The organism is Achromobacter sp. T5-5 (assembly GCF_055397965.1).
In genome coordinates this window covers 4,118,388-4,172,376 of record NZ_AP027919.1, presented here as the reverse complement: position 1 = coordinate 4,172,376, position 53,989 = coordinate 4,118,388, and the positions used below count along the sequence as shown (strand labels likewise).

The window sequence follows — 53,989 nt, the reverse complement described above, 5'->3', positions numbered from 1 at the left end:
CTGCATGGAAGGCCTGGCAAGCAAAGGGTGCGATGTTCGGACAGGGCGCGCGGCTTGTCAATCGGCCGGCGCCGCCTGCGCGCTTTCCTGCTGGCGGGTCCACATGCCGGCGTAGATGCCGCCCTGGGCCAGCAATTGCGGATGGCGTCCGCGTTCGACGATGCGGCCGTCGGCCAGCACGATGATCTCGTCCGCGTCCGCCACCGTGGACAGACGGTGCGCGATGATCAGCGTACTACGGCCCTGGCTGACCTCGCGCAGGTTGGCCTGGATCTCGCGTTCCGTATGGGTGTCCAGCGCGCTGGTGGCTTCGTCGAAGAGGAAGACGGCCGGGTTCTTGAGGATCGTGCGGGCGATGGCCACGCGCTGCTTTTCGCCGCCCGACAGCTTCAGGCCGCGCTCTCCCACTTTGGTCTCGTAGCCGTCCGGCATCGTCAGGATGAGGTCGTGGATGTGCGCCAGCCGCGCGGCGGCCTCGATCTCTGCATCCGTGGCGCCGGGCCGGCCGTAGCCGATGTTGTAGCGGATGGTGTCGTTGAAAAGCACGGTGTCCTGCGGCACGACGCCGATCGCGGCCCTGACGCTGGCCTGCGTGACGTCGCGCACGTCCTGGCCGTCGATCAGGATGGCGCCGCGGTCGGCGTCGTAAAAGCGGAACAGCAGGCGCGCGATCGTGGACTTGCCCGCGCCGGACGTGCCGACGACGGCCACCGTCTTGCCGGCGGGAATGGTGAAGTTCACGCCCTTCAGGATGGACCGGCGCGGGTCATAGCCGAAATGCACGTCGCGGAATTCGACCGCGCCGCCCGCCACCCGCAGCGGCAGGGCGCCCGGGCGGTCGGCCACCTCGCGGTCCTGGCCCAGCAGTTCGAACATGCGTTCCATGTCGATCAGCGCCTGCTTGATTTCGCGGTAGATGAAGCCAAAGAAGCTGAGCGGCGTGTAGAGCTGCAGCAGGTAGGTGTTGACCAGCACGAAGTCGCCCAGCGTGTAGCGGCCTTCGGCGATGCCGTTGGCCGCCATCCACATGACCAGGGTCAGCCCCACGGAAATGATGACGGCCTGGCCCACGTTCAGGATCGAGAGGCTGACCTGGCTGCGCACGGCCGCGCGTTCGTAGCGGGTCAGCGAGGCGTCGTAGCGCCGCGCTTCGTGTTCCTCGTTGCCGAAGTATTTGACGGTCTCGTAGTTCAGCAGGCTTTCGATGGCCTTGGTGTTGGCTTCGGAGTCCGTCTCGTTCATCTGGCGCCGGAACTTGGTGCGCCATTCCGTGACGGCCAGCGTGTAGGCCATGTAGAGCGTGACCGTGGCGCCCGTGGCCAGCGCCAGCCAGCCGTCGAACATCTTCCACAGCACGACGCAGACCAGGCCGATCTCGAAGAAGGTCGGCAGGATGTTGAAGAGCAGGAACGACAGCAGCGTCTGGATGCCCTTGGTGCCGCGTTCGATGGCGCGGTTCAGGCCGCCGGTCTGGCGGGCCAGGTGAAAACGCAGCGCCAGGCCGTGCAGGTGGCGAAAGATCTGCATGCCGACCGAGCGGATCGCGTGCTGGCCGACACGCGCGAAGAGGGCGTCGCGCAGCTCGGAGAACAGCAGCGACAGCACCCGCGCGGTGCCGTAGGCCAGGATCAGGCCCAGCGGCACGGTCACGGTGCCGGGCGCGCCCTTGCCCAGTTCGTCCACCGCCTGCTTGTATAGCAACGGCACATAGACGGTCGCGGCCTTGGCGGCGAACAGGCACAGCAGCGCGGCCACGACGCGCGCTTTCAGGCCGGTCTTGCCGGGCGGCCACAGGTAGGGAAAGAGGGTCCGAAGCGTGGAAAAGCCACCGCCCTTGCGGGGCGGCGTTTCTGAAGGATTCATGCTCGCAATGCCGTGGTTGAGGGCGCCTGCGCCAGGGGAGTTACACCGTTTGGAGGGCATTATGGAGCACCGGCGGTACTATTCGAGGGATAACCCCTGGGCCGGAAGGTCCTGGACCGGGGGCGATCAAGGCGGTATTTCGGCACGGGCGCAGCGCGTCGGGCCCGATTTTTCTCTTTCATCCAGGGATCCGTCCGGCTGCATCCCTGGTTGCGCGACCTGGCGCGTATTCGCCGCGCGGGCGTCGTGTCGCAAGCTACGGAGGGTCTTATGGCGAAGGTACCCACAGTGAAATTGAACGACGGGGGCAAGATTCCGCAGTTGGGCCTGGGGGTCTGGCAGGTGCCGGACGATCAGGCGGCCTCCAGCGTGAAGGAAGCGCTGGCGGCAGGTTACCGGTCGGTGGACACGGCGGCCATCTATGGCAACGAAGCGGGCGTGGGCGTCGGCCTGCGTTCGGCCGGCGTGGCGCGCAAGGACCTGTTCATCACGACCAAGCTCTGGAACGACAAGCACGGCTACGACGATGCGCACAAGGCCATGGACGAGAGCCTGGAGAAGCTGGGCCTGGCCTATGTGGACCTGTACCTCATCCACTGGCCGGTCGCCGGCAGCGAGAAGTTCCTGGACGCCTGGCGCGCCATGGTCGAGATGAAGGAAGACGGCCGCGCGCGCGCGATCGGCGTGTCCAATTTCACGCAGTCCAACCTGGAGCGCCTGATGGATGCGTCCGGCGTTGCGCCCGCGGTCAACCAGATCGAACTGCACCCGGGTTTCACGCAGACCGCATTGCGGGCCTTTCATGCGAAGCACGGCATCGTGACCGAGTCCTGGAGCCCGCTGGCGCAGGGCCGCATCACCCAGGAAAAGGTGATCCTGGACCTGGCGCAGAAGCACGGCAAGTCGCCCGCCCAGGTGACGCTGCGCTGGCATTTGCAGCATGGCCTGGTTGTGATTCCGAAGTCCGTCACGCCGGCCCGCATCCGCGAGAATATCGACGTGTTCGATTTCGAGCTGTCGTCCGAGGACATGGCGGCCATCGACGGCATCAAGGAAGGCCCGCGGCTGGGGCCGGACCCGCAGAAGTTCGCATAGCGCGATCCCGGATGGCTGCCGCGGCGCGCGGGGCCGCGGGGCCGGCCGGGGGGCTCGCTAGCGCTTGGGTGGAAAGGCCCAATAGCGCACGATGACCACGAGCAGCAGGCTCAGGGTGGTCCAGGACGCCCAATGCCAGGCGCCCGTGCCCAGCAGCGCCGCCAGCAGGCCGAAAATGCTGAGGACACCCAGCACGATGGGCGCGCCCCAGACAAACAGGAAACCGCGGCCGCGCTTGCCTGGCGTAGGGGTCATGCGGGCGTCCTTTGCGGGGCGGCGGCGGCCTGGTGTTTCTTGATGAGTTCGTTGATGCGCGCTTCGGTGGCGCGGCGGCGCGCCAGCCACAGATACAGTCCGCTGACCAGCACGACGATGGTGACCAGGTCGAGCAGGGCCCAGATGATCTTGAGCGGCAGGCCGCCGTAATCGCCGAAATGCAGCGGGCGCGACACTTCCAGCGCGGTCAGGTACCACGGCATGCGGGCCACGGTCGTGAGTTCGCCGGTCCGGCCGTCCACCAGCACGGGCGTGTTCAGCTTGGAGGTCAGGGGCGAGTCGCCGCGCATCCAGGCGATGAAATGCTGCGGACTGCCAAAGGCGTTGCCGGGGAAGGAAATGAACGACACCTCATTGCCGGGCATGGCCTTGCGCGCGGTGTCCGCGGCAAGCTGCGCCGACGCCAGTTGCGTGGGGATGGGCTGGCCCTTGTAGGGCTCCAGGACGCGCGGCAGCTCGGTGGATTGCCACAGCCGGAACAGCGGCGTGGACAGCTCGTTGATGACGCCCGTGATGCCCACGACTAGCGCCCACACCAGCGTGACGATGCCCAGCAGATTGTGCAGGTCCAGCCATTTCAGGCGCGTCGACCGCGCGGCGCGCACGGTGCCGAACTCCAGCTTCTTCATGAAGGGGCCGTAAAGCACGACGCCGGACACGATGGCCACGCAGAACAGCAGGCCCATGAACCCAAGGAACAGTTCGCCGGCCAGGCCCGCGAACAGATCCACGTGCAGCGCAAGCATGACGCCCATGAAGGAAAACTTGTCCTCGGTATACAGCGGGCCGTCCAGCAGCACGTCACCCGTGCGGGCGTCCATGCGGATGGCGTGGCCCGAGGCCTGGCCGTCGCCCGGCGTCTTGGCCATGCCGACGAAGACCTGGGGCTCGTCGGGGTCGAAGAAGAGGTAATCCACGACCTCGTTCGGGTACATGGCGCGTGCGTTGGCTACCAGGGTGTCGAGGTTGGCCGGGGGCGTGCCGGCCGGCACCTGCGATAGCGGCTTGGCGTCATCCAGCCAGTGCTCGATTTCGTGGTGGAACACGAGCGGCAGCCCGGTCAGGCAGATGATGAGCAGGAAGATCGTACAGACCAGGCTGGTCCATTTATGGACCAGATACCAGGTTTTGATGGTGGATGCGGCGGTCATGGCGACGGCGGGAAGGCGGCTTGCGCCGATTCCTTGCAGGGCAGAACGGGAAGGAGCCCACATTATCACGAACAAGAGCGATTCTCGTATCGCTATTTGCCTATTGTCCATTCGCCCGTTGTTCATTTACCCGTTGTGCGTATGACCCTTTCGGCAACCGGGCCTATGCCGGGAGCGCGGAAAAGCGGGTTAAAAAGAAGGGTCAGTTTTTTCCTTGCGGCAACCCGAAACACCATGGAGCAACGCTTTCTGAAGGTCCCGCGCAACGCGTCCGGCCGCGATTTCGCGGTGGGCGACGTGCACGGACATTTTTCGCGCCTGCAGCGCGCGCTGGACGAATTGGGGTTCGACCCCGCCTGCGACCGGCTGTTTTCCGTGGGCGACCTGGTCGACCGCGGCCCCGAGAGCGAGGCGGCGCTGGAGTGGCTGGCGCAGCCCTGGTTCCACGCCGTGCAGGGCAATCATGAGGACTACGCGATCCGCCACGTGCGCACCGGCGAGGTGGACGTGATGAACTGGCGCGGTTATGGCGGCGGCTGGTTTCTGGATCTGCCTGCCGAGCGGCAGGCGGTGTTTGCCGAGGCGTTCACCCGGCTTCCCATCGCCATCGAGGTGGAGACCTCGGCGGGCGCGGTGGGGCTGCTGCACGCCGATTGCCCCGTGCTGTTCTGGCCCCGGCTCGAATCCGCGCTGCAGGACCGCTACAAGCGCACCAGCGCGGCCTGTCAGTGGTCGCGAGACCGCCTGCGGCAGATGGACCGCACGGGCATCCTGGGCGTGCGGGCCGTGGTGGCGGGGCATACCCCGGTGCCTTCGCCGCTGGCGCTGGGCAACGTCTACCACATCGACACGGAAGGCTGGAACGAAGGCTACTTCACCTTCCTGGACCTCGAATCCCTGCGCGCGTGGCCGCGTGAGGTCGTGACGGACCCCGCACCCGCCGGATGAGGCGGCGGGGCAGAAGTAAAAAAAACGGGCGCCGAGGCGCCCGTTTTGCGTGTTGCGCGGCGCTATTAAAGCGGCCGGGCCGTCACCGTGCCCGGGCTGGTGACCGCGCTGGCGCGTGCGCCGTCCGGATCGGCGGGCGCGCCCGCGGCCGGGATGGCCTGCGCCGGGGCGCCGCCGCCAGCGGGGATGGCCTGGGCAGGCGGCGCGGCGAGGGTGTTGTCGGCGCGCGGCACGGGGATCGGCATCAAGGGCGGCTGGATGGGGCTGTCCTGGGGCGCGGCGGCGCCGCCGGGGGGCAGCGGCTTGACCGAGGTGTCGACGCCGTCGGTCGAACGGTTGTTGTTCAGGAAGTCGGTCAGCGCGTCGCCCGAGGAGAGGTCCAGCGAGGCGACCGCCTGGCCGGGCGGGAACTCGGAGAAGTAGTACTCGCCGTTGTCGACCAGCAGGCCGTCGGGGCGCGGCGCGGGCTTGGCTTCGGGCACGCCCTTGAGGACCGGTTGCATGTAATCCAGCCAGGTGCTCAGCGCCAGGCCGCTGCCGAATTCATTGGTGCCCAGCGACTTGGGCTGGTCAAAGCCCATCCACACGGTGGTGGCCAGGGTGGGCGTGAAGCCCGAGAACCAGACGTCCACGGCGTCGTTCGTGGTGCCGGTCTTGCCGCCGATGTCGTTGCGCTTGAGCACCTGGTGCGCGCGCGCGGCCGTGCCGTTGACGGTGACGTCGCGCAGGATGTCGTCCATGACCCAGGCGGTGCGCGGGTCGATGGCGCGCGCCTGGGCGTCGCCGGCCACGACGGGCTGCGCCTGCATCAGCACGTTGCCGGAGCGGTCGGTGACGTGGTCGATGAGATAGGGCGTGACGCGGTAGCCGCCATTGGCAAAGACGCTGTAGCCGTTGGCGACCTGCAGCGGCGTGGCGCCGCCCGCGCCCAGGGCGAGCGGCAGCACGGCCGGCCAGCGCGACTTGTCAAAGCCGAAGCGCGTCAGGTAGTCCTGCGCGTACTGCGGCGAAATGGCCTGCAGGATGCGGATCGACACCATGTTCTTGGAACGCATCAGCCCCTGGCGCAGGGTCAGCATGGGTTCGTACTTGTTGCCGTCGTTCTTGGGCTGCCACGCCTTGGAGCCGGTCTGCTCGGCCGTCAGCATGAAGGGCTGGTCCGAGATCTGCGTGGCGGGCGTGAGGCCGCGTTCCAGCGCGGCCGCATAGACGAAGGGCTTGATGTTGGAGCCCGGCTGGCGCCATGCCTGCGTGACGCGGTTGAAATGGCCGCGGTTGAAGTCGAACCCGCCGATCATGGCGCGGATGGCGCCATCCTGCGGCACCATCGACACCAGCGCCGCCTGCAGCGCGGGCATGTTGATGATTTCCCAGTTGTCGCCGTTTTTGTGGATGTAGACCACGGAACCGCGGCGGATGCGCTGGCTGTCGCTGGCCTTGGGATTGAGCGCGCGGGCGACGACCGCCAGGGCCTTCTTGTCCGAAATCGTGATGATGTCGCGCCCGCTGCGCGCGACGGTGACTTCGGTGGGGCTGGCGGCCAGCACGACGGCGGAGAGCAGGTCTTCGCTGTCGGGGGACTTTTCCTGCACGCCATCCAGGATCTCGTCGAGCGCCTGCGCGTCCTTTTCCACGCCGTCGGGCAGGTCGATCTGTTCTTCCGGGCCCGGATAGACGGCGCGGCGCGTGTAGTCGATGATGCCGTCGCGCACGGCGCGGTAGGCGGCCTCCTGGGCCTTGGAATCGATGGTGGTGTAGACGTCGATGCCCTTGGAGTAGGTGTCTTCCTGGAAGATGCCGTACATCAGCTGGCGGGCCAGCTCGGCCGGATAGTCGCCGTGCACCGCGAAGCCGCGCGCGCTGCCGCCCTCGGTGCCGCGGATCGTGAGGCGCTGTTTCAGGGCCTCGTCGGTCTGCTCCGGCGTCAGGTAACCCAGCGTCTTCATGCGGCCCAGCACGTAGTGCTGGCGGATCTCCGCGCGCGGGAAGTTGGTGATGGGATTGAAGCGCGAAGGCGCTTTCGGAATGCCGGCCAGCATGGCGGCTTCGGCCGGGGTGACCTCGGACAACGGCTTGCCGAAGTACGTGCGCGAGGCGGCCGCGAATCCATAGGCCCGATGGCCCAGGTAGATCTGGTTCATATAGAGCTCGAGGATCTGATCCTTGGTGAGCTCCGATTCGATCTTGAACGTCAGCAGCAGTTCGTAGAACTTGCGCGAATACGTCTTTTCGGACGACAGGTAGAAGTTGCGCGCGACCTGCATGGTGATCGTGCTGCCGCCCTGGGACTTGGAGCCCTTGACGATGTTGGTCAGCACGGCGCGCGCCACGCCCATCCAATCGACGCCGCCATGGCTGTAGAAACGGTCGTCCTCGGCCGCCAGCACGGCCTGCCGCATCACGGGGGGAATTTCATCGAAGCGCAGCACGTTGCGGTGTTCTTCGCCGTACTCGCCGATCAGCACCTTGTCGGCGGTATAGACGCGCAGCGGCACGCGCGGCCGGTAGTCGGTCATCGCGTGCAGGTCGGGCAGGCTGGGCCACGCCAGGGCGAGCGCGAGGCCGAGCAGGACGGCGCCGCACAGGGCTGCGCCGGCCGCGGCGATGCCCGCTTTGACCAGGAGAGGTTTCCAGGGAAGGCCCGATTTGCCGCCCGGGGTGGCGGAGGATTGCTGGGGATTGCTCATTGCAGGCGATTCTAGGGCAGAACGCTATAGACCGCCCAGGGCCCGATAAGGTTTCGGTAACGAAATCTGGCTGCGCCCGAGGGGTTCAGCTTTCGTTCAGGTTTCTGGTCACGCCGGGGACGGATTGCAGGTAGCGGTGGGGCGGGGCGCCCAGCGCACGGTGGAACATGGCCGAGAATGCGCTGGCGCTGCGGTAGCCCAGGTCCGACGCGATGCGCGCCACCGGCACGCCCAGCGACAGCCGGCAGACCGCATCGGCCAGCCGCACCTGCTGCACCCATTGCCGGTAATTGAGGCCCAGCTCGGACTGGAACAGGCGGATCAGCGTGCGGGCGCTGGCGCCGACCTCGCTACCCCAGTCTTCGATGCCGCGCTGCAGGCCGGGCTGGTCCAGGATGGCCGCGCAGATGGCCTGCAGGCGCCGGTCGCGCGGCCAGGGTATCTGGATGGGCACGACGCGCACGGCCGCCAGTTCCGCGAGGATCAGCGCGGCGATCTGTTCGCTCCGTCCCCCCAACGGGTAGTCGATGGGTTCGGCGGTCAGCGCCAGGATCAGCTCGCGCAGCAGGCCGCTGACCTCGATCACCTGGCATTGCGGCCAATAATCCCGGGCCTCGTCGGCCTGGATGTAGAGCGAACGCATGGAGACCGCGCCCACCATGTCCACGCCATGCGGCACGCCAGCCGGCACCCAGAGTGCGCGCAGCGGCGGCAGCGCCCAGAAGCCGCTGGGCGTGGTGACCCGCATGACGCCCTCGACCGCATAGATGAGCTGGGCGCGCGGGTGCGAGTGCGAGCCGGTCTGCGCGCCGGCGGCAAACTCCTTGGCCATCGCGGTGACCACGCGGGGGCGGTGCTGGTAGTCCTGCGCGTCAATGCTGCGGGCAGGATCGCGCACGAGGGCGGGGCGGACGGCCATGATGTCACTTCCGACGAAAGGATGAGCGGGGTGCCTGAAAGTGCGGCTGGCCTATTTTGTCACTTTGCCGACGGAAATTGGCAGATCGCTTTGCGACCGGATTTCTACACTGACGGCTGATTCCGGGGGCGGCCGGCTGGTCCGTCCCCCGGTGATTCATCCCCGCTGGCCCATACCTCTCGCAGGCGCTCCATGAACTCCGCCCAGAATCCCGCCGCCGCCATCCCCGCCGCCCCTGCCGCCGCCGCTCCCGCATCCGATCCGTCCACGGCCTTCAAGGTGCTGGGCGCGATCAGCGTGGCGCACCTGATGAACGACATGATCCAGTCGATCCTGCTCGCCATCTATCCCATGCTCAAGGATTCGTTCAGCCTGACGTTCACGCAGATCGGGCTGATCACGCTGGTCTACCAGCTCGCCGCCTCGTTGCTGCAGCCGTTCATCGGCTTCTACACCGACCGGCATCCCAAGCCGTACTCGCTGCCCGTGGGCATGGGCTTTACGCTGGCGGGGTTGCTGATGCTGTCGATGGCGCCGTCCTTCGGCTGGCTGCTGGCGGCGGCGGTGCTGGTGGGCACGGGCTCGTCGGTGTTCCATCCGGAGTCCTCGCGCGTGGCGCGCATGGCCTCGGGGGGGCGGCACGGTCTGGCGCAGTCGCTGTTCCAGGTGGGCGGCAATGTGGGGTCGGCGCTGGGGCCGCTGCTGGCGGCGCTTTTCATCATTCCGCACGGCCAGGGCAGCGTGGCGTGGTTCTCGCTGGCGGCGCTGTTCGGGATCGTGGTGTTGATGCGGATCGGGCGCTGGTATGCCGCCAACCGCGTGCTGCTCAAGCCGCGCGGGCGCCGCGACGGCGCGGATAACGGGCTGTCGCGCAACCGGGTGCTGGGCGCCTTGGGCGTCCTGGGCGTGCTGGTGTTTTCCAAGTACTTCTACCTGGCCAGCCTGAACAGCTATTTCACGTTCTACCTGATCGACAAGTTCGCGCTGTCGGTGCGCGAGGCGCAGCTTTATCTTTTCCTGTTCCTGGCCGCCGTGGCGGTGGGCACGGTGGTGGGCGGACCGGTCGGCGACCGCATCGGCCGCAAGATCGTCATCTGGGTGTCGATCCTGGGCGTCGCGCCCTTCACGCTGCTGCTGCCGCACGCCGACCTTTTCTGGACGGGCGTGCTGGTCGTGATCATCGGCGTGGTGCTGGCGTCGGCGTTTTCCGCGATCGTGGTCTATGCCCAGGAGCTGGTTCCGGGCAAGGTCGGCATGATCGCGGGGCTTTTCTTTGGCTTCGCCTTCGGCATGGGCGGCCTGGGCGCGGCCGCGCTGGGCAAGCTGGCCGACGCCACCAGCATCGCCTATGTCTACCAGGTCTGCGCCTATCTGCCGCTGCTGGGCGCGGTGGCCATCCTGCTGCCGCGGGGCGCGCGCCCGCGCGCCTGAATGCGGGTTTTCCGGTAGGCCAACGCCGTCGCCCTGCAAAATTTGCGGTTTTTTGCGCAAGTTAACTGTCAATTACTGCAAAGTGGCCGTCTCCAAGCCATCGGCTTGGCGTATTCTTTGTTGCAAGCCGTGCGATCGTCCTGGCGCGGGCTGTAAAGGTTCCAGACGAATAGACGCGCGCCGCCCAGGGTGAGCGCGCGTGGTCGTCTTTTCGCCGTTCTGGTAACAAAAAGCATCAAAAATGCTTGCTTGTAACGCGTTTTCTAGTGCGAACCCAGTGCAACAGCAGTTCCCAAAGGCGGGGCAGGCCCAGAAGGCCTGGGCCGGCATACACCATGACGACTAGCCTGTTTTTCCTGATGTGGGGCCTGGCGACGGCCTTGGCGCTTCCGTTGCTGCTTCCGTTCCACGGCCGCGGCGTCGACGGCGTGCCCGCGTTCATGGCGGCCAACGCGCTTGCCGTGCTGTCCCTGCTGGCCTACGCATCCGCCGACATCATTCCGCCCGCAGCCTATGTGATGGTGTCGAACGCGGCCTGGGCCTGTTCCGCCGCGCTCGTGTACGTGGGCGTGCGGCAGTTTTTCGGCCTGCGCCCGCATGTGTTGCGCACGACCGTGCTGTGCTCGCTCAGCACGGTCGGCTTTGCGCTGCTGCTGTACCGAAACGACAGCCTGGTGCTGCGGATGTTGCTGTATTCGGTCTATACCTGCGTGCTGATGTCGGCGACGGGCGTGGTCATTTTCCGTCAGCGCCGCCAGTTCCAGGCGCGCGGCGTGGTGCTCTACCTGTTGCTGGCGTTCTTCGGACTGGTGGGGCTGCATGCCGTGCGCGTGTATGTGTATGGCGCCGGCGTGGACACGGCCGTGTCGCTGCTGCAGCCGTCGGCCTGGGGACTCTTTTTCATCGTCTGCGGGTCGGTGACGGTGCCGGGCCTGTTCCTCGCACTGCTCTTCATGATCCAGACGAGCCAGGCGGAAAAAATGCAGGCCGCGCTGACGTTCGACAGCCTGACGCACGCGTACTCCCGCCGCAGCATCATGGACGAGCTGGAGCGCGAGCTCCTGCGCGCCGAGCGCACCGGCGGCAAGCTGGCCGTGCTGGTGCTGGACATCGACCACTTCAAGTCCATCAACGACCGCTATGGCCACGCGGCGGGCGACACCGCGCTGCGCCACTTCGCGCAGGTGGTGCAGAACGCGGTGCGTTCGAGCGACCGCTTCGGCCGGCTGGGCGGCGAGGAATTCGTATTGTTGATGTACGACTGCGACCCGGCGCGGGCGCTGGTGCAGGCGCAGCGCGTGTGCGATGCCTTGCGCGACACGCCCTTGTACCTGCAGGGGCTGGAAGTGCAGATGACCACGAGCGGCGGGCTGGCGTCCTACCAGCCGGGCGACAGCGCCGACGGCATCCTGGCGCGGGCCGACCTGGCGCTGTACCAGGCCAAGGCGCAGGGGCGCGATCGGGTGGAAATGGCCTGGAGCGGTCGCGGCCAGGTCCGCGCGGGCAGCGGCCAGATGGCCGCCGCCCCGCTGGCCCTGAACGAGGAAACGGCAGGGACTACGGCTTGAGGTGTTCCGTCAGGAACTTCTCCATGGCCTCGTAGAACTCGAACTTGTTCTCGTCGTTGTGAAAGCCGTGGCCTTCGTTGTCCTTGACCATGTATTCCACGTCCACCCCGCGGGCCTTTAGCGCGGACACCATCTGGTCGCTTTCGTCCTTGTTCACGCGCGGGTCCTTGGCGCCCTGCGCCACGAAGAGCGGCGTCTTGATGCGGTCCGCGTGCAGCGCGGGCGAGGTCGCGGTCAGGCGGTCGCGATCGCGCACGGGGTCTCCGACCATGTCCTGCATCTTGTCCAGCATCGGCTTCCAGTAAGGCGGAATGGACTTCATGAACGTGAAGAGGTTGGACACGCCCACGTAGTCGACCGCCGCCGCGTACAGATCCGGCGTGAACGCGACGCCCGCCAGCGTCGCATAGCCGCCGTAGCTTGCGCCATAGATGCCGATGCGCGCGGGGTCGGCGATGCCTTGCTCGACCAGCCATTGCACGCCGTCCGTGATGTCGTCCTGCATCTTCAGGCCCCATTGCCCGAAGCCGGCCTCCCAGAAGTCGCGCCCGTAGCCCGTGGAGCCGCGGAAGTTCATCTGCAGCACGCAGAACCCGCGGTTGGCGAGGAACTGCACTTCGGGGTTGTAGCCCCAGCCGTCGCGCGCCCAGGGTCCGCCGTGCGGGTTCACGACGCAGGCCAGGTTCTTGGGCGGGCGGCCCGCCGGCAGCGTCAGGTAGCCATGGATGGTCCTGCCGTCGCGGCTCTGGTAGCTGATGGGCTGCACCCGCGACATGTCTTTCTCGGGGATGGCGGGATTCAGGTCGGCCAGCTTGGTCAGCGTGCCGGCCACGGCGTCGTAGATGTAGCGCGCGCCGGGCGTGCGGTCGTTGTACGCGGCGACGATGAATTTGTTCTCGTCGCGGTTGCCGCCCTGGATGGCGATGTCATAGCCATCCAGGCGCTCGGACAGGGTGCGGTACAGGGCCTCGGTCTCGGCGTCGAAGAAGCGGTACTGCGGCTTGTCCGTCTGGTAGGACGCCACGGTCAGCACGCGGCGCTTGCGCGAGAACGCCGCGCCGTCCAGGTCGACCTCGGCCGGCGTGAAGATGACTTCCTCGGCGTCCGGATTGGCGGGGTCGATGATGACCAGGGACAGCTTGTCGCGCCCGCGATTGCTCAGGGCGTAGAACTTCTTGTCGTCGAAGGTGAAGAAGGCCGGGCTGACGCTGGTGCGGTAGTCGGTGGTGATGAGGGGGCGGAACTCGGACGCTTCGTCGTTGCGGTAGAGCAGGGTGGTGTTCAGGCCGTCGCTTGCGATGGCGGCGCGCACCTTGCCTGCGTGGTCCGTCTGCCAGCCCACGATGTTGCCGGGGTTCTGGGCCACCAGCACGGCCGCGCCGGTGTGCACGTTGACGCGGTAGACGTCGAACACCTCGGGGTTGCGCTGGTTGTGGCTGATCAGCACGTGGTCGGGATCGTCTTCGAGGTCGTCCTCGATGCCCGCGCGCACGCCCTCGTAGGGGGTCAGGTCGGTGATCTTGCCCGTCTTCGCGTCGACGGCCAGCACGTGGAAGTTCTCGTCTCCGCCGAAGTCCTTCTGGTAGAGCACCACGTCCGCGCCCTTCCAGAAGTAGGCGCTGATGTCGCGCGCGGTCTCGCGGGTCAGTTGCCGCGGTTCGCCCACGAGCTGGCTGCCCTGCAGGGGCTGCACATAGATGTTCATGCGGGCGGGATAGCCGTCCACGCTGGTGGGCTGCATGAAGGCCAGCGTCTGGCCGTCGTCGGACAGCCGGAAAAATCCGCGTTCCGGGTTGCGGAAGAAGTCTTTCAGGGGATAGGCGCGGGGAGGCGGCTGCGTGGCGCAGGCACCCAGGGTGGCGCCGACGATGCCGGCGGTCAGGACGGTGCGCAGGAATGAGAACAAGGGAAAACCTCCGTGGTGACGATCCGCGTTGCAGGGGACGCGCGGGACGAAGGGACGCACGCGCGCCAGTGGCGGCGCTGCGGCGGGCCGGTCCCGGCGGCTCGTCGATAATGCCATAGCCGCGCAAAGGGTGTCGAACCGGCCCCACTTATCCCGCCAGGCCGTTTGCGGGATAATCGCGGCAATTCTTCTGGAGATTTACATGTACAGGAATCTGGTCGCGGCATCGGCGCTGGCCCTGGGGCTGGCTGGCTGCTCGATGGGCATTTCGCAGGACGGCTCGTCGCCGCACAGCGAATTCAAGGCGCCGGTGGCCTTCAAGGACGCCTACGATGCGGTCATCCGCCAGTCCAACGCCTGCCTGCGCAGCACCGACAATGCCTACCGCGTGGTTTCCGACCTGAACGAGAGCGCGCAGTCCGGCGTGGTGCGCGTGCTGGCCCCTTATTCCGACCGCGAGATGTCGCGCGTCGACCTGAAGTCGCTGGGGGCAAAATCCACGGACGTGCGCATCGTGATGTGGGGCAAGGGCACCTGGGACGCGGCCGCCATGCGCGCGATGCAGGACGCGGTGTATTACGGCCTGGTGTCGTGCAGCACCTACATGCCGCTGGACCCGCGTCCGCCCGTCAAGCCTTCGCGCGACCTGCCGAAGTAAGGCGCGCGCACTGGGTCAGTCTGAGTCAGTCGCCGCCCGGGCGGCGGCGGATGATCTTGAAGGTGGCGGTGGCGCGCGCCACCAGTTCGCCGTCGGCGCGCCGGATGTCGCCCTCGCAGAAGGCGATGGACGCGCCGCGGCGCAGGCAGCGCGCCTCGATCACCAGGTCGCCCGTGCCCGGGGACAGGAAGGTGGTGTTCATGTCGATCGTGGCCATGCCTTCGGTGGCGTCCGCGGACCCGCGCGCCGCGGCGCTCAACGTGAAATCCAGGACGCTCATCAGCGTGCCGCCGTGCACGTCGCCGCGGCTGTTGGTGAGGTCTTCGCGCCAGGGCAGCGTCGTGCGGGCATAGGCCGGCGCGATGCTTTCGGGCACCAGGCCAATGAAATGCATGAAGGGAATCGTCAGGCCGAAGTAGTCGGTTGTGGGGGCGGATGCAGTCATGGAACCGTCGTGTGCGGGAATGGGTGGCGGATTGTCGCCGGTCATAATATATGTTTTTGCCACGGGATTGAGGCCATGACGGGGCAGGAGACTGCGCGTTCCCAGCGCAAGATCGTGCATGTGGACATGGACGCCTTCTATGCGTCGGTGGAGCAGCGCGACAACCCCGAACTGCGCGGCAAGCCGGTGGTGGTGGCCTGGACCGGACCGCGCTCGGTCGTGTGCGCGGCCTCTTATGAGGCGCGGCGCTACGGCATCCATTCAGCGATGTCCGCCATCAAGGCGGAGCGCCTCTGTCCGCACGCGATCTACGTGCCGCCCGATTTCAACCGCTACCGGGCCGTGTCGCGCCAGGTCCGGCAGATCTTCGCCCGCCATACCGACCTGATCGAGCCCCTGTCGCTCGACGAGGCCTATCTGGACGTCACGCTCAACAAGTGCGGGCTGCCTTCGGCCACCGAGGTCGCGCAGGTGATTCGCCAGCAGATCCGCGAGGAAACCGGCCTGACGGCGTCGGCCGGCGTGGCGCCGAACAAATTCCTGGCCAAGATCGCGTCCGACTGGAACAAGCCCGACGGCCTGTTCGTGGTGCGTCCCAACAAGGTGCTGGCGTTCCTGGAGCCCTTGCCCGTGCGCAAGGTGCCGGGCGTGGGCAAGGTCACGCAGGCGCGGCTGGAGCAGCTAGGCATCCAGACGGTGGGCGACCTGGCCACGCACAGCGCGCAGGAACTGGAGCATTATTTTGGCCGCTACGGCCGCCGCCTGTATGAGCTGGCGCGCGGCATCGACGAGCGCGAGGTCCAGACCGACCAGCCCTTGCAGCAGGTGTCGGCCGAAACCACGTTTTCGCAGGACGTCCGGCTGGACGCCGTGGGCGAGGCGCTGGACCGCATGGCGGAAAAAGTGTGGGACCAGGCGCTGAAGAAGGGCGCCCTGGGCCGCACGGTGGTGCTCAAGTTGAAGACCGACCGCTTTCGCATCCTGACGCGCAGCCAGACCAGCGCCCAGCCGCCGGCGTCGGCGGCGGAACTGGCAGCCCTGGCCAGGTTGCTGTGCGAACGCGTCGAACTGCCGCCGGAAACCCTGTACCGGCTGGCGGGCGTGGGCATGAGCAACTTCGCGGATCCGGCGCAGCAGTCGCGCCAGCCGGACCTGTTTGGCGGCGCGTTTTAGGCGAGGCGGGCCTTTACCTGCTGCGACAGCGCGGTCATGTCCGCGCGTCCGGCCAGGGCCTGCTTGAGGATACCCATGACCTTGCCCATCGCGGGCGCGCCGGTCACGCCTTGCGCGGCCACTTCGGCCAGCGCGGCGTCGATGGCGGCGGTCACTTCCTCGGGCGTGGCGGCCTGGGGCAGGAATTCTTGCAACACGGCCAGTTCGGCCTTTTCCTGTTCCGCGGTTTCGGTGCGGCCGGCCTGCTCGAACGCGGCGATCGACTCGCGGCGCTGCTTGACCTGTTTTTCGATGATGGCGGTGATTTCCGCGTCGGACAGGTCGCGGCGTTCGTCCACTTCCTTCTGCTTGACGGCGGCCAGCAGGAAACGCAGCGTGGTCAGGCGCTCGGCGGCCTTGGCGCGCATCGCGTCCTTGACGGAGTCGGACAGGCGGGTCTTGAGCGTAGCAGTGCTCATGGGTAAACCTTTGTGGTGTTGCGGTAAACGGGAAGTTTAAACCGGGCGGGGGCGGGCAGGCTGCCCCGCCCCGGGCTTACTTCACGGTGGCGAGGTCGCCGCGCAAGGCCACGCCCGCAACCATCGCGCCGGCGTGGCATTCGTAGTCGGTGGTGCTGCGGTATTCGTTCTTGCGGTAGTAGCTGACGATATTGGTGACGGCATTGGCGCCCGCCTTCTTGGCGGCTTCATGCAGGGCGATCACGGCCGATTGCGCCACCCACAGGCAGGCATCTTCGTCCTTCTTGGCGAAGGCATTCGTTTTGCGGTTGGTGATCACGCCGGCTTCCAGCACTTTGCCCTTGGGGCCTGTGCCGGCCAGGTAGAACTTCACACTGCCGTCGATCTTGCCGGCCGCCTGCGCGGCCTCGATGGCGGCCTGCATGGGAAGGTGGACGGTGCGATCCGCGGCCAGGACAGGCGCCGAGAAAGCGAACGACAGGGCCAGCGCGCCAGCGAGCTTGCAGTGAAGGTTCATGATTTGCATTCCTTGGGAAGACAGTGAAAAAGTGGATTGGAACGGTGCCGGGCCGGCCTGGGGCCAGCGTCAGGGCCAGCGCCGGAAGATCAGGGACGTGTTGATGCCGCCGAACGCGAAATTGTTGTTCATGACGAATTCGTTGTTCATGCGCCGGCCTTCGCCCGTCAGGTAGTCCAGGTCGCCGCATAGCGGGTCGACATGCCGCAGGTTCAACGTCGGGGCGTACCAGTCGTTCCTGAGCATCTCGATGCTGAACCAGGATTCCAGCGCGCCGCAGGCGCCCAGCGTGTGGCCGAGGTAGCTTTTCTGGGAGCTGATGGGCATGCGGTTGCCGAAGAGCCGGGCGGTGGCCTGGGTCTCGGCCACGTCGCCCTGCTCGGTGGCCGTGCCGTGGCCGTTCACGTAGCCGATCGCGTCGGGCGGCAGGCCGGCATCGGCCAGCGCCATCTCCATGGCGACGCGCATGGTGGCCGCTTCCGGGCGGGTAATGTGCGTGCCATCCGAATTGCTGCCAAAGCCGACGATTTCCGCGTGGATGTGCGCGCCGCGAGCCTGCGCGTGTTCCAGCGATTCCAGCACCAGCATGCCGCTGCCCTCGCCGATGACCAGTCCGTCCCGGTCGCGGTCGTAGGGCCGGGGCGTCAGTTCCGGCGTGTCGTTCTTCTGGCTGGTCGCGTACAGCGCGTCGAACACCAGCGCCTCGCTGGGGCACAGCTCTTCGGCGCCGCCGGCCAGCATCAGGTCCTGGCGGCCGTAGCGGATGGCTTCGTAGGCGTAGCCGATCCCCTGGCTGCCGGAGGTGCAGGCGCTGGAGGTCGGGATGATCCGGCCCTTCAGTTCGAAGAAGATGCCGATATTGGCGGCGGTGGTGTGCGGCATCATGCGCACATAGGAGTTCGCGTTCAGGTCGTCGGTCACGCCATTGAGCAGCATGTTGCCGAAGGCGCGGATTTCCGCCGTGCTGCCGACGGACGACCCGCAGGCCACGCCCATGCGCCCGTCGGTGATGCTGCGATCGCCAAGCAGTCCCGCGTCGGCCAGCGCGATTTCCGCGGCCCGCACCGCAAGCTGCGAGACGCGGCCCATGCTGCGCAATTGCTTGCGCGTCCAGTGCGACGGGGCCTGGAAATCCTCGACCGGCCCGCCCAGGCGGGTGTTCAGTTCCGCGTAGCGCGACCAGTCCGGCATGACGCGGATGGCGCTGCGGCCTGCCTGGAAAGCCTGCTGGATGCGCGGCCAGTCCGATCCCAGCGCGCTGATGCCGGCCATGCCGGTGATGACGACCCGCTTCATCAGCACAGTCCTCCATTGACGGCGATGACCTGGCGCGTGATGTACGCGGCGCCGGGGGACATCAGGAATGCCACGGTCGCGGCCACTTCTTCGGGCTTGCCCATGCGTTGGGCGGGGACGGCCTTGAGGATTTCATCCACGGGCACATGTTCGTCGATCATGTCGGTGTCGATCAGCCCCGGCGCGACGCAGTTCACGGTGATCTGGCGCTTGGCCAGTTCCACGGCCAGGGCCTTGGCCGCGCCGATCAGGCCGGCCTTGGAGGCGCTGTAGTTCACCTGGCCGCGGTTGCCGACCAGTCCGGAAACGGACGCCATGCATACCACGCGCCCCGGCGCGCGGCGCCGGATCATGGGCATGGCCAGCGGGCTGAGCACGTTGTAGAAGCCATCGAGGTTGGTCCGCAGGACCTGGTCCCAGTCATCGCCGGTGAGGGCGGGAAATGCGCCGTCGCGTGTCAGGCCGGCGTTCAGGACGACGCCGTAGTAGGCCCCGTGGGCCTCGATGTCCGCCTGCAGCGCGGCGGCGCACTGCGCGCGGTCGGCCACGTCGAATTGCAGCACGCGGGCCTGGCGGCCGCGTGCCTGCACTTCGGCCTGGACGGCTTCGGCCTGGGCGCGCTGCTGGCGGCAGTGCAGCACCAGATCGTGGCCGGCGTCGGCCAGGGCCAGCGCGATGGCGCGGCCTATGCCGCGGCTCGAGCCGGTGACGAGGATGGGGTCGGCGCTCATTGGGGGGCTTCTTCCTGCATAAAGGTTTGCGGGTCGCTGGGCTGATAGACGTTCAGGCGGGCTTCGGCCAGCAAGCGGGACGGGTCGCGCAGTTCACATTCAAAGACGCTCATGCCGCTGGCGTCGATCAGGCCGCGCCGGACATGGATGGTGACGGCGGCGCCCGCGGGTAGCGAGGCCGCATGGCATTCATAGCGCCGCGTGCCAAGCAGGAAACCCAGCTTGACGGCTTCGTTCGCCTGCCGCGCCTGGCATCCCGCCCAGGCGCCCACGGCCTGCGCCATGAGTTCCATCCCGAGCCACGGCGGCAGCGAACCGTCCGCCAGCGAGTAGGGGCCCGGCCGGATGACGGCATGCGCGGTGAGGCTGTCCGCGTCGTAGTGGCTGACCGTGTCGATCAGGATCATGTTGCCCGCGTGCGGCAGCAGGCTGGCCACCGGCCATGGAATCATGGATGACCTCCGAATACGAGGCTGGCATTGTTGCCGCCGAAGGCGAAGGAGTTGCTCATCGCCATGCGGCGCCGGCCCGCGGCATAGCGATGCGCGGGGGTGCTGAATTCCAGCGCGGGCAGCGCCGGATCGGGATGGCCGTCCCAGACATGGGGCATGAGCCGGCCTTCGGCGTTGGACGCGGACAGGGTGATCCAGGCCAGCGCGGCTTCCAGTGCGCCTGCCGCGCCCAGCGTGTGGCCGGTCAGGGCTTTGGTCGATGCGCAGGGCACGCCGTTCGGAAACACGGCGTTCGTGGCGCGGCTTTCCATCGCGTCGTTGTGAGGGGTGCCGGTGCCGTGCAGGTTGAGCCACCCGATGCTGGCGGCGTCCACGTCCGCCGACCGCAGGGCGGCCAGCATGGCCCGGCGGGCGCCTTCGCCGGTCGGGTCGGGCGCGGACATGTGCCAGGCGTCCGAGCTGGCGCCGCCGCCGAGCAGCGCCACGGCATTCGCATCGGCGGGGTCGCGCTCCATCAAAAAGAGGACCCCCGCCTCGCCGATATTGATGCCGCGGCGATGGACCGAAAACGGCGTGCATAGCGCGTCGTCGACGGCTTCGAGCGTGGCGAAGCCGTTGATGGTCAGGCGGCACAGCGTGTCGGCGCCGCCGCAGACCACGGCGTCGCACAGGCCCAGCCGCAGCAGGCGCTGCGCCGACAGCAGGGCGCGGGCGCTGGACGTGCAGGCCGTGGAAAGCGTGTAGGCCGGTCCCGTCGTGCCCAGCCAGTCGGCGAGGAACGAGCCGGGGGACGACAGGGCCTGCCGGCGGTAGTCGTAGGTGGCGGGCCAGGCGCCATGCTGGCGCAAGTCGCGGAATGCGGGCGCGTTGTCATTGACGCCGGACGTGCTGGTGCCCAGCACCACGGCGATGCGGTCCGCGCCATAGCGGGCGATGGCGGCGCGCAGCGGCGCCTCGATCTGCGCCGCGGCCGCCAGCAGCAGCTGATTGTTGCGGCTGTGGTGATGCGCGGGCAGTTCCCGGGGCAGGGCGGGCAGCGCGCCCGAGCAGGCCCCCAGCGTCAGGACGCGGCCATTGACCCAGCCGGCCTGGGCGCGCATGCCGGTCGTGTCGCCGGCGAACGCGGCGCGGCCGACGGCCTCGACGCCGGCGCCAAGCGCGCACACCACGCCGGGGGTGCCTAGCCAGGTCATCATGGCTGCTCCTTCAAGGGGGTGATCCGCCACGTCACGTCGTCGGCGGTCCGGATGGAAAACGCCTGACCTTGCGCATCGCCGGGCCAGGTGACGGTCCAGCGCGCCTTGCCCTGCCCGAGCAGAACGCGCTGCGTTGCGCCGCCGGCAGGCCCGACGGCGCGCCACGACCCGGCGCCGTACTCGGCGTCCAGATCCGCTTGCGGCGTCCAGGCGAACATCAGCGCGGCGAACAGCTCGCGCGCCTGCGCATTGGGGCGCATGAAGCCGTCATTGCGCCATTGGCCCCGCTCCAGCATCTGCCGCGCCTGCGGAACCCCCAAGGGATCGAACAATGACCACCGCATGGCGGCGCCTTCGCGCTGGACCACGAGGAGCAGGTCGGCGGCGGGCTGGCCGGGCGCCGTCTGCGCCACATGCAACTGGCGCGGCAGCGCAAAGCCGGCATCGTGGGCGGGCAGGGGCGGCGCGCCGGCGCAACCGGCCAACGCCAGCAGCGCAAGCGCCAGGCTTCGGCGTACGGTCGGGAAGAGGACGGCAGCGGCGTTCATGGGGCGGCTCAGGCGGGCTGCGCAAGCGGGGCGCCCGCGCGGCAGAGTTCGCTCAGCATGCGCAGGCGGCGCTGCGGGTTGGCGACAAAGGGGTTGCGGGTGTCCCACGCGTAGCCGGCCAGGATGGCGCTGATCATGCGGCGTATTTCCGGTTGCGCGCGCGGGTAGAACACGACGTCCTGGAATTCGCCGCTGTACCAGCCCTGGACATAGGCGCGGAACGTCTCGACGCCCACCATCAGCGGGTCGGCGAATTCGGCTTGCCAGTCCACCTGGGCGCCGCCCAGTTGCCGGTGCAGCGCATCGGCCGCCAGCTTGGACGAGCGCAGCGCGATGGTGACCCCGGACGAAAACACCGGATCCAGGAACTCCGCGGCGTTGCCCAGCAAGGCGTAGCCCGGGCCATGCAGGCGCGTCACGCTGGCCGAGTAGCCGCCTATCGTGTTGGCGGGCGTATCCCAGACCGCGTTCTTCAAGACGCGCTTCAGGTTGGGCGCGGCCTGCGCCATGGCGCGCAAGGTGGTCATCAGGTCTACACCGGGGGCGCCGAAAAGGTCCTCGCCGCCGACGACGCCGAACGAGCAGCGGCCGTTGGAGAAGGGAATCAGCCAGTACCAGATGCCCCGTTGTTCGGGATGCACCGTGATCAGGATCTTTTCGCGGTCAAAGCCGGGATCGTCGATGCGGTCCTCGATGTGGGTGAAGATGGCCTTGCGCGGCGGCATGGACGACGGGCGTTCCAGGTCCAGCATGCGCGCCAGGACGCGGCCGTAGCCGCTGGCGTCCAGCACGAACCGGCTCTTGACCTGATAGCTATCGCCTTCGGCGGTGCGCACGTCCAGCAGCGGGCCGTCGTTGCCGAAGTCGGCCGCGGTGACTTCCTGCCGGTAGCGCACCTCGACGCCTTGGCGGGCCGCGTCGTCGGCGAGCACTTGGTCGAAGTGCGCGCGCTGCACCTGGAAGGTCGTGCCCGGCCCGGCGGTGAACTTGTCGCGAAAGTCGAAGTAGGTGTAGGCGTCGCCACAGGCGAATGCGGCGCCGTTCTTGACCTGGAAGCCGGCGGCCTGGACGGCGGGCATCATGCCTGCCTCGTCCAGGTATTCCAGGCAGTGCGCCAGCAGGCTTTCGCCGATGGAAAAGCGCGGAAATTGCTGGCGTTCAAGAATCAGGACGTCGTGGCCCTGCCGTTTGAGCAAGGCCGCGGCGACCGCGCCGGCCGGGCCCGCCCCGATGACCACGACTTCCCGATGTTCCATGCTGGATGTTTCCATGTTGCGATGCGTGATGAGAGGAAAGCGTCAGCGCCCGCGGGGCGGGCCGATCCACGGCGCCCACAGCAGCGAAAAGGCCACGCCAAGCGCCACGGCCAGCCCGAAGTTGGCAATGGCGGGGGTCTGGCTGAGGGCGAGCAGTCCGAACGACAGCAGCGTCGTGACCGCGCCCAGGAGAATACCCACCAGGCTGGCGGCCGCGCCCGCGACGCGCTCGAACATGAAGATCGCGTAATCCACCCCGATGGCGGACACCAGCAGCAGGCCGAACAGGCTGAACAGCGTCAGGGGCTGGCCAAGATAGCCCAGCGCGGCGAGGCTGCAGGCAGTGGCCGCCAGGGGCACGGCCAGGATGCGCCAGGTCGCCGCGCGGCCCAGCGTCAGCAGCAGCAGCACCGCGGCGGCCACATAGGAAATGAGCTTGAGTTCGGCGGCTTCGATCCGGGTGGCGGCGAACATGCGGTTGAGTTCGCCGCTGCGGTCGACCAGGCTGACGCCCGGCGCGTCCTGCGCCACGGCGGCCAGGGCCGCCGGGTCGCGCAGGCCGAGCAGGGTGATCATGCCCGCGTATTCGCCGCCATGTTGGCCCAGCCACAGCGCGCGCCAGCGTTCGGCCTGGGGGCCGCGCAGCGCGTCGTCGATCGTGAGCGGGGGCAGCGCCGCGAGCGACTGCAGCGCTTGCGCGATGACCTCGAAAGGAATGCCGAGGTCGGTCATGGCTTTCCAGGTCTGCGGTTGTGCGGCCAGGGCGGCCAGCCTGCCGCGCAGGGCCTCCTGCTCGGCGGCCGGCGACACGAGCTGGCTCAGTGCGTTGTACGAGGCCAGTCCGCCGTCGCGCACCAGCGCATCGAGCCGCTGGGCGACGCGCGCCTGTCGGCGCAACAGTTCATCGGGATCGCGGGCGCGCACCAGGAAGAACTGGCTGGTGGGCACGACGCCGGTGATGTCGCCGATCTGCCTGGCCTGCTCCATCAGGGGCGCCGGCAGGCTCAGCCACTGGCGCAGGTCGTCCTGGATGCCAAGCCGCGCAATGCCGCCCGCGACGCCCGCCGCCACCAGGGCCGCGCCGATCCACAGGACGCCGCGCCGGGCGGCCAGCCGTTCGCGCGTGCGCAGCGCACGCTGGGCAAAGCCCAGCAGGGGCAGCCAGGGGCGTGGCCGCCAGCCGCGCATCCAGGCAGGAAGCTGGCACACGGTGCATGCATAAGCGCCCAGCAGGCCGGCCGCCGAGAACACGGCGGTCTGGGTCAGCGCCGGGAACGGCGTGAACGCCAGCGCGAGGTAGCCCACCAGGCTGGCGGCCAGGCTGATGGTCAGGCCGGGGAGCACCCGGCGCAAGGCCGGCCAGGCTTGCCAGTCCGGCATCCCAAAGCTCTTTCCCAGCCAATGCATGGGGAAGTCCACGGCCACGCCGATCAGGCTGGCGCCGATGACGAGCGTGAGGACGTGGATGGAGCCAAATACGGCGACGCACGCGACCACGCCGGTCACCAGCCCCACGGCCACGGGCACGAACGCCAGCAGCACGCGCCAGCGGCGCATCGCCAGCAGCAGCACCAACACGATGCCGATGGCGGCGCCGGTTCCGATCCAGCCGCTTTCGGCGACGGCCTGGGCCTTGCCGGCCGCGGCATACAGGGGGCCGCCCGCCACCAGCAGCTCGGCGCCCGCCGCGCCCAAGACCGCTTGATCCTGGTCGATCTGCGCCGCAATGCGTTGCGGCGCGTCGGCGTCGAAGGCGTCGCCGCGCGTATCGGCGCGCACGAGCACCCAGCGCCGGCCGCCCTGTTCGGCCTGCAACGTGCCCGAACCCATGTCGAAATGCACCAGTCCGCCGGGCCGCAGCGCCTGTTCGGCGCGGCGCGTCAGCCCCAGCCAGTCCTGATCGGCGGGCACCAGGCCCGACGAGGAGAAGGGATCGGACAGCTCGCGGGCACGGCGCTGCGCGTAGGCCGCGGGGTCGTTTTCCAGTTGCTGGCGGTCCGCCAGCGGGAGCATGGCCAGGCGGCCCGCCAGGAGGTGCTCGCGCAGGGCGGCCAGGTCGACGTTCAGGTCCACCTGCACCTGGGAGAACAGGCCGCTGTCCGTCCACCGCTTTGCCAGCAGACGCGCCGGTGGCACAGGATCGGCGCCGTCGCGCGCGGCGACCAGCGCAATGAGCTGGCGCGACAGCGGTTCCTGGATGCGGCTCTCGGCCAGCCGCCGCGTGGCGTCAACGGACGCCTGCGGCACCAGCTCCATCAGATTGGCGGAAACCGGCCAGCCGTTGCGGCACTGCCAGGCGCCGGCCAGCAGCACCAGCAGCAGCCCCAGCTTGAACAGGCGGGGCAGCCAGCGTTCAGTCCGCGAACGCACGCTCTTCCTCGGGGGTCAAGGCTTGCGCGGCGACGGCGCCGGTCATCTGCAGCACGCTGCGGTCGCCTTGGGTTTCACGCAGTTCGATGCGGTCAACGAGCGCGCCGCCATCGATCCGGATGGTGTCGAAGATCTGGCGCAGCAGCGCCGAGCGCGGTGTCAGGGTCAAATGCCAGTCGGTGGACTCGCCCGTCAGCGCCAGGTCGAAGTTTTCCTGCAGCGCGCGGGTGTCGCCGGCCAGCACGGAAAGAAAGAGCTGGTTCTCGCGGCCGCCGCCCGTCTGCTGGGGGAGCTTTATCCAGGCGCCGGACTCGTCCCGGCGCGAGATGCCGTTGGCATCGATGCGCAGGTCCTGCGCGATGGGCGTGCGCAGCAGCCATAGCAGGCCTTTTCCGGCCGCCAGCGTGAAGTCGCCGCGGCTGGTCAGGGGCTGGGGCAGCGAGCGCAGGAATTTCTGCTGCACGAACTGGCCGCGCACGATCGGCGTGGCGCGCAGTTGTGCCCGCAGGTCGTCCAGGTCGAAGGCCGCGGCCGTCAGGGGCAGCAGGGCCAGCGCCAGCAGGCAGGCGAGCCGCTTCCAGAACGGGCGGGGGGTGGGAATGCGCATCATGTGCCGGCCTCCAGGGACTGGAGCTTGCTTCGGACCGCGGCGACGAAGACCTCGGGCGAGGCCAGTTGCATCTCGCCGCTGGCCAGGCAGACCGCCACCTGCTCCGACGTGGCGCGCGTCAGCCGCTGGCCGGTGTCCGCGTCCTGGATCAGGTAGTTGATCTTGAGCCGATGTTCCCATTCCACCAGTTCGGCGCGCACAACCAGCCGTTGGCCGAACTGCGCCGGCTGGGCGTAACGCAGGTGCAGGTCGATCACCGGCCACACATAGCCGCTGGCGCGCATGGCGCCGTAATTGTGGCCAAGGCTGTCCAGCAGCTCGCAGCGCGCCTGCTCCAGGTATTTCACGTAGTGACCATGCCAGACGACATTGATCGAATCGACGTCGAAAAAGGGCACGCGAATTTCGACTTCCGCGCCGATGGCGCCGCGTTTACGCATCGTCTTTCCAGAAGGGGTAGAAGTTGAACCACTGCAGCGGGGCCAGTCGGCAGTGCGCCGCGAGGCGGTCGGCATAGCGCTGCGCCCAGTCGGCGATCCGTTGCTGGCGCGTCGCGCGCGTCCAGGCGATGCCGTCCGACAGGCGCTCCATCGACACGCGGTATCGGTCGCCCTGGCGGGTGCAGAACAGCAGATTCACCGGGCAGCCCAGCAACCCGGCCAGCAGCCAGGGGCCCTGGGGCAGTCGCGCGGCGGCGCCCAGGAATTGCACCGGCACCGTGCGGTCGCCCTGCAGGGGCACGCGGTCGCCGGCGATGGCCAGCCATTCGCCCCGATCGAGGCGTTGCGCCAGATCGAGCATGACGGCCGCGTCCAGCTCGCTGACCTGGATCATGCGCAGCCCGCCGCCGGCTTCATCGAGCAGGCGGTTGAAGTGGACGGCATGTTTGCTGTGGACCAGCACGTTCAATCTGAGCGCGCCGGTCTGCTCGGCAAGCGCGCGGCAGATCTCAAGGTTGCCCAGGTGCGAACCCACCAGGATCTGGCCGCGGCCATGGCCCATCTGGCCGTGCAGGCCATCCGGGTCGGCGATGTCCAGTTGGGCCATGGTGATCCTGCCCTGCCAGACGTCCAGCTTGTCGAGCATGGCGGTGGCGAAGGCCAGGTATTGCCGGTAGACAGGAAAGGCGCGAGGCAGCGGCGCGACGGGGCCGCCGGCGTTCACCAGGCGCCGCTGATACGCCGCGATCGCGCGACGGGCGCGTGCGCCGAAGGCATAGAAATACAGCACGACGAGCCAGACCACGGGCGCGACGGTGCGCCGGCCCAGCCTGCGCGCGGCCCAGGCCGTCAGGCGCATCAGCGCCGGATGGCCGCGTTCCCGCTGCCCCGCCCAATGGCTGTCGGGGGCGCTCATGGACGGACGCTCCCGGTCAGGCGGCGCCACAGCAGGGCTGGCGATCGGGCCAGCATCCCGAAAAACAGCCGCGCATGCATGCGGCTGATCAGCAGGTTGTCCTGCAGCCCCTTGAAATGCGAGATGCCGCCTTCGGGATAGACGACGCGCGTCGGCAGCCACGCCATGGGCATGCCGCGCCAATGCAGCCGCACCAGGATGGCGATGTCGAAATCCATGCGCCGGCCGACATGGGCGCCGTCGATCACGGGCAGGACGCCGGCCAGCGGATAGATGCGAAAGCCGCACATGGCGTCGGGGATGTCGAACGACAAGGTGTTGATCCATACCCAGACGCGGGTCAGCCAGCGGCCGTAGAGGCGGCTGCGGGGCACGTCGTCGCCGTACACCGGCGCGCCGCAGATCACCGCGTCCGGCCTGGCGCGCGAGGCGCTGGAAAATGCCGTCACGTCCTGCAGCGCGTGCTGGCCGTCGGCGTCCACCTGCAGCGCATGCGTGTAGCCCAGCGCGCGGGCGGCGCGCAATCCGTCCTGGACCGCCGCGCCTTTGCCGCCATTGACCGGGCGGCGCACGAGCCGTATGTCGGCCCGCATACCGGGCTGCGCGGCCAACTGGTCCAGCACCGCCGCGCACGCCGGGTCCGAGCCGTCATCGACCAGCACGCAGGGCAGGCCCTGCGCCGTCAGTTGCGCCACCACCGCGGACACGGTGCCGCCGTGGTTGAACACGGGGATGACGGCGCACAGCTTATGCGGCGCCATGGTCCGCCCCTTGGAGAATGCGTCCCGACGAGCAGGGCGAGCCGTCCACCGTGAACGCGAAATACAGCTTTTGCCGGTCCGCATCCCATTTCAGCGCCAGGGCGGCGGTGTCGCCCGGGCGCAGGAGACGCTGGAACTTCAGCGCCTCCATGCCGGCAAAGCTCAGTTCCGGCTTCAGGTCGCGCTGGGCAAGCGACATGGCCCAACTGATCTGGGCCACGCCCGGCACCACGGGCGCGACCGGAAAGTGACCGCTGAAGTACGCCAGGTCATAGGGAATGTCGAGCGTGTAGCGCCGCTCGTTGTCCGGCAAGGCCGCTACGTCCGTGGGGATGGCGACGGGCGCCAGCGGGCGCGGGCCGGCCGCGGCGTCGAACTCGGCTTGCGGCAGCTTGCCTTGCGCGTTGGCGGGCAGATCCCGGAAGAATCTCCAGCCGCGGGGCACCGCCAGCGATTCGAAGCGCGTGGCCAAATGGGCCCGCAAGGCATCGACCACGGCTGCGCGGCCCTGGTTGCGCAGCGCATGCAGGCCATGGGCCGTCAGCGCCACCAGCGCCGTCAGGCGCGGCGCGCCGGCCGCCTTGCCCACGCGCACGTCGGCGACGTAGGCGTGTTCAGTCAGTGCGTGTTCCAGCATGGGCAGCGACACACGCTTTTCTTCGATCTTCACGATGCGGTCCAGGCGGCCCAGCAGCCGGAAGCCGCCGGCCGTGAGCTCGGCGCCGTCCGCGGTCTGGCGGTCGTCGGCATGGACCCATGGCGATGCGACGCGCAGGGCGCCGTCGCCGTTCACGTCCACGGTCACGCCGGGCAGCGGCTGCCAGTCCGCATCGCCGGTGCGCCAGGCCACCGCGCCGGTTTCCGAGCTGCCGTAGATTTCCGTGGGACGCAGGCCGAGCGACCGCGCGATGTCATCGGACACGTCCCGCTGCAAGGCGCCGCCCGACGAGTGGATGCGGGTCAGCTTGCCGCGCAACTGCGCCCAGTCCAGGCGCTGGCCCAGACGCCGCAGCAGGGCCGGGCTGGCGATCCAGGTGAAGGAGGGATGGCGCAGGCTGGCCTGCTGCAGGTCTTCGGGGTAGAGGCGCTGCGGCCGGTCGATCTGCCGGCCCGCGCACAGCGGCCACAAGACGCGGAAGGGCAGGCCGTACATGTGCTGCGCCGACACGCTGCCCAGCACGGGCGCCTGCGGGTCGGGCCATTGCTGCTGCAGCGCCTGCACTTCCTGCGCCAGTTGGCCCCAGGTCTTGGCAATGTGCTTGGGCGTGCCGCTGGAACCGGAGGTGCACAGCACCAGGGTCTGCGACGCATCCAGTTCCGCCGGTTCGAGGGGCGGATGTTCATGCAGGTCGGCCAGCCGCCACTGGCGGGCGGCGGGCAAGGGCAGTGCGGTGTCGGTCAGCCACGCGTCGACGGTGACGTCCAGGCCCTGGCAGGTCTGGGCCTGGCGGTCGCCCGGCAGCACGGCCACCACGCCCGCGCGCCAGCAGGCGAACAGCGCGCAGGCGAGTTCGGCCGCGTCGTCGAACCAGAGCGCCGCGCGCCGCAGCGAGCGGGCGCGCAGCGTGCCCGCGATGCGCAGGCTGGCCTGGGCGAAGGCGTCACGGGTCAGCAGGGGCGAATCGGCGACCGGGGCGTTGCCGTCGCCGGGCATGGCCGGCAACAGCAGGCGGGGCAGGGGCGTCCAGGCCATGGTTCAGGCCGCCTTGGCCATGGCCGGGCGCAGCAGCCACTCGCCGGCGGCCATCAATCCCATCAGCACATAGCTGACGCAGCCGTTGTAGGCCACCCACCAGCTCCAGGGCCCCCAGACCGCCAGCGCGGCCGCGATCGAGCCATTCAGCGCGAAAAAGACGCACCATGCGCGGGTGACGTTCCGGGTATAGCGCACGCCTTCGGGCGGCAGCGCCGGATGGCGCAATCGCGCCAGGCGTTCGACGACGGGCTGCGGGCCGCGCAGGCTCATGCCGAAGATGGCCAGCATCAGGCCATTGACCAGCACGGGATACCAGCGCAGCCAGCTTTGCGAATCGGAGATGGCGAGGATCAGGCAGAAGACCAGGGCGACGGCCGGCAGGAGGCGGTCGCCGGGCTGCGTGGCGCGCGCCGTGAGCGCGCGCGCCAGCCAAAGCAGCGCCAGCGGCAACGCGAGCCAGGCGGCGCTGACCCTGTCCAGCGTCGCATAGACGAGGAACGGGTAGGCCACGGCGGCGGCGGCCAGCGCGGCCGCGACGCCACGTTTCATGCGGCGGGATCCTGCTTTTGCCACATCGCCTGGACCACGTCCTCGACGGTGCGGACCGTGCGGAAATCATTGGCGTCCAGCTTGCGGCCGGTCTGCCGGCGGACGTGGTCGATGAGGTCGATCGCGTCGATGCTGTCGATTTCCAGGTCGGTGTACAGGTGAGCGTCGGGCGTGATCCGTTCCGGTTCGATCTCGAACAGTTCGACCAGCGCGCCGCGCAGCGTATTGAATATTTCTTCGCGGGTATGCATCGTGACTCCGTGTGCGTCAGTCGCGGCGTTGCGCTGTGACAAATGCCGCCAGGCTGGCAATGCTGGCGAAATGCTCGCGCATGTTGCGCGTTTCGGGATCCATGGTGATGGCGTAGCGCTTTTGCAGCGCCAGGCCCAGCTCCAGCGCATCGACCGAATCCAGGCCCAGCCCGTCGCCGAACAGCGCGGCCTCGCGGTCGATGTCGTCGGGGGTGATGTCTTCCAGTCCCAGGGACTCGATGACGAGCGTTTTCAGCTCAAGTTCCAGTTGATTCATCCAGCTTTGACTCCACTTCCACCGTCTGGGGCGACAGCGCGTTCATTGAGGCGCCGTCCGGCGCGCTGCGCGCCAGTTCGGCTTCGAAATAGGCATGCAGATAGGCATTCATCTTGCGGCCGGCGATGGGCAGCGGATGCACGGCGCTCCAGGTCGTCGGATCGATGTCCTCGCCGACCTCGATGACATAGCGCATGCGGGAAGGCGGAATGCGGTACCAGGGCTCGCCCTTGGTCAGGCTGCGCGGATTCATGCGGATGACGACCGGCGTCACGACCCGCGCGCCGCGCAAGGCAATCGCGCAGGCCCCGCGATGGAACTGCGGCAGGGCGCGGGGCGGCGTGCGCGTGCCCTCGGGAAATACGATCAGCGTTTCGCCATTGCGCAGCACGTCCGCGGCGCGATCGAACATGTCGAAGCTTTCGTCATTGGTGATGTAGCCCGCGCTTGCCACTGGCCCGCGGGTAAAGGGATTGGTCGCCAGGCCGTGCTTGACGATGCAATTGGCGTTCTTGACGTGCCCGACCAGGAACACCACGTCCAGCAGCGACGGATGATTGGCAAGAATCATCTGGCCCGGACGGCCCAGGCGTTCGGCGCCCTTGAATTCCACGGTCAGGATGCCCACGCGCACCATGAAGCGGATGAACAGCCTGAAGGTGCCATGCAGCGCCCAGCGTGCCCGGCGCTGCCGGTCGTGGCGGTCGCCCGGCAACAGCCGTTGAGGCGGGAACACCATCAGGCGCAGCAGCACGCCGCCCAGGCCGAACAGGGTGAAGGCCATGCCGGTGGCGACCAGGCGCCAGAGCCAGAAATCCTGGCGGACTTGTGCCGTGGTGTTCATGCGTTGCGTGTCCAGGTCCATTGGCGGGTGCGGTTGGCGTGCCGCCAGCTTGGGGTCCGCAGCGCGAGATGGCGAAGGAGGTTCAAGGGATTGGGCCAGATCTGCGGCGCAGCGTCGCCGGGGGTGGCGGGGCTGGGCGCGAGCGCCCAGTCCGTGCCCGGGCGCAGCCGGAAGGCGGCGGCGTAAGAGAACGGCACATCGTCCACCCACGGGGCGTAGGGGCGGGGCGGTTGTTCTTCGGCCAGCACCACGAGCACGTTGTCATGGCCTTGATCGAACAGCATGGCCGCTTCAATAAAGGCGTGTTCCAGGCCGTCGTCCTCGACGGCAATCGCGACGGACTCGGCGGTGTCGCGGCGTATGATCGACCACTGCGCGGCGATCGCATTGTGGACCGACAGTCCGAATGCGGTGGGGGACAGCGGTTCGTCCGCCGCCAGCGATTCCAGCAGCCCGAAGTTGCGCGACGTTTCTCCGTGGCGCGAGGCGAATACGAACGGCATGTCCGGATATCCGTCGGCCAGCGGCCAGGCGCAAGCAAAGACGCCGCGGGCCAGGGGGCTGAGGCGGCGGCGTTGCATGGGGGGCAGGAAGTCGAGGCGGGGGGCGCTTTGATCTCCGAGGGGGCAGTAGGGGTGTTCGGCCCAGTGCTGCCAACGGCTCGGGTCTTGAAATCCGTGCGTCCAACCTTGCCAGTGCGCGATTGAGAACGTCAACATAGCGCGCGATTCTACTATGGCGAATACGGCCTGAAACGATTTAAACAGTTACAAATTACACAAAATAACCCATATTACCGATAATTTTATCCAAAAGTTACTTTTAAGCCGTGAGCGTTCAGGAACTTTTAATCTGGTGGGCAGATCAAAGCGCCGCCTCTCAATACCGGGTTGAACACCTGTCTGCGGACGACCTCCGGCGGGCGGCGGCGATCCGTAGCGGCAAGGCGATGCAAGACTGGAAAGTCAGCCGCGCGCTGCTGCAGCACCTGCGCCGCGCAGGGCCGGTTCCCGGGGCAACGTCCCTGAGCCACAGTGGCGGACATGCTGTTTGCGCGACGGCGCCGCCCGGCTGGAAGATCGGCATCGACCTGGAGGCCATCCGGCCACGCAACGTGGACGGGCTTGCGCAGTGGGTCTGTTCGCCAGGCGAACGCGAGGCATTGGCCGACTTGCAGGGCGAAGCGCGCCTGCAACACTTCTATCGGCTCTGGACACTAAAAGAAGCCTTCATTAAAGGAGCGGGGCTGGATTTTCCCGCGGACATGGCCTGCGTGGGCTTGTCCGGGTCGCCGGAAAGCCCGCTGCTGCGCGCGCCCGGGGGCGCGTGGCAGGCGTGTTCCTACCGCATCGGAAGCGATTGGGTGGCCTCGGTGGTGTGGCAGGCCCCGCAGGATCGAGCCGCGGACGCGGTGGCGCCGCAATGGATCTGCCTGCCCGCTTGCACCTTGCCGCCGCCCGAGCCGTTTGGCCGCTGGCGCTCCGATTCAGACTGATCCTAGCTGCGATTTTTCTGTCCGCCCTTAAAGATGTATTATGAATATATGTTTAAAGGCGAGCACGATCGCCATTCAAGGAGCCGTAGATGTTGAGTCCCCAAGTCCGCGAGCTGGTCAAGGCCACCGCCCCTGTCCTGAAGGTCCATGGCGTGGCCCTGACGAAGCACTTTTACGCGCGCATGTTCCAGCACAATCCGGAACTCAAGCACGTGTTCAACCAGGCCCACCAGGCCGGCGGCGCGCAGCAGCATGCGCTGGCCGGCGCGGTAACCGCCTATGCGGAGCACATCGACGATCCCTCCGTGCTGATGCCGGTGGTGACGCGCATCGTGCACAAGCACGTCAGCCTGGGTATCCGGCCCGAGCACTACGCCATCGTGGGCAAGCATCTGCTGGCGTCCATCCGCGAAGTGCTGGGCGCCGCCGCCACGGACGAACTGGTGGATGCGTGGGCCGCCGCCTACGGGCAGTTGGCCGATCTGCTGATTGCCGAAGAGGCGCGCCTGTACGCGGAATCGGCCAACAAGCCGGGCGGCTGGACCGGCTGGCGCGCGTTCCGCGTGGTGGGCAAACAGCCGGAAAGCGCCGAGATCACCTCCTTCTATCTGGCGCCGGCCGATGGCGGCACGGTGCCGGCGTACCGGCCGGGGCAGTACGTGTCGGTGCGCGTCTATGTGCCGGAACTGGGACTGATGCAGCCGCGCCAGTACAGCCTGTCGGACGCGCCGGGGCAGGATCGCCTGCGCATCTCGGTCAAGCGCGAACCCGCGGGCGACCAGACGCCGGCGGGGCGCGTGTCCAATGCGCTGCACGACCGCCTGGAAGAGGGCGGCGTGCTGGACGTGGCGCCGCCGCAGGGCGATTTCCACCTGCGCGAAGACGGCGACGCGCCGGTCGTGCTGCTGAGCGGGGGCGTGGGGCTGACGCCGATGGTGTCGATCCTGAACCATCTGGTGCGGGCCAACGACGATCGGCAGATCCGCTTCGTGCACGGCTGCCGCAACCGGTCGGTGCATGCCATGCGCGACCACGTGAACGATATCGCCGCGTCGCGCGCCAATGTGCGCAAGGCGGTGTTCTACGAAGAGGTGGCCCATGGCGACCAGCCTGGCCGCGATTACGACCACAAGGGGCGGGTCGACCTGCACGCCATCCGCGAGGAGGCCATCGTGCCGGGCGCCGATTACTACCTGTGCGGCCCGGCTGCTTTCATGCGGGCGCAGCGCGAGGCGCTGCTGGGCCTGGGCGTGGCCGAAGACCGCATCCACGCCGAGGCATTCGGCACCGGCGGCGTCGCCGCCTGAGCGGTGTATCCTGGCGGCCTGATGTTTCCGGGCCGCCCGGTCTCCGCCCCACAGCCATGCAACTGACCCGATTCACCGACTTCGGCCTGCGCGTCCTGATGTACCTGACGCAATGCCGCGACCGGCCCGCCGCCGTCACGATCCCCGAGATCGCGGACCGCTTCGCCTTGTCGCGCAACCATCTGGTGAAGGTGGTGCATTTCATGTCGCAGCGCGGCTGGGTCAGCACCTCGCGCGGCAAGGGCGGGGGCCTTGCGCTGGCGCATCCGGCCACCCACTACCGGGTCGGCGACCTGGTGCGCGAGCTGGAACAGCAGGGACCGCTCATCGACTGCCGCGAGCCGCCCTGTGCGCTGGACGGCGTGTGCCGGCTGGCGGGCGTGCTGGCGCAAACGCTGCAGGCGTTCTACGACGCGCTCAATGCCTACACGCTGGCCGATCTGGTGCGCGAGCCGACCGCCGCCGCCATCATCAAGCTGCACCGGATCGCCTGATCCCAGGGCATGAAGTTTGGTTATGGCCCCTGCGGCGTTTGGCATTTGCCGGCGCGGGGGACCCCGTTACAGAATGGACCGGTTCGCGGTCTTTTTTGGATAACGGTATGCGCGTTTGCGTGATTGGCGCGGGCGTCGTCGGTGTGACGTCGGCCTATTTCCTGGCGCGCCAGGGTCATGAAGTGGTGCTGGTCGACAGCCAGCCCCGTCCGGCGGAAGTCTCCAGCTATGCCAACGGCGGTCAGCTCAGCTACAGCTATGTGGCGCCGCTGGCCGGCCCCGGCGTGCTGCCCAGCGTGCCGGGCTGGCTGCTGCGCCAGGATTCGCCGCTGCGTTTCCGGCCCCGGCTGGATCCGCACCAATGGCGCTGGTGCCTGCAGTTCGCGCTGGCCTGCCGCGCGTCGGTGGCCAAGGCGTCCACGGCGCAGATGCTGACGCTGTCCTACCTCAGCCGGGACGTGATGCATTCCCTGCTCGAACAGGAAGACCTGGCCTTCGGGCACCTGAAGAACGGCAAGCTCATTGCGTACCGCAGCGCTGAACTGCTCGATAAGGCGCGCGCGCTGGTGGCCTACCAGGCCGCGCACGGCGCGGACCAGCAGGTGCTGGACGCCGCCCAGACCGTGGCGCGCGAGCCGGCGCTTGCCGGCATGGGCGCCAGCCTGGCGGGCGCCATCTATACGCCTAGCGAAGAAGCCGGCGACTGCCGACAGTTCACCGAGGCGCTGTTCGATCGCCTGCAGACCCTGGGCAACGTCGAGTGCGCCATGGCCAATCCCGTGTCCGGCCTGCAGCGCGAAGGCCGCCGCATCGTCGCGGTCAACACGCGCGATGGCGATATCGGCGCCGACGCCGTGGTGCTGGCCACCGGCATCGGCACGCGCGCCTTGCTCAATCCGCTGGGCCACGACGTGCCGCTGTACCCCCTGAAGGGCTACAGCCTGACCGTCCCGCTGGCCGATGACGACAACGTGGCGCCGCGCATCAGCGTGACCGATTACGAGCGGCGCATCGTCTATGCCCGCGTGGGCAGGGTGCTGCGGATCGCGGCCATGGTGGACATCGGCAGCAACAACGCCGACATCGACCCGGCGCGCATCGGCCTGCTCAAGCGCCAGGTGCGCGAAGCCTTCCCGCAACTGGACCTGAGCCAGGCCATCCCGTGGGCCGGACTGCGGCCGGCCACGCCCACCGGCAAGCCGCTGATCGGCCGCAGTCACGCCGCCGACAATCTCTGGCTGAACGTCGGCCAGGGCGCGCTGGGCTTCACCCTGGCCTGCGGCAGCGCGGCGCTGCTGACCGCCCAGATGGGCGGGCTGGAGCTGCCGCTGGATCCCGCGCCGTTCCGGCCCTGATCCAGGCCTGATCGGAATCCCGGCATGTCCCGGCGTCCGTTCACGGGCGTTCAAGACAGCCTTTCGCCGTCGCTGCATAGTGGCCGCTTTGCGCGGTGAGGCGATGAGCATTTTCCAGAGAACCACGATTGCGTTGGCGCGCAGCCCGGCGGTCGGGCAGGCGATGCGGGCGATGGCCGCCCGGACCTCGCTGGCCCGCCGGTTCGTCGGCGGCGCCGACGTGCACGAGGCCGTGCGCACGGCCGTGAGGCTGCGCGAGGCGCATGGCATCCGCGCATCGCTCTTCTACCTGGGCGAGTACGTCGCGGACCGGGCCGCCATCGCGCACAACGTCGATCAGGCCATCGGCGCATGCAAGGCGTTGGCCGACGCCGGCCTGGACGTGCACGTGTCCGTCGACCCCACCGCCATCGGCTACATGCGCGATGACGAGCTGGGCGAGGACAACGCGCGGCGCATCGGCATGGCGGCGCAAGGCGCCGCACGCGGGGGACGCGGCTGCCTGATGCTGGATATGGAAGATTCCGCCATCCGCGACCGCACCTGCGCGCTGCATCGCCACTTGCTGGAAGCGGGCGTCCCCGCCGGGCTCACGCTGCAGGCGCGGCGCCGCCGCACGCCGGAAGACCTGGCCTGGGCGATTCGCCAGCGGACCTCGCTGCGGCTGGTGAAGGGCGCGTTCCCGGAGCGGGCGCTGGATCACGCGGGGCGCGCGCGCATCGACCTGGCCTATCTGGACGCGGCCGCCATCATGCTGTCGCGCGAGGCGCGGGACTCGGGCTTCTACCCGGTCTTCGGCACGCACGACGACCGGCTGGCGGGCGCCATCATCGACCTGGCGCGCGAACGTGGCTGGTCCCCCGCCGACTTCGAATTTGAAATGCTCTACGGCGTGCGCCCGGACTGGCAACTGGCGCTGCGCGGATTGGGCTATAACGTCAGGGTCTATCTCCCGTTCGGCGCGGACTGGTGGCCGTATGCCATCCGGCGCGTCGGAGAAAACCCTCGCAACGCGTGGCTGCTGGCCCGATCCCTGACGTCGGATGGTCGCTACTTCGGATAGCCGCGAGACGGCTGACCCTCTACCCATGGCGGTTTCTCAACACATCTGGCATTGCGGCGCGGGCCTGCCCGGCGACGTGCTGATCGCGGACCTGCGTGCCTATCGCTACGCGCCGCATTTCCATGACGCCTGGGCCATCGGCGCGGTCGAGCAGGGCTGCTGCGAATTCACGGTGCAAGGCGCGCCCTACACCGCGCGGGCAGGCGAGCTCGTGGTGATCGCCCCGGGACAGGTGCACACCGGCGGCACGGCTGCCGGGTCGCTGGCGTACCGCATGGCCTATCTCGACCCCGCCTGGTTCCAGGACCACGAGCGGGCGCTGGATGCGCATGGCGTGCGGCGGGCCGGGCCGGTGATCGCCGATGCCGCGCTGTGCGCAACCTGGCTGAATGCGCTGACAGCCGACGAGATTCCCGCCGCGCAGCGCCGCGCGCGCATGTCGGCGGCCGTGTTCGGCCTGCTGGCCGCGCATGGCCGGACGCCGGACGGCGGCAACGAGGGCGGCTGTGTAGCGTCGGGCGACCCTGCCGGCGTCGCCGACCTGGCCGACATGGCCGACGTGTGCGCCTTGCTGCGCGAACGCATGGCCGCCGATCCGGCCTGCGCGCCGGACCTGGAGGCGCTGGCGCAGGCGCAGGACCGGCACCGCACCACGCTGGTCAAGCAGTTCGCGCGGCGCTATGGCCTGCCGCCGCAGGCGTGGCTGCGCAACTGGCGGGTGGCGCGCGCCCGCGCGTTGCTGCGCGGCGGCCTGCCGCTGGCCGACGCCGCGCAGGCGGTGGGCTTTGCGGACCAGGCGCATCTGACGCGCGTGTTCAAGCAGGTCTATGGCAGCCCGCCCGGCGTGCTGCTCAAGGCGGGCGCGGGCTCCCAGACGTTGTGACGGCGGGGCGTCTCGATCCGGTAGTCGGAGTATTTGCGGGTGAAGAACTCGGCGCCCAATGTCTGCGCGGCCGCCAGGGGCTGGCGCGGATCGCGCGCGATCTCGCCGCGCTTGTTGCCCGCGCCGTGCACGTAGCCGACAAAGTCGGAATGGGTGTAGCGCGCATATTCCTGGACCTGGTGCACGATGCCCAGCGCCGCGCCGGGATAGGTTTCTTCCGAGGCGACCGCCAGGCCCAGCCGCTTGCCGGTCATGCGCGCCATGACGCGCTGCGGCTCGGGGCCCGACCCGGCGTAATGGCTGAACGACCGGTCGAAGAATGCCTTGGCCTGCGCCGACATTCCATACCAATAGACGGGCGTGCAGAGCAGCATGCCGTCGGCGGGCAGAAAGTGTTCCAGGAAGAGTTCGGCGTAACGGTCCGCCGGCGCGCGGGCGTGCCGCAGGTCCGGCAGGAAGCCGTGAATGTAGTCATCGAGAAAGAGCAGGGTGGCGGCGGTGCCGGCGGCCTCGGCCCCGCGCAGGGCGGCCTTGCCCAGCGCGGCGCTGTTGCCATCGCGGCGCGGACTGCCCACCAGAATGAGCAGCCGGTTCGATTGCTGATTTGAATTCATGCTTGGCTCCCGCAAGAGTGATTGGAAACGATCTTCATGGCCATGTTTCAGGCCATGTTGCAGGCTATGTTGGCCGCAAGCCGCCGCCGCGACAAATGACCATTCCTGGATTAAGCTGAATCAAATTCATCCAGGTATGCCGCCGATGTTTGCCACGCTTCCCGTCACCGCACTACGCACCTTCGAGGCTGCCGCGCGCCTGCGCAGTTTCAAGCTGGCCGCGAACGAGCTGTCGGTCACGCCTACCGCCGTCTCCCATCAGGTCAAGGCGCTGGAGCGCCACGTGGGGTGCGCGCTGTTCGATCGCGTGCCGCGCGGCGTGCGCCTGACCGACAAGGGCGCGCGCCTGTTTGCGGGCGTGCATGGCGCCCTGCTCGATGTGGCGCAGGCGCTGGACGCATTGCGCCCCGCGCCGGCGTCGGGCGCGCTGACCGTCTCCACCACGCACTCCTTCGCCGCGCTCTGGCTGGTGCCCCGGCTGGGGCGTTTCCATCAGGCGCATCCCCAATACCAACTGCGCCTGGACGCGACGCCCGACCCCGTCGACCTGCTCCAGGACGCCAGCGTGGACGTGGCCATCCGCTACAGCCTCGAGCGCTATCCCGCGCTGCACGCGGCTTGCGCGCTGCCGGAGTGGTTCGGCGTGTACGGCGCGCCGGCCCGCATCGCGCAGGCAGGACGGCGAGCGCCCGCGCTGGTGACGGTGCGCTGGCGCGATTCGCCACTCTATGAGCAGGGGTGGCAGGCGTGGTGCGACGCGGCGGGCCTGCCGGCATGGCGCCGCCCGGCCGCCGAGCATGCCTATACCGAGGAACACTACGCCTTGCAGGCCGCCATCGCCGGGCAGGGACTGGTGCTGGCCAGTTCGGTGATGGTGTCCGACAGCGTGGCTGCCGGCACCCTGGTGCCGTTCCGGCCGGAGATCCGCGTCGCGGGCTCGGCCTACACCGCGCTGTGCGCCCCGGGGCGCGAGCGTCACCCGCCTGTCAAGGCGTTTCTGGCGTGGCTGCGCAAGGAGTTCCGCGGCCAGGCGCTGCGCGGCGGGCAGGACAAGGCGGACGCTCGCGGGTAAATTGCAGGCAACGGCGCGAGACGCGACGCCACCACGCATGACAAGACTACGGAGCCCGTCCCGCTGTGAACCGATTCCATGAGATGACGGTATTTCTTGCCGTGGCCGACGCGGGCAGCTTTGCCGCGGCGGCGCGGCGCATGCAGATGTCGGCGCCCACCGTGACGCGCAGCGTCGCCGCGCTGGAGCGCCGCCTGGGCGCGTTGCTGCTGGTGCGCACGACGCGCAGCCTGCGCCTGACCGAAGCGGGCCAGCGTTATGCGGCCGACTGCCGCCGCATTCTGGACGACGTCGAACAGGCGGACGACGCGGCGGCGGGGGCCATGGCCGCGCCGCGCGGCGCGCTCGCCATCACGGCGCCCGCGCTGTTCGGCGAACTGCACGTCATGCCGGCCGTGCTGGGCTATCTGCGCGAGCATCGCCAGGTTTCGGTACGTGCGCTGCTGGTGGATCGCGTGGTCAATCTCGTGGACGAGGACATCGACGTGGCCGTGCGCATCGGTGCGCTGCCGGATTCCTCGCTGACCGCGGTGCCGGTCGGCCACGTGCGCCGCGTGGTCTGCGCATCGCCGGATTTCCTGCGCGAGCGCGGCGTGCCCGAAACCCCGGACGCCCTGCATCGCTTTTGCACGATCACCGCGGCGATGGAGGGCAGGGGGCCGCAGTGGCGTTTCGTGCAGGACAACCAGATCCAGCGGCTCAACGTGCAGTCCCAGCTCACCGTCACCTCGTTCCAGGCGGCGGTCATGGCCGCCCGCGAGGGCTGGGGCCTGACGCAGGTGATGTCCTACCAGGTGGCGCCGCACCTGGCCAGCGGCGCGCTGCAGGTGGTGCTGCGTGAATTCGAGATGCCGCCGGTGCCGGTCCACGTGGTGTATCCGGAAGGGCGCAAAAGCTCGGCCAAGGTGCGCAGCTTCGTGGAATTCTGCGTCCAGGCCCTGCGCCGGGACCTGGACGCACTGCCGGCCTGACGGGCTTTATTTCATGTACGGCAAGAGTGTCTTGCCGGCGCCGGCCGTTCCCGATCCGGCCGGCGCGCCCCAAGATGGAGCCCTGAATCCACCTGGGAGCCCGCCGTGCCGTCCACCCCCCTGAAGTTCTACCGTTACCCCTTGTCCGGCCACGCGCATCGCGTCGAGCTGATGCTGTCCCTGCTCGACGTGCCGCATGAGGCCGTCGACGTGAACCTGCGCCAGCGCGAGCAGAAGCGGCCCGAATTCCTGGCGCTCAATGCCTTCGGGCAGGTCCCGGTGATCGATGACAACGGCGTCGTGGTCGCCGATTCGACCGCCATCCTGGTGTACCTGGCCAAGCGCTATGGCGGGCAGGCCTGGTTGCCGCAGGATCCCGTGGGGGCGGCCGCGGTCCAGCGCTGGCTGTCGGTGGCGTCCGGGCCGCTGGCCGCCGGCCCTGCGTCGGCGCGCCTGGTGACGCTGTTCGGCGCGCCGCTCGACGCGGACGCCACGCTGGCGCGCGCGCATGCGCTGCTTGCCGTCATGGAAGGCGAACTGCGCCAGCGCGATTTCCTGGCGGGCGATGCTCCGACGATTGCCGACGTGGCCTGCTATGCCTACGTGGCGCATGCGCCGGAAGGCAACGTGTCGCTGGCGGACTATCCGCATATCCGCGCGTGGCTCGACCGGATCGAGCATCTGCCGCGCTTCGTGCCCATGGCGTCGTCCGCCGTGGGACTGCTCGCGGCCTGAGGCCGGGCGCCCGCCGCAAGGAGACCATCATGAATTCTTCCGAAACCCCCGCACCCTCGCCGTGGCACGCCGGCGAACGCCAATTGCAGGACCACACGGGCGTGGCCGCGCGCATGGACCTGGTCGGACGCAAGGTCATCCGCGACTACATGCCCGACCAGCACCGCGAGTTCTTCGCGCAGCTTCCATTCCTGGTGGCGGGCGCCGTCGATGCGCAGGGCGATCCCTGGGCCGGCATCCTGGAAGGGGAGCCCGGTTTTGCCGCGTCGCCCGACCCGCACACGCTGCGCATCGCCGCGATGCCCGACACGGACGATCCGCTGCGCGCCGGACTGGGGCCGGGCAAGGCGGTGGGGCTCCTGGGCATCGAGCTGCATACGCGCCGGCGCAACCGCATGAACGGCCGCATCCAGGCCTGGGATGGCAAGCGTTTCGACGTGGTGGTGGCGCAATCCTTCGGCAATTGCCCGCAGTACATCCAGTCGCGCGACTTCTATTTCTCGCGCTCGCCGTCGCTGCGCTTTGCCGCGGCGCTGCCCGGACAGGCCGGACTGGACGCGGCGGCGCGCGCGCTGATCGCGGCGTCCGACACCTTCTTCGTCGCCAGCTACGTCGACCGCGAGGACGGCGACGGCGGCCGGAGCGTGGATGTCTCGCATCGCGGCGGCAAGCCCGGCTTCGTGCGGGTGGACGGCGACGTGCTGACGATTCCGGATTTTTCGGGCAACCGCTTTTTCAACACCTTGGGCAACCTCGTGGCCAATCCCGTGGCCGGACTGCTCTTCATCGACTTCGAGCGCGGCGACGTGCTGCAACTGACCGGGCGGGCGGAAGTGGTCCTGGACGGCCCCGAGATCGCGCAATTCGAGGGCGCCGAACGCCTGTGGCGCGTCCATGTGCGCCGGGTGGTGCGGCGGCCGGGGGCACTGGCCTTGCGCTGGCGCTTCGAGTCGTGGTCGCCGACGGCGCTCGCGACCGGCCACTGGCCCGCGGCGGCCTAGGGCGGGGATGCTGGCCGGCCGTGGCCGGCCCTGCGCATCAGCGTGCGGCGCCGCCCTGCGGATCCGGTGCGGACGGCGCCACCTTGCGCACGACCGTGTCGCCCGGCGCCAGCACGCGGCCGTCCTGCGCGCGGATCTCCAGGCGCCGCACCGGCTGGCCGCGCTGGCGGTCGATGAGGGCCGAATGCGCTTCGTCAGGGCCGTAGTAATGGTCTTCGCCCCATTGGCGCAGCCCCACGATCACCGGAAACAGCGCCTCGCCCTTACTGGAGAGCACGTACTCCTGGTAGGCGCTTCCGTCCGAGGCGGGCGCGACCTGCAGGATTCCGTGCGCGACCAGCGTGCGCAGGCGGTCGCTGAGGATGTTCTTGGCCATGCCCAGGTTCTTCTGGAATTCGCCAAAGCGGCGCAGCCCGTCGAACGCGTCGCGCACGATGAGCAGCGACCACCAGTCGCCGATGGCGTCGAGCGAGCGCGCCACGGGGCAGGCGGCGCCTTCAAGGCTGGTGCGTTTGACCATGTCGGGTTCCTTGCTGGGTCTGGGGCTGGGTCTGGGACTGGCTCTGGATCTGGGCCGGCGGCCGGTCGCGCCGGCCGAAATTTGGTTGCATTATAAAACCTAGTCGCCTAGCATTCTGGTTTCGTAATAAAACTGGATTGCCATGAAACCCTCTCCCTCGCCGGACGGCAACGCGCCCGCTATGCCCGCCCTGCTGGTCTTGCTACTGGCCGCGGCCTGCGCCCTGAGCGTGGCGAACGTGTACTACGCGCAGCCCCTGCTGGACGCCATCGGACGGGAATTCCACCTGGACGAGGCGGCAATTGGCATCGTCGTCACCGCCACCCAGATCGGCTGCGCGCTGGCCCTGTTCTTCGTGGTGCCGCTGGGCGACCTGCTGGACCGCCGCCGGCTGATGCTGTGGCAATTGGGCCTGCTGGTGCTGGCCCTGGGCGCGGTGGCGAGCGCGGCGAATCCGCCATGGCTGCTGGCGGGCATGGTGGCCCTTGGCCTGCTGGGCACCGCGATGACGCAGGGCCTGCTGGCGCTGTCCGCGGCGCTGGCGGCTCCGTCCGAGCGCGGGCGCGTCGTGGGCGCCGCGCAGGGCGGGGTGGTGATCGGCCTGCTGCTGGCGCGCACGCTGGCCGGCGTGCTGGCGGACCTGTGGGGCTGGCGCGCGGTGTACGTGGCCTCGGCCGGCCTGTCGGCGTTGCTGGCCGTGGCGCTGGCCCGCTGGCTGCCGCGGCGGCGCCTGCCCGCCGCGGGCCTGCGTTACGGCGCGCTGCTGCGCTCGGTGTTCACCTTGCTGGCGACCGAGCGCGTCCTGCGCGTGCGCGGCATGATCGCGCTGTTGATGTTCGCCGCGTTCAGCGCCTTCTGGACCGCGCTGGTGCTGCCGCTGAGCGCGCCGCCGCATGCCTTGTCGCACACCGCGGTGGGCGCGTTCGGGCTGGTGGGGGTGGTGGGCGTGCTGATGGCGGCGCGCGCCGGACGGTCGGCGGATGCCGGTCATGGCCAGCGCACCACCGCGATGGGCCTGGCGTTGCTGTGCCTGGCCTGGGTGCCCATCGCTTTCCTGGACCGCAGCCTGTGGCTGCTCGCGGTCGGCGTGCTGGCGCTGGACCTCGCCCTGCAGGCGCTGCATGTGACCAACCAGGCCATGATCTTCAGCATCAGCGCGCAGGCGCACAGCCGCCTGGTGGCGGGCTACATGTTGTTCTACGCGGTGGGCAGCGGACTGGGGTCGATCGCGGCGACGGCCGTGTACGCGCGGGCCGGCTGGCTGGGCGTCTGCGTGCTGGGCGCGGGCATCAGCGTGGCGGCCTTGCTGTTCTGGGCAGCGACGGCGCCGCGCGCGGCGCGCGCCGCCTGTCCCGCGGACGGGCGGGCGCGCACCTAGCCGGCTGCGCCCGCCGCCGAGGTTACGGCTGGACCTCGTATTCCGCCGTGCCCAGCACGACCGCCGCCATGCCGGGCGCCTGGGTCAGCTTGTGCAGGGCGTAGCACTGCGCGGTGGCGATCTTGGCGTCATGGAAGGCCGGGTCTTCGGCCCGCAGGTCCAGGCTGACGAGCAGGGCGCGGGCCATCTGCCAGCCGGCGAAGGTGGTGCCCGCCAGCAGCAGGTAGGGCACGGCGGCGCCGAACACCGCGTTGGGATTGCCGGCTGCATTGGCCAGGATGAATTCGACGGCGCTGGCCAGCGCTTCGCGCGCCTCGCGCAGCGGCTTGACCATGCGTTGGGCGGCGGGCTCGCTGCGGGCGGCGAGGTCGGCTTCGGTCTGGCGCACGGCCTCCAGCAGCGCGCGCGCGACCGCGCCGCCGTCGCGCAGGGTCTTGCGGCCGACGAGGTCGTTGGCCTGGATGGCGGTCGTGCCTTCGTAGATGGTGAGGATGCGGGCGTCGCGGTAATACTGCGCGGCGCCGGTCTCCTCGATGAACCCCATGCCGCCATGGACCTGCACGCCCAGGCTGGCGACGTCGATCGACATTTCGGTGCACCAGCCCTTGACGATGGGCACCAGGAATTCCTGGATGGCGAGGTGGCGCTTGCGCGCGTCGGCGTCCGGGCTGGCATGGGCCAGGTCGGCGTGGCCGGCGGTGACGTAGGCCAGCGCGCGGCCGGCTTCGGTCAGGGCGCGCATGGTGCCAAGCATGCGGCGCACGTCCGGATGCTGGATGATGGGCACGGCCTCGCGCGAGGAACCGTCCACCGGACGGCTCTGCACGCGGTCGGCGGCATAGGCCAGCGCGTGCTGATAGGCGCGGTCGGCGATGGCGATGCCCTGCACGCCGACGGCGTAGCGGGCGGCGTTCATCATGATGAACATCGCGTCCAGGCCGCGGTTTTCCTGGCCGACCAGATAGCCGACCGCGCCGCCCGCGTCGCCGAACTGCAGCGTGGCCGTGGGGCTGGCCTTGATGCCCAGCTTGTGTTCGATGGAGACGCACGCGACGTCGTTGCGCGCGCCCAGGGTGCCGTCTTCGTTGACCAGGAACTTGGGCACCAGGAAAAGCGAAATGCCCTTCACGCCCTCCGGCGCGTCGGGCAGCCGGGCCAGGACCAGGTGCAGGATGTTTTCGGCGAGGTCATGTTCGCCGTAGGTGATGAAAATCTTGGTGCCCGACAGTCGGTAAGTGCCGTCGCCCATCGGCTGGGCGCGGGTGCGGATCATGGCGAGGTCCGAACCCGCCTGCGGCTCGGTCAGGTTCATGGTGCCGGTCCATTGCCCGGAGATCATCGGGCCGATGAAGCGCTGGCGCAATTCGGGCGAGCCGGCCGTCATCAGGGCCTCGATGGCGCCGTTGGTGAGCAGGGGGCAGAGGGCGAACGACAGGTTCGCGGCGTTCAGCATTTCGGAGCAGGGCGACCCGATCAGGCCGGGCAGTCCCTGGCCGCCGTATTCCACGGGGTGGGTCATGCCCTGCCAGCCGGCGTCGGCGTACTGGCGAAACGCCTGCTTGAAGCCGGGCGCGGTGGTGACCGCGCCGTCGTGCCAGGCGCTGGGCTCGCGGTCCGCGGGGTGGTTCAGCGGCGCCAGCACCTCGGCGGCGAAGTGGGCGGACTCTTCCAGCACGGCTTGCGCGGTGTCGGGCGTGGCTTCCTCGAAGCCGGGCAGGGCGGCCACCTGGGGCAGGCCGGCCAGGTGGTTCATCACGAACAGCATGTCTTTCACGGGGGCTTGGTACGTCATGGCGTAAGCGCTCCTGGATTCAGCGGGTAATTTTTCAGCGAGTGATCGTAGGAAAGGGGCAAGGGCCAGCGGGTCAGTCCGGCTTGCCGGGCTTGGCCACGTCGATCGCCGACGTGGCGCCGACGGCGGCGCGCAGCTCGAACTTCTGGATCTTGCCGGTGGACGTCTTGGGCAATTCGCCAAAGCGCACCGCGCGCGGCACCTTGAAGCCGGGCAGCAGCAGCTTGCAATGCGCGATGATTTCGTCGGCGGTGGCGGTGCAGCCGGGTTTGAGCTCGACGAAGGCGCAGGGCGTCTCGCCCCATTTGGGGTCCGGCATGGCCACCACGGCGACGGCGGCCACAGCCGGATGCCGGTACAGCGCGTCCTCGACCTCGATGCTGGAGATGTTCTCGCCGCCCGAGATGATGATGTCCTTGCTGCGGTCCTTGATGCGGACATAGCCGTCGGCCGTCATCACGCCCAGGTCCCCGGTATGGAACCAGCCGCCGGCGAAGGCGTCCTCGGTCGCGCGTTCGTTCTTCAGGTAGCCCTTCATGCAGATGTTGCCGCGGAACATGACCTCGCCGATGGTGGCTTCGTCGGCCGGCACCTCCTGCATGGATTCAGGATCGCGCACCGATACGCCGGCCTGCAGGTGATAGCGCACGCCCTGGCGCGCGGTCAGCAGCGCGCGGCGTTCGGGGTCGAGCGCGTCCCAGGCGTCCTGGTGGGCGCACACGGCGGCCGGGCCGTAGACTTCGGTCAGGCCGTACACGTGGGTCAGCTCAAAGCCGATCTCGCGCATCTTGTCGATGACCGCGGGCGCGGGGGCGGCGCCCGCCACCATGGTGCGCACGGTATGCGCGATGCCCGCGCGCATCTCGGCCGGCGCGTTGGCAAGCGCGCTCTGCACGATGGGCGCGCCGCAATAATGCGTGACGCCTTCGTCGCGGATCAGGTCGAACACCGTCTTGGGGTCGAACTTGCGCAGGCATACGTTCACGCCCGCGCGCGCGGCGACCGTCCACGCGAAGCACCAGCCGTTGCAATGGAACAGGGGCAGCGTCCACAGATAGACGGGGTGCTTGGGCATGTCCCATTCGAGGATGTTGCTCAGCGCGTTCAGGTAGGCGCCGCGATAGTGGTAGACGACGCCCTTGGGATCGCCCGTGGTGCCGGACGTGTAGTTCAGGGCGATGGCATCCCATTCGTCGGCGGGCGGCTTCCAGTCGAAGGCGGCCGGGGCGGCGGCCAGGAAGTCCTCGTAGTCGGTGGCGCCGGGCAGGGTGGCGGGGGCGCCGTCCAGGTCGTGGACCGAAATGACCTTGAGATGCGGAAACTCTGCCCGGGCGCGCTGGGCGAGGTCGGCGTATTCGGTGTCGACGATCAGCGCGCGGGCTTCGCCGTGGCCCAGCATGAACAGCACGCTGGGCGTGTCCAGGCGGGTGTTCAGCGTGTTGAGCACGGCGCCCAGCATGGGGACGCCGAAGTGCGCCTCGACCATGGCCGGAATGTTGGGCAGCATGACGGCGACCGTGTCGCCGCGCTGGATGCCGGCCTGCGCCAGCGCGCCGGCCAGGCGCTGCGCGCGTTCGTAGGTCTGGGCCCAGGTGCGGCGGACCTTGCCGTGGACGATGGCCAGCCGGTGGCCGTAGACCTGCGCGGCCCGGGCGATGAAATCCACGGGGGTCAGGGCTTCGTAATTGGCCTCGCGGCGCGCAAGGCCGTGGTCGAACATGCCGGTCATGCTTGGTCTCCAATTGGGGCGCGTACGCCTCTTATGTGTCTGCGGGGAAGTTTGATCCCCGTCGCTTGCCCTAGCTTATGGCCCGCCGGAAAATGGCGTCTGTCGCCTGCGCGACAGACGGCCGGCCGCGCACCCCCCAGTTTTACACGGTTCTTCCCATGTCCGATGTTTCAAACACAGTTTCCTCCGACGAACTGCCGGGGCTCTTTCGCGCCTGTCGCTGGTTCGGCGCCCTGGACGCGGCGCACCAGGACCTGGTGCTGGCGACCTCGCGCGCCGAACACGTGGGCAGCGGGGCGTGGATCGCGCGGCGCAACGCGCCGTCGGACTACTGGCTCGGGGTGAGCAAGGGGCTGCTGAAACTGGCGATCTACAACGAATCGGGCCGCAGCTGCACGTTTTCGGGGGTGCCGCCGGGCGGTTGGTTCGGCGAGGGTAGCGTCATCAAGCGCGAGCTGCGCAAATACGATGTAGTGGCGATCCAGCCGTCGTTGGTGATGCTGGTGCCGGCCGCCACGTTCCATGGGCTGCTGTCGGCAAGCCTGCCCTTTTCGCATTTCGTCATCGGCCAATTGAACGACCGCATGGGCGAGTTCATCGCGTCCATCCAGAACCACCGCCTGCTGGATGCCGACGCGCGGGTGGCGCAGTCGCTGGCGCAATTGTTCAACCCGCAGCTGTATCCGTCCACCGACCTGACCCTGGCGATCTCGCAGGAAGAGCTGGGCTATCTGACCGGCCTGTCGCGCCAGCGGGTCAACCAGGCCCTGCAGACCCTGGCCGACCTGGGCATCCTGGCGCTGGCCTACAACCAGATCCAGGTGCGGGACCTGGCCCGCCTGCGTCAGTACGGGCTGGACCAGATCTGAGCGGCGTCAGGGCGTCCGGCCGTTGATCGCGCGATCCAGCGCGGCGCGCGCCAGGATGCGGGTCGAATCCAGCGTGGGCAGGGCGCAGTTGTTGTCGTTCAGCACCAGCGGCAGTTCGGTGCAGCCCAGCACGACGGCGTCGCAGCCGTCGTCTTTCAGCCGGTCGACGATGCCCTGCAGCCGCGCCACCGACGCCGGCTCGAATACGCCGTAGACCAGCTCGTCCATGATGATGCGGCCGAGCAACTGGCGGTCTTCCTGCGCGGGGCGCGCGTAGTCCAGGCCCCGTTCGCCCAGCTTGCCGGGGTAGACGCCGCTGTCCACCAGCCAGTGCGTGCCCAGGATGCCGATCCGCCGGTAGCCGCGCGCCGACGCCACGGCGGCCACTTCGGCCGCGATGTGCAGCCAGGGCCGCGGCGCGTGCGCCACGATGCGGTCCAGCGCCTGGTGGATGGTGTTGTCCGGGCAGATCAGGAAATCCGCGCCGGCGCGCGCCAGCTTGTCGGCGGACGACAGCATCAGGGCGGCCACGCCGTCCAGGTCGCCCCGGTCCAGGCAGGCCACGTAATCGGCCAGCGAATGCGTGTGCAGCGAAATCTCGGGGTGGGCGTGCGGGCCCATGCGGCGCGCGCCTTCGGCGCACAGGGTGCGGTAGCAGAGCGCGGCGCCCTCGGCGGAGCAGGCGACGATTCCGATGTGCAGCGGCGCGGTGTTCATCCGGGCGATTCCTCGCGTGTGGGGCGGGCGGTGGGACCAGGGCGTAGGGCGGGCAGATGCCACGCCCATTGTAGTGATGGCAAGGGGATGGGGGCCGGCGCCGCGCGGTGGAATTCACCCCGTGATGGTGATTTATACCTGCCGGCGCCACAGTAAAAAACACCACGCCCTTCACAGTGCATTGATTCCGAACGGTTTTTTTCTGGCATGGATTTCGCATGGGGACAGGTACCCCAACCAACCGCAACACAGGAGGGCGTTCCCATCATGGGTCCGTATCGGAAATTATGGTTCACGCTGATCGCCGTGGTGGCGATCACCTTTGCACTGCTCGGCTTCTACGGCGGCGAGGTCTACCGGCAGGCGCCGCCCATTCCCGGCCACGTGGTGACGTCCGACGGCCGTGCGCTGTTCGGCCGCGACGACATCCTGGATGGGCAGACCGCCTGGCAATCCGTCGGGGGCATGCAGCTCGGTTCGATCTGGGGCCACGGCGCGTATCAGGCGCCCGACTGGACGGCCGACTGGCTGCATCGCGAGTTGACGGCCTGGCTGGACCTGGCCGCGCGCGACGAGCACGGCCAGGCCTATGCGCAGCTTCCCGCGCCGCAGCAGGCCGCGCTGCGTGAAGCGCTCAAGGCCGAGTACCGCGCCAACCGCAGCGACGCCGCGACCGACACGCTGACGATCACGCCGCGCCGCGCAACAGCCATCGAGCAGACCGCGGCCTACTACGACCAGTTGTTCTCCGACGCGCCGGCCTTGCACGGCAGCCGCGAGAGCTTCGCCATGAAGGAGAACACGCTGCCCGACGCCGCGCGCCGCACGCAGCTCACGCGCTTTTTCTTCTGGACGGCCTGGGCCGCGGCGACCGAACGCGAAGGCATGCCGGTCACCTACACCAACAACTGGCCGCACGAACCGCTGATCGGCAATCAGCCCAGCGCCGAAAACGTGATGTGGTCCATCATCAGCGTCGTCGTGCTGCTGGCGGGCATCGGCTTCCTGGTCTGGGCCTGGGCCTTCCTGCGCGGCCAGGAAGAAGTGGAGCCGCAAGCGCCCGCGCGCGATCCGCTCACGGCCTTCGCCCTGACGCCCTCGCAGCGCGCCCTGGGCAAATACCTGTTCCTGGTCGTGGCGCTGTTTGGCTTCCAGGTGCTGCTGGGCGGCTTCACCGCGCACTACACGGTTGAAGGACAGAAGTTCTATGGCATGGACGTGTCCCAGTGGTTCCCGTATTCGCTGGTGCGCACCTGGCACATCCAGAGCGCGCTGTTCTGGATCGCCACCGGGTTCCTGGCCGCCGGCCTTTTCCTGGCTCCGTTGATCAACGGCGGACGCGATCCGAAGTTCCAGAAGGCCGGGGTCGACATCCTGTTCTGGGCGCTGGTGCTGGTGGTGGTCGGCTCGTTCGCCGGCAACTATCTGGCGATCGCGCAGATCATGCCGCCCGAGCTGAACTTCTGGCTGGGCCACCAGGGCTATGAGTACGTGGACCTGGGCCGCCTGTGGCAGATCGGCAAGTTCGCGGGCATCTGCTTCTGGCTGGTGCTGATGCTGCGCGGCATCGTGCCGGCGCTGCGCACGCCCGGTGGCGACAAGAACCTGCTGGCGCTGTTGACGGCTTCGGTCGGCGCGATCGGCCTGTTCTACGGCGCCGGCTTTTTCTATGGCGAACGCACGCACCTGACCATCATGGAGTACTGGCGCTGGTGGATCGTCCACCTGTGGGTCGAAGGCTTCTTCGAAGTGTTCGCCACCACCGCGCTGGCCTTCATCTTCTCGACCTTGGGTCTCGTGTCGCGCCGCATGGCCACCACGGCCAGCCTGGCCTCGGCCTCGCTCTTCATGCTGGGCGGCATTCCCGGCACGTTCCACCACCTGTACTTCGCGGGCACGACCACGCCCGTGATGGCGGTGGGCGCCAGTTTCTCGGCGCTGGAAGTGGTGCCGCTGATCGTGCTGGGCTACGAAGCCTGGGAAAACTGGCGCCTGAAGACGCGCGCCGCCTGGATGGACAACCTGAAGTGGCCGCTGATGTGCTTCGTGGCCGTGGCCTTCTGGAACATGCTGGGCGCGGGTGTCTTCGGCTTCATGATCAACCCGCCGATCTCGCTGTATTACATCCAGGGCCTGAACACCACGCCGGTGCACGCGCACGCCGCGCTGTTCGGGGTGTACGGCTTCCTGGCGCTGGGTTTCACCCTGCTGGTGCTGCGCTACATCCGTCCGCAGTACGCGCTGAACCCCGGGCTGATGAAGCTGGCGTTCTGGGGCATGAACATCGGCCTGGTGCTGATGATCTTCACCAGCCTGTTGCCGGTGGGCCTGATCCAGTTCCATGCCAGCGTCAGCGAAGGCATGTGGTACGCCCGCAGCGAAGCCTTCATGCAGCAGGACCTGCTCAAGACCCTGCGCTGGGGCCGCACGTTTGGCGACGTGGTGTTCCTGCTGGGGGCGCTGGCCATGGTCATGCAGGTGATCCTGGGCCTGTTGAGCAGCAAGCCCGCACTGGTGGAACCGCGCCTGACGCCCAAGGCGGCGCGCGGCTGATCCGCGCACGTGGGCGACTTTGCGCCAGCGCAACGTCGCGGACCCTCGCGGCGGGTCCAATGCAAGCCAAGCCCGCGCCCGACCGGCGCGGGCGCTTCGGAGAAACTCCGCATGCGCTTCCTGCCTCTTGCCGCCATCCTTTGCTTATCGTTGACCGCATGCGGGCCCGCAGACCGGGCCCCTCTTGCCTTGCCGGACCTGACGCGGCTGCCGCCCGGCGAAGCCACCCATCAACCGCCCGGCGAGGCGCTGCGCAACGGCTATCCGGTGTCGCAGGCGCCGGTCACCACGCGCCATGCCCGCGGCGTGGCGATCATGACGCGCCAGGTCAGCCAGGCGGAATACGCGGCGTGCGTGGCCGCCGCCGCGTGCAAGCCCCTGGATGCCGCGCATCGCCAGGACGCGTCGCCCGACCTGCCGGCCACGGGCATCAGCTGGTCGGACGCCACCGCCTACGCCGCATGGCTGTCGGGCTCCACGGGCCAGCGCTATCGGCTGCCCCGTTACGCGGAATGGATCTATGCGGCGGGCGAAGCCTATCGCGAAGAGACGCTGTCCGACCCGCAGAACGGCGGCCAGGACGCGGGCGATCCCGCGCAGCGCTGGCTGGCGGAATACGAACAGCAGAGCCGCCGGGGCGGGGAGGGCGCCGATACGTCGGTGCGTCCGTTCGGCGGCTATGGCGTCAACGCGGCGGGATTGCAGGACATGGCGGGCAGCGTGTGGGACTGGACGTCGGACTGCCATTCGCTGCGCGTGCTGGATGCGCCCGCGGACGCGGCGCTCAGCCGCAACTGCGGCATCCGGGTCGCGGCGGGCCGGCATATCGCCTACCTGCCCGACTTCATCCGCGACCCCAAGAGCGGGGCCTGCTCGGTGGGTGTGCCGCCGGCGAACCTGGGGCTGCGGCTGGTGCTGGAAGAAGGCTAGCCGCGCGGCGCGGCCGCCGGCGAACCATCCCGGCACGACAGGCACGACGCGCAGTTCAACCCCGGCTGCGCGCTTTCGGACAGGCGGGCCAGCGCGGCGGGCGAACGCAGCACGATGCGTTTGCGGCCGCTGGCCACGATGCCGCGCTGCTTCCAGTCGCTGAGCAGGCGGCTGACGGTGTGCAGCGTGGTGCCGGTCATCTCGGCCACGTCCTGGCGCGTGATGGGAAAGCCGATGCCGATGCCGTCCTGCATGGGCTGGCCGGACTGCTGCACCAGCCGCAGGATCGCGCGCGCCACGCGCTGTTCGACGTCGTCGGTGGAAAGCTCCTGGATGCGCAGGTGCGCGTCCTGCAGGCGTTGGCCCATGGTCTGGAGCGCGATGGCGCCCAATTGCGGATGGCTGGCGATAAAGCCTTCCCATGCCGACGCCGGCCACGCCAGGCAGACGCTTTCCTGCACGGCCAGCACGGTGGCCGGATAACAGGACTGCCGCATCGCGCACGCCAGCCCGAACATATCGCCCGGATTGACATATCTCACGACAACTTGATCGCCTTCCGATGTAAGTTGAGTGACCTTGAGGCAGCCGTGCAGCAACACGAAGAAGTGGGCGCCGTCGGCGCCTTGCCGGTAGGCGACTTCGCCCGCTTCAAGACGGCAGGGAACGGCGTCCCGGAGCGCGGCATCGAGCTGCGCGTCGGACAAGGGCCTGAAGACATCCAGGTTGCGCAGCAGGGCATGGCATAAAGGCGATGGCATGGCGGTCCGCGTGTGGCCGTGGAGGAATTCCACGGTCCGATGGTGACACCTGGGGGTGGCACTGACAATGCGCGGACGGCCGCAGGGTTATCCCGAATTTGCGCTACGACAAAGAACGCATTGGCCCGCGGTTCTTCAATGGGGCTGCCGACAGACTCGGCGTTGAAGAAACCGAAAGAGGAGTAGCACATGAACGCGTTGCGCCCCACCTTGCTTGCCGCCGCCCTGGTTCTCACGATGGCCGGAGGTCTGGCCCACGCCCAGGATGCCGACACGCTGCCGCGCGCCAAGGTCACGCTGGTTGCCCCGCCCATGGTCCACCCGCATGAGCAGGTGGCCAAGTCCGGCCCCAAGGTCGTCGAATTCACCATGACCATCGAGGAAAAGAAGATGGTCATCGACGGCAAGGGCACCACCCTGCAGGCCATGACCTTCAACGGCTCCATGCCCGGCCCGACGATG

General features: G+C 68.6%; 54 protein-coding genes (2 of these 54 only partly in view). 21 read left to right on the top strand and 33 right to left on the bottom strand.

Translation table 11 applies throughout. The features are described from left to right. Both ACZ50Q_RS18960 and ACZ50Q_RS18955 read right to left on the bottom strand, forming a co-directional pair. Window positions 1-6 carry the beginning of a Rieske (2Fe-2S) protein gene (locus tag ACZ50Q_RS18960; protein ID WP_464079279.1) on the bottom strand. 384 nt of this gene lie to the left of the window's left edge, so the window shows 6 of its 390 coding nt (coding positions 1-6); its start codon is at window positions 4-6; its stop codon lies off the left edge, out of view. A gap of 51 nt (window positions 7-57) precedes the next feature. After that, window positions 58-1,863 carry an ABCB family ABC transporter ATP-binding protein/permease gene (locus ACZ50Q_RS18955; protein WP_464079278.1) on the bottom strand — a complete coding sequence of 602 codons (1,806 nt, stop codon included), beginning with the start codon at window positions 1,861-1,863 and terminating at the stop codon, window positions 58-60. Window positions 1,864-2,133: 270 nt separating this feature from the next. On the opposite strand from ACZ50Q_RS18955, the gene ACZ50Q_RS18950 reads away from it, so the two are divergent. Then, complete coding sequence (locus ACZ50Q_RS18950) at window positions 2,134-2,958, top strand: aldo/keto reductase (RefSeq protein ID WP_076521623.1); 825 nt, start codon at window positions 2,134-2,136, stop codon at window positions 2,956-2,958. 57 nt (window positions 2,959-3,015) lie between these two features. Here ACZ50Q_RS18950 and ACZ50Q_RS18945 read toward each other — a convergent pair whose 3' ends face one another. Next, window positions 3,016-3,213, bottom strand: coding sequence for a hypothetical protein (locus ACZ50Q_RS18945; protein ID WP_076521622.1), 198 nt, complete (start codon window positions 3,211-3,213; stop codon window positions 3,016-3,018). Further along, entirely contained in the window at window positions 3,210-4,385 is a 1,176-nt protein-coding gene (locus tag ACZ50Q_RS18940; protein WP_092582144.1) for a PepSY-associated TM helix domain-containing protein, read from the bottom strand. The genes ACZ50Q_RS18945 and ACZ50Q_RS18940 overlap by 4 nt, the downstream gene beginning before the upstream one ends. A gap of 234 nt (window positions 4,386-4,619) precedes the next feature. On the opposite strand from ACZ50Q_RS18940, the gene ACZ50Q_RS18935 reads away from it, so the two are divergent. Next, complete coding sequence (locus ACZ50Q_RS18935) at window positions 4,620-5,333, top strand: metallophosphoesterase (protein ID WP_464079277.1); 714 nt, start codon at window positions 4,620-4,622, stop codon at window positions 5,331-5,333. A 65-nt stretch (window positions 5,334-5,398) separates the two neighbouring features. On the opposite strand, the gene ACZ50Q_RS18930 is transcribed toward ACZ50Q_RS18935, so the two are convergent. Continuing rightward, entirely contained in the window at window positions 5,399-8,020 is a 2,622-nt protein-coding gene (locus ACZ50Q_RS18930) for a penicillin-binding protein 1A (protein ID WP_464079276.1), read from the bottom strand. Window positions 8,021-8,105: 85 nt separating this feature from the next. Continuing rightward, window positions 8,106-8,939: an AraC family transcriptional regulator gene (locus tag ACZ50Q_RS18925; protein WP_464079275.1), complete on the bottom strand. Its 834-nt coding sequence runs from the start codon at window positions 8,937-8,939 to the stop codon at window positions 8,106-8,108. 192 nt (window positions 8,940-9,131) lie between these two features. Between ACZ50Q_RS18925 and ACZ50Q_RS18920 the strand changes: the two genes are divergently transcribed. After that, window positions 9,132-10,370, top strand: coding sequence for an MFS transporter (locus ACZ50Q_RS18920; protein WP_464079274.1), 1,239 nt, complete (start codon window positions 9,132-9,134; stop codon window positions 10,368-10,370). Window positions 10,371-10,705: 335 nt separating this feature from the next. Beyond that, window positions 10,706-11,938 (top strand): GGDEF domain-containing protein, encoded by a 1,233-nt coding sequence (locus tag ACZ50Q_RS18915; protein WP_464079273.1) that lies wholly within the window; start codon window positions 10,706-10,708, stop codon window positions 11,936-11,938. On the opposite strand, the gene ACZ50Q_RS18910 is transcribed toward ACZ50Q_RS18915, so the two are convergent. After that, window positions 11,928-13,844, bottom strand: a complete 1,917-nt coding sequence (locus ACZ50Q_RS18910; protein WP_464079272.1) for a S9 family peptidase — start codon at window positions 13,842-13,844, stop codon at window positions 11,928-11,930. The genes ACZ50Q_RS18915 and ACZ50Q_RS18910 overlap by 11 nt on opposite strands. A 202-nt stretch (window positions 13,845-14,046) precedes the next feature. Here ACZ50Q_RS18910 and ACZ50Q_RS18905 point away from each other — a divergent pair, with 202 nt between their 5' ends. Next, complete coding sequence (locus ACZ50Q_RS18905; RefSeq protein ID WP_076521614.1) at window positions 14,047-14,502, top strand: BPTD_2524 family lipoprotein; 456 nt, start codon at window positions 14,047-14,049, stop codon at window positions 14,500-14,502. Window positions 14,503-14,527: 25 nt separating this feature from the next. Here ACZ50Q_RS18905 and ACZ50Q_RS18900 read toward each other — a convergent pair whose 3' ends face one another. Next, window positions 14,528-14,947: a PaaI family thioesterase gene (locus ACZ50Q_RS18900; protein ID WP_076522155.1), complete on the bottom strand. Its 420-nt coding sequence runs from the start codon at window positions 14,945-14,947 to the stop codon at window positions 14,528-14,530. Window positions 14,948-15,022: 75 nt separating this feature from the next. Between ACZ50Q_RS18900 and dinB the strand changes: the two genes are divergently transcribed. Beyond that, complete coding sequence (gene dinB / locus ACZ50Q_RS18895; RefSeq protein WP_092582151.1) at window positions 15,023-16,120, top strand: DNA polymerase IV; 1,098 nt, start codon at window positions 15,023-15,025, stop codon at window positions 16,118-16,120. Here the strand turns inward: dinB and ACZ50Q_RS18890 are convergent. The 19 genes from ACZ50Q_RS18890 to ACZ50Q_RS18800 form a co-directional block, all read right to left on the bottom strand. After that, on the bottom strand, window positions 16,117-16,578 hold the full coding sequence (locus ACZ50Q_RS18890; protein WP_076521612.1) for a GatB/YqeY domain-containing protein: 462 nt from the start codon (window positions 16,576-16,578) through the stop codon (window positions 16,117-16,119). The genes dinB and ACZ50Q_RS18890 overlap by 4 nt on opposite strands. A gap of 76 nt (window positions 16,579-16,654) precedes the next feature. Then, the gene (locus tag ACZ50Q_RS18885; RefSeq protein ID WP_092582152.1) at window positions 16,655-17,095 is read right to left on the bottom strand and encodes an excinuclease; all 441 of its coding nucleotides are present in this window, start codon (window positions 17,093-17,095) and stop codon (window positions 16,655-16,657) included. 69 nt (window positions 17,096-17,164) lie between these two features. After that, window positions 17,165-18,391 carry a beta-ketoacyl-ACP synthase gene (locus tag ACZ50Q_RS18880; RefSeq protein ID WP_092582153.1) on the bottom strand — a complete coding sequence of 409 codons (1,227 nt, stop codon included), beginning with the start codon at window positions 18,389-18,391 and terminating at the stop codon, window positions 17,165-17,167. Further along, window positions 18,391-19,122: a 3-oxoacyl-ACP reductase FabG gene (fabG, locus tag ACZ50Q_RS18875; protein ID WP_464079271.1), complete on the bottom strand. Its 732-nt coding sequence runs from the start codon at window positions 19,120-19,122 to the stop codon at window positions 18,391-18,393. Before fabG ends, ACZ50Q_RS18880 begins: the two co-directional genes overlap by 1 nt. Continuing rightward, window positions 19,119-19,574 carry a hotdog family protein gene (locus ACZ50Q_RS18870; RefSeq protein WP_464079270.1) on the bottom strand — a complete coding sequence of 152 codons (456 nt, stop codon included), beginning with the start codon at window positions 19,572-19,574 and terminating at the stop codon, window positions 19,119-19,121. Before ACZ50Q_RS18870 ends, fabG begins: the two co-directional genes overlap by 4 nt. Further along, window positions 19,571-20,770 (bottom strand): beta-ketoacyl-[acyl-carrier-protein] synthase family protein, encoded by a 1,200-nt coding sequence (locus ACZ50Q_RS18865; protein ID WP_464079269.1) that lies wholly within the window; start codon window positions 20,768-20,770, stop codon window positions 19,571-19,573. The genes ACZ50Q_RS18870 and ACZ50Q_RS18865 overlap by 4 nt, the downstream gene beginning before the upstream one ends. After that, complete coding sequence (locus tag ACZ50Q_RS18860; protein ID WP_464079268.1) at window positions 20,767-21,318, bottom strand: DUF3261 domain-containing protein; 552 nt, start codon at window positions 21,316-21,318, stop codon at window positions 20,767-20,769. Before ACZ50Q_RS18860 ends, ACZ50Q_RS18865 begins: the two co-directional genes overlap by 4 nt. An 8-nt stretch (window positions 21,319-21,326) precedes the next feature. Then, window positions 21,327-22,589 (bottom strand): NAD(P)/FAD-dependent oxidoreductase, encoded by a 1,263-nt coding sequence (locus ACZ50Q_RS18855; RefSeq protein ID WP_076521605.1) that lies wholly within the window; start codon window positions 22,587-22,589, stop codon window positions 21,327-21,329. A 27-nt stretch (window positions 22,590-22,616) separates the two neighbouring features. Beyond that, window positions 22,617-24,944: an MMPL family transporter gene (locus ACZ50Q_RS18850; RefSeq protein WP_464079267.1), complete on the bottom strand. Its 2,328-nt coding sequence runs from the start codon at window positions 24,942-24,944 to the stop codon at window positions 22,617-22,619. Further along, entirely contained in the window at window positions 24,928-25,554 is a 627-nt protein-coding gene (locus tag ACZ50Q_RS18845; RefSeq protein ID WP_254792113.1) for an outer membrane lipoprotein carrier protein LolA, read from the bottom strand. Before ACZ50Q_RS18845 ends, ACZ50Q_RS18850 begins: the two co-directional genes overlap by 17 nt. Next, window positions 25,551-25,994, bottom strand: a complete 444-nt coding sequence (locus ACZ50Q_RS18840) for an acyl-CoA thioesterase (RefSeq protein ID WP_464079266.1) — start codon at window positions 25,992-25,994, stop codon at window positions 25,551-25,553. The genes ACZ50Q_RS18845 and ACZ50Q_RS18840 overlap by 4 nt, the downstream gene beginning before the upstream one ends. Then, entirely contained in the window at window positions 25,987-26,910 is a 924-nt protein-coding gene (locus tag ACZ50Q_RS18835; protein WP_464079265.1) for an LpxL/LpxP family acyltransferase, read from the bottom strand. The genes ACZ50Q_RS18840 and ACZ50Q_RS18835 overlap by 8 nt, the downstream gene beginning before the upstream one ends. Continuing rightward, window positions 26,907-27,671, bottom strand: a complete 765-nt coding sequence (locus ACZ50Q_RS18830) for a glycosyltransferase family 2 protein (protein ID WP_464079264.1) — start codon at window positions 27,669-27,671, stop codon at window positions 26,907-26,909. Before ACZ50Q_RS18830 ends, ACZ50Q_RS18835 begins: the two co-directional genes overlap by 4 nt. After that, window positions 27,658-29,364 (bottom strand): ApeI family dehydratase, encoded by a 1,707-nt coding sequence (locus ACZ50Q_RS18825; RefSeq protein ID WP_464079263.1) that lies wholly within the window; start codon window positions 29,362-29,364, stop codon window positions 27,658-27,660. Before ACZ50Q_RS18825 ends, ACZ50Q_RS18830 begins: the two co-directional genes overlap by 14 nt. Window positions 29,365-29,367: 3 nt before the next feature. Beyond that, window positions 29,368-29,916 carry a COG4648 family protein gene (locus ACZ50Q_RS18820; RefSeq protein WP_464079262.1) on the bottom strand — a complete coding sequence of 183 codons (549 nt, stop codon included), beginning with the start codon at window positions 29,914-29,916 and terminating at the stop codon, window positions 29,368-29,370. Beyond that, window positions 29,913-30,167 (bottom strand): acyl carrier protein, encoded by a 255-nt coding sequence (locus ACZ50Q_RS18815; protein WP_076521598.1) that lies wholly within the window; start codon window positions 30,165-30,167, stop codon window positions 29,913-29,915. Before ACZ50Q_RS18815 ends, ACZ50Q_RS18820 begins: the two co-directional genes overlap by 4 nt. 16 nt (window positions 30,168-30,183) lie before the next feature. Then, window positions 30,184-30,444, bottom strand: a complete 261-nt coding sequence (locus ACZ50Q_RS18810; RefSeq protein ID WP_076521597.1) for a phosphopantetheine-binding protein — start codon at window positions 30,442-30,444, stop codon at window positions 30,184-30,186. After that, window positions 30,425-31,288 carry a lysophospholipid acyltransferase family protein gene (locus ACZ50Q_RS18805; protein WP_217646962.1) on the bottom strand — a complete coding sequence of 288 codons (864 nt, stop codon included), beginning with the start codon at window positions 31,286-31,288 and terminating at the stop codon, window positions 30,425-30,427. The genes ACZ50Q_RS18810 and ACZ50Q_RS18805 overlap by 20 nt, the downstream gene beginning before the upstream one ends. Next, complete coding sequence (locus ACZ50Q_RS18800; protein ID WP_464079261.1) at window positions 31,285-32,007, bottom strand: beta-ketoacyl synthase chain length factor; 723 nt, start codon at window positions 32,005-32,007, stop codon at window positions 31,285-31,287. The genes ACZ50Q_RS18805 and ACZ50Q_RS18800 overlap by 4 nt, the downstream gene beginning before the upstream one ends. A gap of 230 nt (window positions 32,008-32,237) precedes the next feature. Here ACZ50Q_RS18800 and ACZ50Q_RS18795 point away from each other — a divergent pair, with 230 nt between their 5' ends. From ACZ50Q_RS18795 to ACZ50Q_RS18770, 6 genes are all read left to right on the top strand, one after another. Continuing rightward, window positions 32,238-32,783: a 4'-phosphopantetheinyl transferase family protein gene (locus ACZ50Q_RS18795; RefSeq protein ID WP_464079260.1), complete on the top strand. Its 546-nt coding sequence runs from the start codon at window positions 32,238-32,240 to the stop codon at window positions 32,781-32,783. An 89-nt stretch (window positions 32,784-32,872) separates the two neighbouring features. After that, complete coding sequence (gene hmpA, locus ACZ50Q_RS18790; RefSeq protein ID WP_464079259.1) at window positions 32,873-34,090, top strand: NO-inducible flavohemoprotein; 1,218 nt, start codon at window positions 32,873-32,875, stop codon at window positions 34,088-34,090. Between the two features lie 56 nt (window positions 34,091-34,146). Next, window positions 34,147-34,584: an Rrf2 family transcriptional regulator gene (locus ACZ50Q_RS18785; RefSeq protein WP_092582169.1), complete on the top strand. Its 438-nt coding sequence runs from the start codon at window positions 34,147-34,149 to the stop codon at window positions 34,582-34,584. Between the two features lie 107 nt (window positions 34,585-34,691). Further along, a complete protein-coding gene (locus ACZ50Q_RS18780; RefSeq protein ID WP_464079258.1) occupies window positions 34,692-35,939 on the top strand; it encodes a D-amino acid dehydrogenase in 1,248 nt (415 codons plus the stop codon). Window positions 35,940-36,042: 103 nt separating this feature from the next. Beyond that, window positions 36,043-37,002, top strand: a complete 960-nt coding sequence (locus tag ACZ50Q_RS18775; RefSeq protein ID WP_464079257.1) for a proline dehydrogenase family protein — start codon at window positions 36,043-36,045, stop codon at window positions 37,000-37,002. A 25-nt stretch (window positions 37,003-37,027) separates the two neighbouring features. Next, window positions 37,028-37,885 carry an AraC family transcriptional regulator gene (locus ACZ50Q_RS18770; protein WP_464079256.1) on the top strand — a complete coding sequence of 286 codons (858 nt, stop codon included), beginning with the start codon at window positions 37,028-37,030 and terminating at the stop codon, window positions 37,883-37,885. On the opposite strand, the gene ACZ50Q_RS18765 is transcribed toward ACZ50Q_RS18770, so the two are convergent. Then, window positions 37,828-38,499, bottom strand: coding sequence for a flavodoxin family protein (locus ACZ50Q_RS18765; RefSeq protein ID WP_464079255.1), 672 nt, complete (start codon window positions 38,497-38,499; stop codon window positions 37,828-37,830). The two genes, ACZ50Q_RS18770 and ACZ50Q_RS18765, sit on opposite strands and share 58 nt — an antisense overlap. A gap of 145 nt (window positions 38,500-38,644) precedes the next feature. Between ACZ50Q_RS18765 and ACZ50Q_RS18760 the strand changes: the two genes are divergently transcribed. From ACZ50Q_RS18760 to ACZ50Q_RS18745, 4 genes are all read left to right on the top strand, one after another. Beyond that, the gene (locus tag ACZ50Q_RS18760) at window positions 38,645-39,571 is read left to right on the top strand and encodes a LysR substrate-binding domain-containing protein (RefSeq protein WP_464079254.1); all 927 of its coding nucleotides are present in this window, start codon (window positions 38,645-38,647) and stop codon (window positions 39,569-39,571) included. Window positions 39,572-39,636: 65 nt separating this feature from the next. Next, on the top strand, window positions 39,637-40,542 hold the full coding sequence (locus ACZ50Q_RS18755) for a LysR family transcriptional regulator (RefSeq protein WP_464079253.1): 906 nt from the start codon (window positions 39,637-39,639) through the stop codon (window positions 40,540-40,542). Between the two features lie 105 nt (window positions 40,543-40,647). Further along, window positions 40,648-41,277 carry a glutathione S-transferase family protein gene (locus ACZ50Q_RS18750; protein ID WP_464079252.1) on the top strand — a complete coding sequence of 210 codons (630 nt, stop codon included), beginning with the start codon at window positions 40,648-40,650 and terminating at the stop codon, window positions 41,275-41,277. A gap of 29 nt (window positions 41,278-41,306) precedes the next feature. After that, entirely contained in the window at window positions 41,307-42,278 is a 972-nt protein-coding gene (locus ACZ50Q_RS18745) for a pyridoxamine 5'-phosphate oxidase family protein (RefSeq protein WP_464079251.1), read from the top strand. Window positions 42,279-42,315: 37 nt separating this feature from the next. Here the strand turns inward: ACZ50Q_RS18745 and ACZ50Q_RS18740 are convergent, their stop codons facing one another. Then, window positions 42,316-42,798 (bottom strand): winged helix-turn-helix transcriptional regulator, encoded by a 483-nt coding sequence (locus ACZ50Q_RS18740; protein ID WP_464079250.1) that lies wholly within the window; start codon window positions 42,796-42,798, stop codon window positions 42,316-42,318. A gap of 142 nt (window positions 42,799-42,940) precedes the next feature. Here ACZ50Q_RS18740 and ACZ50Q_RS18735 point away from each other — a divergent pair, with 142 nt between their 5' ends. Then, window positions 42,941-44,176 carry an MFS transporter gene (locus ACZ50Q_RS18735; protein ID WP_464079249.1) on the top strand — a complete coding sequence of 412 codons (1,236 nt, stop codon included), beginning with the start codon at window positions 42,941-42,943 and terminating at the stop codon, window positions 44,174-44,176. Window positions 44,177-44,198: 22 nt separating this feature from the next. Here ACZ50Q_RS18735 and ACZ50Q_RS18730 read toward each other — a convergent pair whose 3' ends face one another. Both ACZ50Q_RS18730 and ACZ50Q_RS18725 read right to left on the bottom strand, forming a co-directional pair. Further along, the gene (locus ACZ50Q_RS18730) at window positions 44,199-45,968 is read right to left on the bottom strand and encodes an acyl-CoA dehydrogenase (protein ID WP_464079248.1); all 1,770 of its coding nucleotides are present in this window, start codon (window positions 45,966-45,968) and stop codon (window positions 44,199-44,201) included. A 73-nt stretch (window positions 45,969-46,041) separates the two neighbouring features. Beyond that, the gene (locus ACZ50Q_RS18725) at window positions 46,042-47,697 is read right to left on the bottom strand and encodes an acyl-CoA synthetase (protein WP_464079247.1); all 1,656 of its coding nucleotides are present in this window, start codon (window positions 47,695-47,697) and stop codon (window positions 46,042-46,044) included. A gap of 158 nt (window positions 47,698-47,855) precedes the next feature. Here ACZ50Q_RS18725 and ACZ50Q_RS18720 point away from each other — a divergent pair, with 158 nt between their 5' ends. Beyond that, window positions 47,856-48,566: a Crp/Fnr family transcriptional regulator gene (locus ACZ50Q_RS18720; protein ID WP_464079246.1), complete on the top strand. Its 711-nt coding sequence runs from the start codon at window positions 47,856-47,858 to the stop codon at window positions 48,564-48,566. A gap of 6 nt (window positions 48,567-48,572) precedes the next feature. Here ACZ50Q_RS18720 and ACZ50Q_RS18715 read toward each other — a convergent pair whose 3' ends face one another. Beyond that, window positions 48,573-49,283, bottom strand: coding sequence for an aspartate/glutamate racemase family protein (locus tag ACZ50Q_RS18715; protein WP_076521572.1), 711 nt, complete (start codon window positions 49,281-49,283; stop codon window positions 48,573-48,575). A gap of 267 nt (window positions 49,284-49,550) precedes the next feature. Here ACZ50Q_RS18715 and ACZ50Q_RS18710 point away from each other — a divergent pair, with 267 nt between their 5' ends. Together ACZ50Q_RS18710 and ACZ50Q_RS18705 are read left to right on the top strand one after the other, a co-directional pair. Continuing rightward, the gene (locus tag ACZ50Q_RS18710; protein WP_464079245.1) at window positions 49,551-51,836 is read left to right on the top strand and encodes a nitric-oxide reductase large subunit; all 2,286 of its coding nucleotides are present in this window, start codon (window positions 49,551-49,553) and stop codon (window positions 51,834-51,836) included. A gap of 189 nt (window positions 51,837-52,025) precedes the next feature. Continuing rightward, the gene (locus tag ACZ50Q_RS18705; protein ID WP_464079244.1) at window positions 52,026-52,766 is read left to right on the top strand and encodes an SUMF1/EgtB/PvdO family nonheme iron enzyme; all 741 of its coding nucleotides are present in this window, start codon (window positions 52,026-52,028) and stop codon (window positions 52,764-52,766) included. On the opposite strand, the gene ACZ50Q_RS18700 is transcribed toward ACZ50Q_RS18705, so the two are convergent. Then, the gene (locus tag ACZ50Q_RS18700; RefSeq protein WP_464079243.1) at window positions 52,763-53,527 is read right to left on the bottom strand and encodes a Crp/Fnr family transcriptional regulator; all 765 of its coding nucleotides are present in this window, start codon (window positions 53,525-53,527) and stop codon (window positions 52,763-52,765) included. The two genes, ACZ50Q_RS18705 and ACZ50Q_RS18700, sit on opposite strands and share 4 nt — an antisense overlap. A 189-nt stretch (window positions 53,528-53,716) precedes the next feature. Here ACZ50Q_RS18700 and nirK point away from each other — a divergent pair, with 189 nt between their 5' ends. Further along, window positions 53,717-53,989 carry the beginning of a copper-containing nitrite reductase gene (gene nirK, locus ACZ50Q_RS18695; RefSeq protein WP_464079242.1) on the top strand. Its footprint extends 810 nt past the window's final position, so 273 of the gene's 1,083 nt are visible here — the first part of the coding sequence; it begins with the start codon at window positions 53,717-53,719; its stop codon lies beyond the right edge, outside the window.

What these genes read in the sequence shown, in the direction of transcription:
- ACZ50Q_RS18955 (WP_464079278.1), bottom strand. Translation starts at nt 1,863, where the DNA reads ATGAATCCTTCAGAAACGCCGCCCCGCAAGGGCGGTGGCTTTTCCACG.
- ACZ50Q_RS18950 (WP_076521623.1), top strand. Translation starts at nt 2,134, where the DNA reads ATGGCGAAGGTACCCACAGTGAAATTGAACGACGGGGGCAAGATTCCG.
- ACZ50Q_RS18945 (WP_076521622.1), bottom strand. Translation starts at nt 3,213, where the DNA reads ATGACCCCTACGCCAGGCAAGCGCGGCCGCGGTTTCCTGTTTGTCTGG.
- ACZ50Q_RS18940 (WP_092582144.1), bottom strand. Translation starts at nt 4,385, where the DNA reads ATGACCGCCGCATCCACCATCAAAACCTGGTATCTGGTCCATAAATGG.
- ACZ50Q_RS18935 (WP_464079277.1), top strand. Translation starts at nt 4,620, where the DNA reads ATGGAGCAACGCTTTCTGAAGGTCCCGCGCAACGCGTCCGGCCGCGAT.
- ACZ50Q_RS18930 (WP_464079276.1), bottom strand. Translation starts at nt 8,020, where the DNA reads ATGAGCAATCCCCAGCAATCCTCCGCCACCCCGGGCGGCAAATCGGGC.
- ACZ50Q_RS18925 (WP_464079275.1), bottom strand. Translation starts at nt 8,939, where the DNA reads ATGGCCGTCCGCCCCGCCCTCGTGCGCGATCCTGCCCGCAGCATTGAC.
- ACZ50Q_RS18920 (WP_464079274.1), top strand. Translation starts at nt 9,132, where the DNA reads ATGAACTCCGCCCAGAATCCCGCCGCCGCCATCCCCGCCGCCCCTGCC.
- ACZ50Q_RS18915 (WP_464079273.1), top strand. Translation starts at nt 10,706, where the DNA reads ATGACGACTAGCCTGTTTTTCCTGATGTGGGGCCTGGCGACGGCCTTG.
- ACZ50Q_RS18905 (WP_076521614.1), top strand. Translation starts at nt 14,047, where the DNA reads ATGTACAGGAATCTGGTCGCGGCATCGGCGCTGGCCCTGGGGCTGGCT.
- ACZ50Q_RS18900 (WP_076522155.1), bottom strand. Translation starts at nt 14,947, where the DNA reads ATGACTGCATCCGCCCCCACAACCGACTACTTCGGCCTGACGATTCCC.
- dinB (WP_092582151.1), top strand. Translation starts at nt 15,023, where the DNA reads ATGACGGGGCAGGAGACTGCGCGTTCCCAGCGCAAGATCGTGCATGTG.
- ACZ50Q_RS18890 (WP_076521612.1), bottom strand. Translation starts at nt 16,578, where the DNA reads ATGAGCACTGCTACGCTCAAGACCCGCCTGTCCGACTCCGTCAAGGAC.
- ACZ50Q_RS18885 (WP_092582152.1), bottom strand. Translation starts at nt 17,095, where the DNA reads ATGAACCTTCACTGCAAGCTCGCTGGCGCGCTGGCCCTGTCGTTCGCT.
- ACZ50Q_RS18880 (WP_092582153.1), bottom strand. Translation starts at nt 18,391, where the DNA reads ATGAAGCGGGTCGTCATCACCGGCATGGCCGGCATCAGCGCGCTGGGA.
- fabG (WP_464079271.1), bottom strand. Translation starts at nt 19,122, where the DNA reads ATGAGCGCCGACCCCATCCTCGTCACCGGCTCGAGCCGCGGCATAGGC.
- ACZ50Q_RS18870 (WP_464079270.1), bottom strand. Translation starts at nt 19,574, where the DNA reads ATGATTCCATGGCCGGTGGCCAGCCTGCTGCCGCACGCGGGCAACATG.
- ACZ50Q_RS18865 (WP_464079269.1), bottom strand. Translation starts at nt 20,770, where the DNA reads ATGATGACCTGGCTAGGCACCCCCGGCGTGGTGTGCGCGCTTGGCGCC.
- ACZ50Q_RS18860 (WP_464079268.1), bottom strand. Translation starts at nt 21,318, where the DNA reads ATGAACGCCGCTGCCGTCCTCTTCCCGACCGTACGCCGAAGCCTGGCG.
- ACZ50Q_RS18855 (WP_076521605.1), bottom strand. Translation starts at nt 22,589, where the DNA reads ATGGAAACATCCAGCATGGAACATCGGGAAGTCGTGGTCATCGGGGCG.
- ACZ50Q_RS18845 (WP_254792113.1), bottom strand. Translation starts at nt 25,554, where the DNA reads ATGATGCGCATTCCCACCCCCCGCCCGTTCTGGAAGCGGCTCGCCTGC.
- ACZ50Q_RS18840 (WP_464079266.1), bottom strand. Translation starts at nt 25,994, where the DNA reads ATGCGTAAACGCGGCGCCATCGGCGCGGAAGTCGAAATTCGCGTGCCC.
- ACZ50Q_RS18835 (WP_464079265.1), bottom strand. Translation starts at nt 26,910, where the DNA reads ATGAGCGCCCCCGACAGCCATTGGGCGGGGCAGCGGGAACGCGGCCAT.
- ACZ50Q_RS18830 (WP_464079264.1), bottom strand. Translation starts at nt 27,671, where the DNA reads ATGGCGCCGCATAAGCTGTGCGCCGTCATCCCCGTGTTCAACCACGGC.
- ACZ50Q_RS18825 (WP_464079263.1), bottom strand. Translation starts at nt 29,364, where the DNA reads ATGGCCTGGACGCCCCTGCCCCGCCTGCTGTTGCCGGCCATGCCCGGC.
- ACZ50Q_RS18820 (WP_464079262.1), bottom strand. Translation starts at nt 29,916, where the DNA reads ATGAAACGTGGCGTCGCGGCCGCGCTGGCCGCCGCCGCCGTGGCCTAC.
- ACZ50Q_RS18815 (WP_076521598.1), bottom strand. Translation starts at nt 30,167, where the DNA reads ATGCATACCCGCGAAGAAATATTCAATACGCTGCGCGGCGCGCTGGTC.
- ACZ50Q_RS18810 (WP_076521597.1), bottom strand. Translation starts at nt 30,444, where the DNA reads ATGAATCAACTGGAACTTGAGCTGAAAACGCTCGTCATCGAGTCCCTG.
- ACZ50Q_RS18805 (WP_217646962.1), bottom strand. Translation starts at nt 31,288, where the DNA reads ATGAACACCACGGCACAAGTCCGCCAGGATTTCTGGCTCTGGCGCCTG.
- ACZ50Q_RS18800 (WP_464079261.1), bottom strand. Translation starts at nt 32,007, where the DNA reads ATGTTGACGTTCTCAATCGCGCACTGGCAAGGTTGGACGCACGGATTT.
- ACZ50Q_RS18795 (WP_464079260.1), top strand. Translation starts at nt 32,238, where the DNA reads ATGCAAGACTGGAAAGTCAGCCGCGCGCTGCTGCAGCACCTGCGCCGC.
- hmpA (WP_464079259.1), top strand. Translation starts at nt 32,873, where the DNA reads ATGTTGAGTCCCCAAGTCCGCGAGCTGGTCAAGGCCACCGCCCCTGTC.
- ACZ50Q_RS18785 (WP_092582169.1), top strand. Translation starts at nt 34,147, where the DNA reads ATGCAACTGACCCGATTCACCGACTTCGGCCTGCGCGTCCTGATGTAC.
- ACZ50Q_RS18780 (WP_464079258.1), top strand. Translation starts at nt 34,692, where the DNA reads ATGCGCGTTTGCGTGATTGGCGCGGGCGTCGTCGGTGTGACGTCGGCC.
- ACZ50Q_RS18775 (WP_464079257.1), top strand. Translation starts at nt 36,043, where the DNA reads ATGAGCATTTTCCAGAGAACCACGATTGCGTTGGCGCGCAGCCCGGCG.
- ACZ50Q_RS18770 (WP_464079256.1), top strand. Translation starts at nt 37,028, where the DNA reads ATGGCGGTTTCTCAACACATCTGGCATTGCGGCGCGGGCCTGCCCGGC.
- ACZ50Q_RS18765 (WP_464079255.1), bottom strand. Translation starts at nt 38,499, where the DNA reads ATGAATTCAAATCAGCAATCGAACCGGCTGCTCATTCTGGTGGGCAGT.
- ACZ50Q_RS18760 (WP_464079254.1), top strand. Translation starts at nt 38,645, where the DNA reads ATGTTTGCCACGCTTCCCGTCACCGCACTACGCACCTTCGAGGCTGCC.
- ACZ50Q_RS18745 (WP_464079251.1), top strand. Translation starts at nt 41,307, where the DNA reads ATGAATTCTTCCGAAACCCCCGCACCCTCGCCGTGGCACGCCGGCGAA.
- ACZ50Q_RS18740 (WP_464079250.1), bottom strand. Translation starts at nt 42,798, where the DNA reads ATGGTCAAACGCACCAGCCTTGAAGGCGCCGCCTGCCCCGTGGCGCGC.
- ACZ50Q_RS18735 (WP_464079249.1), top strand. Translation starts at nt 42,941, where the DNA reads ATGAAACCCTCTCCCTCGCCGGACGGCAACGCGCCCGCTATGCCCGCC.
- ACZ50Q_RS18730 (WP_464079248.1), bottom strand. Translation starts at nt 45,968, where the DNA reads ATGACGTACCAAGCCCCCGTGAAAGACATGCTGTTCGTGATGAACCAC.
- ACZ50Q_RS18725 (WP_464079247.1), bottom strand. Translation starts at nt 47,697, where the DNA reads ATGACCGGCATGTTCGACCACGGCCTTGCGCGCCGCGAGGCCAATTAC.
- ACZ50Q_RS18720 (WP_464079246.1), top strand. Translation starts at nt 47,856, where the DNA reads ATGTCCGATGTTTCAAACACAGTTTCCTCCGACGAACTGCCGGGGCTC.
- ACZ50Q_RS18715 (WP_076521572.1), bottom strand. Translation starts at nt 49,283, where the DNA reads ATGAACACCGCGCCGCTGCACATCGGAATCGTCGCCTGCTCCGCCGAG.
- ACZ50Q_RS18710 (WP_464079245.1), top strand. Translation starts at nt 49,551, where the DNA reads ATGGGTCCGTATCGGAAATTATGGTTCACGCTGATCGCCGTGGTGGCG.
- ACZ50Q_RS18700 (WP_464079243.1), bottom strand. Translation starts at nt 53,527, where the DNA reads ATGCCATCGCCTTTATGCCATGCCCTGCTGCGCAACCTGGATGTCTTC.